The organism is Burkholderia lata (genome assembly GCF_902499335.1).
Classification (GTDB): domain Bacteria; phylum Pseudomonadota; class Gammaproteobacteria; order Burkholderiales; family Burkholderiaceae; genus Burkholderia; species Burkholderia lata_B.
In genome coordinates, this window is sequence record NZ_CABVQK010000020.1 from 1 (window position 1) to 56,463 (window position 56,463).

Annotated in this window: 53 protein-coding genes and 2 pseudogenes (1 of these 55 only partly in view); 41 read left to right on the forward strand and 14 right to left on the reverse strand. The window is 64.4% G+C overall.

The genetic code is table 11. The features are described from left to right. The 7 genes from BCO18175_RS35940 to BCO18175_RS35970 form a co-directional block, all read left to right on the forward strand. The coding region (locus BCO18175_RS35940; RefSeq protein WP_174988098.1) for a beta strand repeat-containing protein at window positions 1-1,940 on the forward strand (1,940 nt) is incomplete at its 5' end. A 285-nt stretch (window positions 1,941-2,225) separates the two neighbouring features. Next, a complete protein-coding gene (locus BCO18175_RS35945) occupies window positions 2,226-2,585 on the forward strand; it encodes a COG4315 family predicted lipoprotein (RefSeq protein WP_174988101.1) in 360 nt (119 codons plus the stop codon). A 27-nt stretch (window positions 2,586-2,612) separates the two neighbouring features. Beyond that, window positions 2,613-3,128 (forward strand): sigma-70 family RNA polymerase sigma factor, encoded by a 516-nt coding sequence (locus BCO18175_RS35950; protein WP_039361534.1) that lies wholly within the window; start codon window positions 2,613-2,615, stop codon window positions 3,126-3,128. Then, window positions 3,125-3,907, forward strand: coding sequence for an anti-sigma factor family protein (locus BCO18175_RS35955; protein ID WP_174988104.1), 783 nt, complete (start codon window positions 3,125-3,127; stop codon window positions 3,905-3,907). Before BCO18175_RS35950 ends, BCO18175_RS35955 begins: the two co-directional genes overlap by 4 nt. Before the next feature lie 28 nt (window positions 3,908-3,935). Then, the gene (locus BCO18175_RS35960) at window positions 3,936-4,367 is read left to right on the forward strand and encodes a quinol oxidase (protein ID WP_438820527.1); all 432 of its coding nucleotides are present in this window, start codon (window positions 3,936-3,938) and stop codon (window positions 4,365-4,367) included. Then, the gene (locus tag BCO18175_RS35965; protein ID WP_174988107.1) at window positions 4,364-4,996 is read left to right on the forward strand and encodes a LolA family protein; all 633 of its coding nucleotides are present in this window, start codon (window positions 4,364-4,366) and stop codon (window positions 4,994-4,996) included. Before BCO18175_RS35960 ends, BCO18175_RS35965 begins: the two co-directional genes overlap by 4 nt. A gap of 44 nt (window positions 4,997-5,040) precedes the next feature. Further along, entirely contained in the window at window positions 5,041-5,556 is a 516-nt protein-coding gene (locus BCO18175_RS35970) for an SRPBCC family protein (RefSeq protein ID WP_174988109.1), read from the forward strand. 55 nt (window positions 5,557-5,611) lie between these two features. On the opposite strand, the gene BCO18175_RS35975 is transcribed toward BCO18175_RS35970, so the two are convergent. The 6 genes from BCO18175_RS35975 to BCO18175_RS36000 form a co-directional block, all read right to left on the reverse strand. Next, window positions 5,612-6,661: an ABC transporter ATP-binding protein gene (locus tag BCO18175_RS35975; protein WP_174988112.1), complete on the reverse strand. Its 1,050-nt coding sequence runs from the start codon at window positions 6,659-6,661 to the stop codon at window positions 5,612-5,614. Window positions 6,662-6,689: 28 nt separating this feature from the next. After that, window positions 6,690-8,288, reverse strand: coding sequence for an ABC transporter permease (locus tag BCO18175_RS35980; protein ID WP_174988115.1), 1,599 nt, complete (start codon window positions 8,286-8,288; stop codon window positions 6,690-6,692). Window positions 8,289-8,290: 2 nt separating this feature from the next. Further along, window positions 8,291-9,325 carry an iron ABC transporter substrate-binding protein gene (locus BCO18175_RS35985; protein ID WP_174988118.1) on the reverse strand — a complete coding sequence of 345 codons (1,035 nt, stop codon included), beginning with the start codon at window positions 9,323-9,325 and terminating at the stop codon, window positions 8,291-8,293. A gap of 65 nt (window positions 9,326-9,390) precedes the next feature. Continuing rightward, window positions 9,391-10,689 carry an iron uptake transporter deferrochelatase/peroxidase subunit gene (gene efeB / locus BCO18175_RS35990; protein WP_174988121.1) on the reverse strand — a complete coding sequence of 433 codons (1,299 nt, stop codon included), beginning with the start codon at window positions 10,687-10,689 and terminating at the stop codon, window positions 9,391-9,393. Window positions 10,690-10,700: 11 nt separating this feature from the next. Beyond that, window positions 10,701-11,834, reverse strand: a complete 1,134-nt coding sequence (locus BCO18175_RS35995; protein WP_174988123.1) for a hypothetical protein — start codon at window positions 11,832-11,834, stop codon at window positions 10,701-10,703. Between the two features lie 64 nt (window positions 11,835-11,898). Beyond that, the gene (locus BCO18175_RS36000) at window positions 11,899-13,365 is read right to left on the reverse strand and encodes a carbohydrate porin (RefSeq protein WP_174988125.1); all 1,467 of its coding nucleotides are present in this window, start codon (window positions 13,363-13,365) and stop codon (window positions 11,899-11,901) included. Window positions 13,366-13,865: 500 nt separating this feature from the next. On the opposite strand from BCO18175_RS36000, the gene BCO18175_RS36005 reads away from it, so the two are divergent. The 4 genes from BCO18175_RS36005 to BCO18175_RS36020 all read left to right on the forward strand — a co-directional run bounded on the left by BCO18175_RS36005 (window position 13,866) and on the right by BCO18175_RS36020 (window position 18,016). After that, window positions 13,866-14,789 (forward strand): LysR family transcriptional regulator, encoded by a 924-nt coding sequence (locus BCO18175_RS36005; protein WP_174988127.1) that lies wholly within the window; start codon window positions 13,866-13,868, stop codon window positions 14,787-14,789. A 145-nt stretch (window positions 14,790-14,934) separates the two neighbouring features. After that, a complete protein-coding gene (locus BCO18175_RS36010) occupies window positions 14,935-15,657 on the forward strand; it encodes an alpha/beta fold hydrolase (RefSeq protein ID WP_217483940.1) in 723 nt (240 codons plus the stop codon). A gap of 395 nt (window positions 15,658-16,052) precedes the next feature. Continuing rightward, window positions 16,053-16,844: a response regulator transcription factor gene (locus BCO18175_RS36015; protein ID WP_174988130.1), complete on the forward strand. Its 792-nt coding sequence runs from the start codon at window positions 16,053-16,055 to the stop codon at window positions 16,842-16,844. Window positions 16,845-17,878: 1,034 nt separating this feature from the next. Beyond that, on the forward strand, window positions 17,879-18,016 hold the full coding sequence (locus tag BCO18175_RS36020) for a hypothetical protein (RefSeq protein ID WP_174988133.1): 138 nt from the start codon (window positions 17,879-17,881) through the stop codon (window positions 18,014-18,016). A 115-nt stretch (window positions 18,017-18,131) separates the two neighbouring features. Here BCO18175_RS36020 and BCO18175_RS36025 read toward each other — a convergent pair whose 3' ends face one another. Next, window positions 18,132-18,269 carry a hypothetical protein gene (locus BCO18175_RS36025; protein WP_174988136.1) on the reverse strand — a complete coding sequence of 46 codons (138 nt, stop codon included), beginning with the start codon at window positions 18,267-18,269 and terminating at the stop codon, window positions 18,132-18,134. Between BCO18175_RS36025 and BCO18175_RS36030 the strand changes: the two genes are divergently transcribed. Beyond that, window positions 18,261-18,431, forward strand: coding sequence for a hypothetical protein (locus BCO18175_RS36030; RefSeq protein WP_174988139.1), 171 nt, complete (start codon window positions 18,261-18,263; stop codon window positions 18,429-18,431). The genes BCO18175_RS36025 and BCO18175_RS36030 overlap by 9 nt on opposite strands. Window positions 18,432-18,522: 91 nt before the next feature. On the opposite strand, the gene BCO18175_RS36035 is transcribed toward BCO18175_RS36030, so the two are convergent. Continuing rightward, window positions 18,523-19,233 carry a response regulator transcription factor gene (locus BCO18175_RS36035; protein WP_174988142.1) on the reverse strand — a complete coding sequence of 237 codons (711 nt, stop codon included), beginning with the start codon at window positions 19,231-19,233 and terminating at the stop codon, window positions 18,523-18,525. Between the two features lie 463 nt (window positions 19,234-19,696). On the opposite strand from BCO18175_RS36035, the gene BCO18175_RS36040 reads away from it, so the two are divergent. The 5 genes and pseudogenes from BCO18175_RS36040 (at window position 19,697) to BCO18175_RS36055 (ending at window position 28,340) form a co-directional block, all read left to right on the forward strand. After that, on the forward strand, window positions 19,697-20,005 hold the full coding sequence (locus BCO18175_RS36040; protein ID WP_254599187.1) for an H-NS histone family protein: 309 nt from the start codon (window positions 19,697-19,699) through the stop codon (window positions 20,003-20,005). A gap of 283 nt (window positions 20,006-20,288) precedes the next feature. Further along, a complete protein-coding gene (locus tag BCO18175_RS36045; protein WP_174988145.1) occupies window positions 20,289-20,543 on the forward strand; it encodes a hypothetical protein in 255 nt (84 codons plus the stop codon). A 511-nt stretch (window positions 20,544-21,054) separates the two neighbouring features. Then, window positions 21,055-21,630 (forward strand): annotated as a pseudogene (locus tag BCO18175_RS41135) (ESPR-type extended signal peptide-containing protein); the annotation flags it as partial. Window positions 21,631-22,662: 1,032 nt separating this feature from the next. Next, window positions 22,663-27,441: pseudogene (locus tag BCO18175_RS36050) on the forward strand (YadA family autotransporter adhesin); the annotation flags it as partial. Between the two features lie 95 nt (window positions 27,442-27,536). Further along, on the forward strand, window positions 27,537-28,340 hold the full coding sequence (locus tag BCO18175_RS36055; RefSeq protein ID WP_174988148.1) for an EAL domain-containing protein: 804 nt from the start codon (window positions 27,537-27,539) through the stop codon (window positions 28,338-28,340). A gap of 291 nt (window positions 28,341-28,631) precedes the next feature. Here BCO18175_RS36055 and BCO18175_RS36060 read toward each other — a convergent pair whose 3' ends face one another. Next, window positions 28,632-29,315: a GntR family transcriptional regulator gene (locus BCO18175_RS36060; protein WP_174988151.1), complete on the reverse strand. Its 684-nt coding sequence runs from the start codon at window positions 29,313-29,315 to the stop codon at window positions 28,632-28,634. 401 nt (window positions 29,316-29,716) lie between these two features. Here BCO18175_RS36060 and BCO18175_RS36065 point away from each other — a divergent pair, with 401 nt between their 5' ends. The 3 genes from BCO18175_RS36065 to groL all read left to right on the forward strand — a co-directional run bounded on the left by BCO18175_RS36065 (window position 29,717) and on the right by groL (window position 32,956). Next, complete coding sequence (locus BCO18175_RS36065) at window positions 29,717-30,487, forward strand: response regulator transcription factor (protein ID WP_174988154.1); 771 nt, start codon at window positions 29,717-29,719, stop codon at window positions 30,485-30,487. A 488-nt stretch (window positions 30,488-30,975) separates the two neighbouring features. Beyond that, window positions 30,976-31,269, forward strand: coding sequence for a co-chaperone GroES (locus BCO18175_RS36070; protein WP_174913053.1), 294 nt, complete (start codon window positions 30,976-30,978; stop codon window positions 31,267-31,269). A gap of 46 nt (window positions 31,270-31,315) precedes the next feature. After that, window positions 31,316-32,956 (forward strand): chaperonin GroEL, encoded by a 1,641-nt coding sequence (groL, locus tag BCO18175_RS36075; RefSeq protein ID WP_174913049.1) that lies wholly within the window; start codon window positions 31,316-31,318, stop codon window positions 32,954-32,956. Window positions 32,957-33,063: 107 nt separating this feature from the next. Here groL and BCO18175_RS36080 read toward each other — a convergent pair whose 3' ends face one another. The 4 genes from BCO18175_RS36080 to BCO18175_RS36095 all read right to left on the reverse strand — a co-directional run bounded on the left by BCO18175_RS36080 (window position 33,064) and on the right by BCO18175_RS36095 (window position 35,920). After that, window positions 33,064-33,513: a hypothetical protein gene (locus BCO18175_RS36080; protein ID WP_174988157.1), complete on the reverse strand. Its 450-nt coding sequence runs from the start codon at window positions 33,511-33,513 to the stop codon at window positions 33,064-33,066. A gap of 4 nt (window positions 33,514-33,517) precedes the next feature. After that, on the reverse strand, window positions 33,518-34,132 hold the full coding sequence (locus BCO18175_RS36085) for a peptidoglycan recognition protein family protein (RefSeq protein WP_174988159.1): 615 nt from the start codon (window positions 34,130-34,132) through the stop codon (window positions 33,518-33,520). 15 nt (window positions 34,133-34,147) lie between these two features. Next, window positions 34,148-34,618: an Hcp family type VI secretion system effector gene (locus BCO18175_RS36090; protein ID WP_174988162.1), complete on the reverse strand. Its 471-nt coding sequence runs from the start codon at window positions 34,616-34,618 to the stop codon at window positions 34,148-34,150. 435 nt (window positions 34,619-35,053) lie between these two features. Continuing rightward, on the reverse strand, window positions 35,054-35,920 hold the full coding sequence (locus BCO18175_RS36095; RefSeq protein WP_174913045.1) for a hydroxymethylpyrimidine/phosphomethylpyrimidine kinase: 867 nt from the start codon (window positions 35,918-35,920) through the stop codon (window positions 35,054-35,056). A 254-nt stretch (window positions 35,921-36,174) separates the two neighbouring features. Between BCO18175_RS36095 and BCO18175_RS36100 the strand changes: the two genes are divergently transcribed. The 8 genes from BCO18175_RS36100 to BCO18175_RS36135 all read left to right on the forward strand — a co-directional run bounded on the left by BCO18175_RS36100 (window position 36,175) and on the right by BCO18175_RS36135 (window position 42,768). After that, the gene (locus BCO18175_RS36100) at window positions 36,175-36,345 is read left to right on the forward strand and encodes a rubredoxin (protein WP_004186709.1); all 171 of its coding nucleotides are present in this window, start codon (window positions 36,175-36,177) and stop codon (window positions 36,343-36,345) included. Between the two features lie 104 nt (window positions 36,346-36,449). Continuing rightward, complete coding sequence (locus tag BCO18175_RS36105; RefSeq protein WP_174988164.1) at window positions 36,450-37,751, forward strand: hypothetical protein; 1,302 nt, start codon at window positions 36,450-36,452, stop codon at window positions 37,749-37,751. 181 nt (window positions 37,752-37,932) lie between these two features. Beyond that, the gene (locus BCO18175_RS36110; RefSeq protein ID WP_011351143.1) at window positions 37,933-38,511 is read left to right on the forward strand and encodes a YqgE/AlgH family protein; all 579 of its coding nucleotides are present in this window, start codon (window positions 37,933-37,935) and stop codon (window positions 38,509-38,511) included. Next, a complete protein-coding gene (gene ruvX, locus BCO18175_RS36115; protein ID WP_027788201.1) occupies window positions 38,508-38,957 on the forward strand; it encodes a Holliday junction resolvase RuvX in 450 nt (149 codons plus the stop codon). Before BCO18175_RS36110 ends, ruvX begins: the two co-directional genes overlap by 4 nt. Further along, complete coding sequence (pyrR, locus tag BCO18175_RS36120; protein ID WP_174988167.1) at window positions 38,944-39,456, forward strand: bifunctional pyr operon transcriptional regulator/uracil phosphoribosyltransferase PyrR; 513 nt, start codon at window positions 38,944-38,946, stop codon at window positions 39,454-39,456. The genes ruvX and pyrR overlap by 14 nt, the downstream gene beginning before the upstream one ends. 73 nt (window positions 39,457-39,529) lie before the next feature. Then, a complete protein-coding gene (locus BCO18175_RS36125) occupies window positions 39,530-40,561 on the forward strand; it encodes an aspartate carbamoyltransferase catalytic subunit (protein WP_006476735.1) in 1,032 nt (343 codons plus the stop codon). Window positions 40,562-40,613: 52 nt separating this feature from the next. Then, a complete protein-coding gene (locus BCO18175_RS36130) occupies window positions 40,614-41,891 on the forward strand; it encodes a dihydroorotase (RefSeq protein WP_174988170.1) in 1,278 nt (425 codons plus the stop codon). Window positions 41,892-41,910: 19 nt separating this feature from the next. Next, the gene (locus BCO18175_RS36135; protein WP_174913030.1) at window positions 41,911-42,768 is read left to right on the forward strand and encodes a lysophospholipid acyltransferase family protein; all 858 of its coding nucleotides are present in this window, start codon (window positions 41,911-41,913) and stop codon (window positions 42,766-42,768) included. A 32-nt stretch (window positions 42,769-42,800) separates the two neighbouring features. Here the strand turns inward: BCO18175_RS36135 and BCO18175_RS36140 are convergent, their stop codons facing one another. After that, entirely contained in the window at window positions 42,801-43,640 is an 840-nt protein-coding gene (locus tag BCO18175_RS36140; RefSeq protein WP_174988173.1) for a symmetrical bis(5'-nucleosyl)-tetraphosphatase, read from the reverse strand. Window positions 43,641-43,970: 330 nt separating this feature from the next. Between BCO18175_RS36140 and rfbB the strand changes: the two genes are divergently transcribed. From rfbB to BCO18175_RS36205, 13 genes are all read left to right on the forward strand, one after another. Beyond that, window positions 43,971-45,032, forward strand: a complete 1,062-nt coding sequence (gene rfbB, locus BCO18175_RS36145; RefSeq protein WP_174988176.1) for a dTDP-glucose 4,6-dehydratase — start codon at window positions 43,971-43,973, stop codon at window positions 45,030-45,032. Window positions 45,033-45,043: 11 nt separating this feature from the next. After that, window positions 45,044-45,937, forward strand: coding sequence for a glucose-1-phosphate thymidylyltransferase RfbA (rfbA, locus tag BCO18175_RS36150; protein ID WP_174988179.1), 894 nt, complete (start codon window positions 45,044-45,046; stop codon window positions 45,935-45,937). Continuing rightward, window positions 45,922-46,473 carry a dTDP-4-dehydrorhamnose 3,5-epimerase gene (gene rfbC / locus BCO18175_RS36155; protein ID WP_174988182.1) on the forward strand — a complete coding sequence of 184 codons (552 nt, stop codon included), beginning with the start codon at window positions 45,922-45,924 and terminating at the stop codon, window positions 46,471-46,473. Before rfbA ends, rfbC begins: the two co-directional genes overlap by 16 nt. 93 nt (window positions 46,474-46,566) lie before the next feature. After that, window positions 46,567-47,478: a dTDP-4-dehydrorhamnose reductase gene (rfbD, locus tag BCO18175_RS36160; RefSeq protein WP_174988478.1), complete on the forward strand. Its 912-nt coding sequence runs from the start codon at window positions 46,567-46,569 to the stop codon at window positions 47,476-47,478. Window positions 47,479-47,865: 387 nt separating this feature from the next. Further along, window positions 47,866-48,714, forward strand: a complete 849-nt coding sequence (locus BCO18175_RS36165; RefSeq protein ID WP_174988185.1) for a glycosyltransferase — start codon at window positions 47,866-47,868, stop codon at window positions 48,712-48,714. Further along, window positions 48,711-49,676: an NAD-dependent epimerase/dehydratase family protein gene (locus BCO18175_RS36170; protein ID WP_174988481.1), complete on the forward strand. Its 966-nt coding sequence runs from the start codon at window positions 48,711-48,713 to the stop codon at window positions 49,674-49,676. The genes BCO18175_RS36165 and BCO18175_RS36170 overlap by 4 nt, the downstream gene beginning before the upstream one ends. A 2-nt stretch (window positions 49,677-49,678) precedes the next feature. After that, complete coding sequence (locus tag BCO18175_RS36175; RefSeq protein ID WP_174988188.1) at window positions 49,679-50,674, forward strand: MraY family glycosyltransferase; 996 nt, start codon at window positions 49,679-49,681, stop codon at window positions 50,672-50,674. Window positions 50,675-50,795: 121 nt separating this feature from the next. Next, window positions 50,796-51,587 (forward strand): ABC transporter permease, encoded by a 792-nt coding sequence (locus tag BCO18175_RS36180; RefSeq protein WP_174988191.1) that lies wholly within the window; start codon window positions 50,796-50,798, stop codon window positions 51,585-51,587. A 14-nt stretch (window positions 51,588-51,601) separates the two neighbouring features. Next, window positions 51,602-52,351 (forward strand): ABC transporter ATP-binding protein, encoded by a 750-nt coding sequence (locus BCO18175_RS36185; RefSeq protein WP_174988194.1) that lies wholly within the window; start codon window positions 51,602-51,604, stop codon window positions 52,349-52,351. 339 nt (window positions 52,352-52,690) lie between these two features. Beyond that, window positions 52,691-53,560: a dTDP-4-dehydrorhamnose reductase family protein gene (locus tag BCO18175_RS36190; protein ID WP_254608226.1), complete on the forward strand. Its 870-nt coding sequence runs from the start codon at window positions 52,691-52,693 to the stop codon at window positions 53,558-53,560. Window positions 53,561-53,588: 28 nt separating this feature from the next. Next, entirely contained in the window at window positions 53,589-54,599 is a 1,011-nt protein-coding gene (locus BCO18175_RS36195; RefSeq protein ID WP_174988197.1) for a polysaccharide biosynthesis protein, read from the forward strand. Continuing rightward, a complete protein-coding gene (gene wecB, locus BCO18175_RS36200) occupies window positions 54,592-55,719 on the forward strand; it encodes a non-hydrolyzing UDP-N-acetylglucosamine 2-epimerase (protein ID WP_174988200.1) in 1,128 nt (375 codons plus the stop codon). The genes BCO18175_RS36195 and wecB overlap by 8 nt, the downstream gene beginning before the upstream one ends. A 16-nt stretch (window positions 55,720-55,735) precedes the next feature. Next, window positions 55,736-56,463: the 5' portion of a 2OG-Fe(II) oxygenase gene (locus tag BCO18175_RS36205; protein WP_174988203.1), read on the forward strand. Its footprint extends 58 nt past the window's final position; the window shows 728 of its 786 coding nt (coding positions 1-728); its start codon is at window positions 55,736-55,738; its stop codon lies off the right edge, out of view.

Here is a 56,463-nt window from a genome sequence, read left to right on the forward strand (position 1 = left end):
TGGGCGGCATCGGCGGCGGCTCGAACCCGCTGGCGCCGGTTCAAGGCGTGGTGAACCAAGTGACGGGCGCGCTCGGTGGCGGCAACCCGGCAGGCGCACTGACCGGCGCACTCGGCACGGTCACGGGCGCACTGGGCGGCATCGGCGGCGGGTCGAACCCGCTGGCGCCGGTTCAAGGGGTCGTCAATCAAGTGACGGGCGCGCTCGGTGGCGGCAACCCGGCGGGTGCGTTGACGGGTGCACTTGGCACGGTTACCGGTGCACTAGGTAATGTCGGCGGCGGGTCGTACCCGCTGGGCGCAGTTCAGGGCGTCGTCAACCAAGTAACGACGGCGCTCAATAACGGTAACCCGGCTAGCGCGTTGACGGGTGCACTCGGTACGGTGGCGAGTGAACTGGGTGCCGGCAATCCGGCAGGCACGGTGACCGGTGCGATCGGCAACGTGACGGGGGCGCTGGGCGCATTGGGTGCGCTCGGCGGCGGCGCGGATCCGCTGGCTCCGGTCCAGGGCGTGGTGAATCAAGTGACGGGCGCGCTAGGCGGTGGCAACCCTGCTGGTGCGTTGACGGGTGCACTCGGCACGGTCACGGGCGCACTGGGCGGCATCGGCGGCGGGTCGAACCCGCTGGCGCCGGTTCAAGGCGTGGTCAATCAAGTCACGGGTGCGCTCGGCAGCGGCAACCCGGCAGGCGCTCTGACCGGCGCACTCGGCACGGTGACGGGTGCACTGGGCGGCATCGGCGGCGGCTCGAACCCGCTGGCGCCGGTTCAAGGCGTGGTGAACCAAGTGACGGGCGCGCTCGGTAGCGGCAACCCGGCAGGTGCACTGACCGGCGCACTCGGCACGGTGACGGGCGCACTGGGCGGCATCGGCGGCGGCTCGAACCCGCTGGCGCCGATCCAGAGCGTCGTCGACCAGGTCACGGGTACGCTCGGCAGCGGTAACCCGGCCGGCGCGCTGAGCAACGCGGTCAACACGATCACGGGCACGCTTGGCAACGTCGGTGGCGCGGGGAGCCCGCTGGCGCCGGTGCAAGGTGTCGTCACGCAACTCGCCGGCACGCTCGGCAACGATCCGGCCGGTGGGCTGACGAACGCGCTGAACTCGGTGACGGGTGCGCTCGGCGGCGCGAACCCGCTGGCGCCGGTGCAAGGCGTCGTGAACCAGGTCGTCGGCACGCTGTCCGGCGCCGGTGGCGGCAGCCCGATCGCGCCGATCACGAACCTCGTCAACGGCCTGCAGAACGCGCTGCCGACCGGCGCACTCGGCTCGGTGACGGGCGCACTCGGCAACCTCGGCGGCTCGAACCCGCTGGCGCCGGTGCAGGGCGTCGTGAACCAGGTCGTCGGCACGCTCAGCAACAACAATGCGGTCGGCACCGCCACGAACGCACTGGGTAACGCGGTCGGCTCCGTCGTGGGCGCACTCGGCAACCTCGGCGGCTCGAACCCGCTGGCGCCGGTGCAAGGCGTCGTGAACCAGGTCGTCGGCACGTTGTCGGGCGCGGCGGGCAACAGCCCGATCGCCCCGATCACGAACCTCGTGAGCGGCCTGACGGGCGGCAGCAACCCGGCGGGCGCACTGACCGGTGCGCTCGGTTCGGTGACGGGCGCACTCGCGAACGGTCCGGTCGCACTCGGGCAGGCGGCCGGCGCGCTGACGGGCGCGGCCGGTTCGACGGCAGCGGCGGGCGGCAGCCTGCTCGGCTCGGGCGCGAACGCGGCCGGCGGCACGGCGGGCGCAGTCGGCTCGCTGCTGACGACGGGCGCCAACGCGACGGCGACGGTCGTCAACGCGGTCGGTACGACGGTGGGCACGGCGCTCGGCTCCGCGCCGGGCCTGTCGGTCACGCCGCATTCGGGCAACAGTGCACCGGGCAACCCGCTCGCGCCGGTGTCGTCGCTGCTCCAGTCGCTGACGGGCGCACTGCCGAAGTAACCGGCCGGACACGCACGGCGGCGCCGGATCGGCCGCCGTGCGCAACGGATCGCGCAACGCGGCATGACAGCGATGTCATGCCGCGTTGCTTTTTGGTGTCCCCCTTTATTTCGTCGCATGAATGGCTGCTGCCGACGCTCGCAGGCCGGCGTGGAATAACCGGTCGCCTCCATCCGTTTACATACCGAATCCCGGCAGCGTCGGCCGGCGGGATAATGGTCGTGACGAAGCCGATCGTCCCGGCCGGTGCCGCCGTGCCGCGATGCCGTGTCAAGGAGAAAGGGCATGAAACGGATACTCGTCGCCGCCGCGCTGACGGCGGCAATCGTGCAGCCCGCCGCCGCGGAACCACCGCAGGCCGGCGACGGGAAACTGGTCGACGAAGATCACATGACGCTGTACGTGTTCGATCGCGATGCGCCCGGCAAGAGCGCGTGCGACAGCGCGTGCGCGGCCAACTGGCCGCCCGCGCTCGCCGACGCGTATGACAAGGCAACAGGCGCGCTGAGTCTCGTCGCGCGCGACGACGGCAAGAAGCAATGGGCGTACCGCGGGCGCCCGCTGTATCGCTGGAAGCAGGATCGCAAGCCCGGCGACGCGGGCGGCGACGGGATCGGCGGCATGTGGCACGTCGCGCGTCCGTGACGGCGCGGCAACGCGCGAGGCATCCTGATGAGCTACGAATCGGATCTGCTGGTGTGGTTGCCGCATCTCACGCGCTATGCGCGTGCGCTGACGGGCGACCGGGCCTGGGCGGACGATCTCGTGCAGGACACGCTCGAGCGTGCGCTGAACCGCCCGCCGCGCGATGGCGGCAACCTGCGCGCATGGCTGCTGACGCTGCTGCGGCACCGCTTCATCGACCAGTTGCGCGCGCGGCACGAGATCGCTGTCGACGACGCGACGGCGCCGTGGCAGACGATGGCCGCGCCGGCCGGTGAAATCGGCGGGCTGGTGCTGCGCGACGTGCAGCGCGCGCTGTACCGGTTGCCGGTCGAACAGCGCGAGGTGCTGCTGCTGGTCGCGCTCGAGGAATTGAGCTATCGAGATGCCGCGGAGGTGCTCGGCGTCCCGGTGGGGACGGTGATGTCGCGGCTCGCGCGGGCGCGCGGGCAGATGCGCGCGCTGCTGTCGGACGAGCCGCCGGCGCACGGCACGGCCGCGTTACGGGTGATCGGGAAGACATGATGGACGAACCGCACAAGCCTTCGAACGAGCGGGACGACGAAGCGTCGGCGCAACTGCTGTCCGCGTTGCTGGACGGCGAGCTGTCCGGGCACGAGCGCAACGAGATGCTCGAGCGCCTGCAGGCCGATCCGGAGGAAGCCGAACGATTCGCGCATTACCGTGCGCAGCGCGACGCGCTGCAGGCGCTGTTCCCGCTGCCGGGCGCCGCGCCCGCGCTGTTCGTGCAGCGCCGTGCGCCGCGCCGGCGCGGGATTGCCTATGCATTCGCGGGGCTCGCGGCCGGGCTGCTGATCGGCGTCGCGCTGCATGTGGGCTGGGTGACGTTCGGCAGCGAACCGGCGTTCGCTGCGCGCGCGGATGTCGCGTACGCGACGTACGCGGCCGACCGCGAACATCCGGTCGAGGTCGGTGCGGGCGACCCCGCACGTCTCGTCGCGTGGCTGTCCACGCGTGTCGGGCGGCCCGTGCGCGCGCCGTCGCTCGACGAATACGGCTACGTGCTGATCGGCGGCCGGCTGCTCCCCGGCGAAGCGGGGCCGGCCGCGCAGCTCATGTACCAGCGCGCGGACGGCGAGCGCGTGACGTTGTACATGACGGCCTACGACGCACGGCGCCTCGCGCCGCAGGCGAGGTCGGCCGGTGACCGCTACACGTATTTCTGGTCGGATCGCGGGATGGGCTACGCCTTGTCCGGCCAGGGCGACGAACGGCGCCTCCGCGAACTCGCGATCGACGCGTGCGGCGAACTCGGCGGCCCGACCGACGCGTGGAAGGGGTGATGCGCGCGGCGCCGGTACGGAGCAGGCGATGAAGATGACGATAACGAAGGCGCTCGTGCCGATGCTGGTGCCGGCGGTGCTCGCCGCGGGCGCCGCGCTTGCGCGGGCGGAAGGCGACGCGCCGGTGCGCGTGCCCGTCGACGCCGATGGCGTGCAGCGGGTGGCGATCGTCGGCGGCAGCTATTTCTTCCGGCCGAACCACGTGATCGTGCGGGCGCACGTGCCGGTCGAGCTGACCGTGTCGGCCGAGTCCGGCCTGGTGCCGCACAGCCTCGAAATCGATGCGCCGCAGGCCGGCATCGCGGTGCACACCGAACTCGGCACGACGCCGAAGACGTTTCGCTTCACGCCGGCGCAGCCGGGCCGGTTCGCCTACTATTGCACGCATCGGCTGCTGTTTTTCAGGAGCCATCGCGAGCGCGGGATGGAAGGCGTGCTCGATGTCGAGGCGGCGCCGTGATCGCCGCGTTGCTGGCCGCGAGCCTGATAGGAGCGAGCATGACCGCCGATCCCGTGACCGTCGCGCAGGCGCATTTCGACCACGTCCGCTCGTACCGCGCGACGATCCGCTCGTCCGCGCGCAGCGGCGAACGGACGGAAATCCGCTATGCGTACCTGAAACCGGGCTTCGTCCGGATGGATTTCGTGTCGCCGCATCACGGCGCGGTGCTCGCGTATGACCCCGGCGACGGCAAAGTGCGGCTGCGCCCGTTCGGCATGCATGCGCCGCCCGCGCTGACGCTGTCGCCGTCCAATCCGCTCGTGCGCGACCGCAGCGGCCACCGGGTCGACCGGTCGGACGTCGGTGAACTGCTGCGCAACGTCCATGCGCTGCAGGAAGGCGGTGCGACGGTGACCGAAGGCGAGGAAGCCGTCGGCGGCCGGGCCGCGCTGCGCGTGTCGGTCACGGGCGCGCCCGCGCACGTGGTCGACGGCGTGCATCGCTACCGGCTGTGGCTGGATGCCGAGGACGGCTTTCCGCTGAAGGTCGTCAGCTTCGCGGACGATGACGACGTGCCGCTCGAAACCGTGACGCTCGACGACGTCGAGATCGACGTCGCGTTTCCCGAACGCTTCTTCGCGCCCTGAGCGGTGCGCTGACTCGTGCCCCTGACGGGCATGCCGGAGGCTGCATGGCGGAATACCGGTTCTCGACGACCTGGCGCGTGGACGCGCCGCTCGCGGTGGTGTGGGACGCGATCTATCAGGTCGACCGCTGGCCCGACTGGTGGAAGGGCGCCGTGAGCACCGTCGAGATCGAGCCGGGCGACGCGCGCGGCGTCGGCGCGCTGCACCGGTACACGTGGAAGGGCGCGCTGCCGTACCGGCTGTCTTTCGACATGCGCGTGCGGCGCGTCGAGCCGCCGCATGCACTCGAAGGCCGCGCGAGCGGTGCGATCGAAGGCGACGGATGCTGGTCGTTCATCGCCGACGGCGCACGTACGATCGTGCGCTACGACTGGCACATCCGCACGCACGTGCGCTGGATGAACCGGCTGGAGCCGCTCGGCCGCCCGCTGTTCCGATGGAACCACGACGTGGTGATGCGCGAAGGCGCGAAGGGGCTCGCGCGGCTGCTGGGGGCGGCGGTCGAGACGGATGGCCGGACGTTCCGGCCGTTGTCGGATGCGGGCTGCGCCGATGCCTGAACGCGTGTGAACGCGAGTAACCGCGAGAAAAGCGCGAAGCGGCGTGCCGCTCCGCTCAGCGCGCGTACGCCATCACCGCGCCGTCGACCACCAGTGCGACACGTTCGCCGACCGCCGGACACCGATGCCCCGGCACGCGTGCGCGCACGCGTACGTCGAGATCGGCATCGAGGCGCACCAGCACGTCGGCGTCCTGGCCGGCGAACTGTGCGGCTTCGACGCGCGCCGTATGGCCGCGCGCCGCGTCGGCGTGCGTAACCGGCACGATGCCGATCTGCTCGGGACGCAACATCGCATCGGCCGGCCCGTCGGGCAGCGGCGCGACGAGCGGCAGTTCGCCGAGCGCGCAGGCGATGTGCGTGCCGCGCACGTGACCGGCGAGCAGCACGGCCTGCCCGACGAACGACGCGACGTCGCGCGTGACGGGCTGCCGGTACAGCGTCTGCGGCGCGGCCGTCTGCACGAGCCGGCCATGCCACATCACCGCCACTTCATCGCCGAGCGTCATCGCCTCGGGCTGGTCGTGCGTGACGAGCACCGATGTCGCACCTGCCGCGGCGAGCGCATCCGCGACCGCGCTGCGCGTTTCGTGGCGCAGCGACGTGTCGAGCGCCGAGAACGGTTCGTCGAGGATCACGAGCGACGGCTCGGGCGCGAGCGCGCGTGCGAGCGCGACGCGCTGCTGCTGGCCGCCGGACAGTTGCTGCGGCGCACGGCTCGCATACGACGCGGGCAGCCCGACCATCTCGAGCAGTTCGTCGACGCGATGATGGCGGCGACGCGCCGCGCGCGGCAGCCCGAACGCGATGTTGTCGGCCACCGACAGATGCGGAAACAGCGCGCCTTCCTGCGGCACGTAGCCGATTCGCCGCTGTTCGGGCGGCAGGTGCACGTCGGGCGCGGCCACGCGGCGCCCGTCGATTTCGACGGTGCCGCGCTCGGCGCGCTCGAAGCCGCACAGCACGCGCAGCAGGGTCGTCTTGCCGCTGCCGGACGGGCCGAGCAGCGCGAGGCGCGAGCCGCGCCGCACCGTGAGGTCGATGTCGTGCAGGACGGTATGCGATCCGAACGATTTGGACAGGCCGTGGATGCGTAGTTCGCTCATGGGCGGTTCCGGGGAAAAAGGGCGGCGCTCAGTCGCGCACCGACGCACGCCCGAGCAGCAGGAACAGCAGTCCCGATGCGCCGAGCGACAGTGCGACGAGCAGCGCCGCATAGGGCGCTGCGGCGGCGAACGCGAGCGTCGCCGTATCGCTCCACACCTGCGTCGCGAGCGTGCGGGTGCCGATCGGCGACAGCAGCAGCGTCGCGTTGAGTTCCGTCACGACCGAGATGAACACCATCGTCGCGGCCGCGCCGAGGCCGGGTGCCGCGAGCGGCAGCACCACGCGCGTGAGCGTCGCGCGCCAGCCGAGACCGAGCGAGCGGGCGGTTTCCTCGAGCCGGACCTGCACGTGCGACAGCGCGGCGCGCACGCTGACGACCGCGAGCGGCAGGAACAGGATCGCGTAGGCAGCGACGAGCGCCGGCGCGCTCTGGTAGAGCGGTTGCAGCAGCCGCACCGTGATCGACACGATCGCCAGGGCGACCACGATGCCCGGCACGCCCTGCACGGTCATCGCCGTGCGCTCGAGGAGCGTCGCGACGCGGCCCGGATAGCGGACCAGCAGGAACGCGAGCGGCAGCGCGAGCAGCGTCGTGACGGCTGCCGCCATCAGGCCGTAGCCGGACGATGCGAGCGTGGCTTGCCACAGCAGCTCGGGCGACACGTCGGCCGGCGTGACGGCGGCCGCGCCCTGTTGCGTGAGCCAGTAGCCGATCATCGCGAGCGGCACGCCGAGCGTCGCGGCCGCGAGCGCGGCGAATGCGACGGTGACGGGGCCGCGCAGATGGCCGAGCGGATAACGCATCGCGACGCGGCGCGCGGCGCGGTGCGTATGACCGTAGCGCGCATGGCCGCGAGCGCGCGCCTCGATCGCGAGGCACAGCAGGCACAGCGCGATCAGCACGCAGCCGAGCAGCGATGCGCCGCCGCCGTCGAACGCGGTGCGGTATTCCGCATAGATCTCGGTCGTGAACGTGCGAAAGCGCAGCAACTGGAATGCGCCGAACTCGGACAGCACGCCGAGCGCGACGAGCAGCATCCCGCCGCACAGCGCGGGGCGCAACTGCGGCAGCACGACGCGGAAAAAGGTATGCCACGGCGAGCAGCCGAGCGTGCGTGCGCTTTCTTCCAGCGCGGGATCGAGCTCACGCAGCGCGGCGGCCACCGGCAGGTAGACGAGCGGGAAGTACGCGGAAGTCAGCACGATCAGCGCGCCGAGGAAATCCTGCAGGTCGAGGCTCAGCGACACCCACGCATAGCTCGTGATGAACGGCGGCACCGCGAGCGGCGCGGCCGCGAGCGCGGTCCACAGCGGCCGGGCGGGCAGGTCGGTGCGCTCGATGAACCACGCGACCGCCGTGCCGAGCAGCGTGCACATGAGCGTCGCGGCGAGCGTGATCGACAGTGTGTTGACCAGCAGTTCGCCGACGAGCGGGCGCCACAGCAGCTCGATCGTGTCGTCGACGCCGAAGGTGGCCGCGCGGTACAGCGTGAAGCCGAGCGGCAGCAGGATCGCGAGCGGCCCGCACGCGGCCGCGGCGACGAGCGCGCGCGACGGGCGGCGCCGTGTCGCGGTGTGCTCGTCGTCGCGTGCGGTGCTTGCCGTGCGGGACACGGCGTCGCTCATGGTCAGAGCAGACCGGCCTGGCGCAGCAGCTTGCCGGCCTGGCTGTCGTCGCCGAGCTGTTCGAACGTCAGCGCCGGCGGGCTCAGTTCGGTGAACGGCTTCAGGATCGGATCAGGCGCGACGCCCGGATGCAGCGGATACTCGAAGCTGATATGGCCGCCCGCCATCAGCTTCTGCGCGCGCTCGCTGACGAGATACGCGACGAACTTCTGCGCTTCCGGCTGGTGCTTCGATGCCTTCAGCACTGCGGCGCCGGACACGTTGACGGCACCGCCGACGTCGCCTTTGCCGAAGTGGTAGATCGCGCTGCGGGTCGACTTGTCGCCGAGCTGGGCGTGCAGGCGGTCCCAGTAGTAGTTGTTGACGATGCCGGTCAGCACGCCGCCGCGGTTGACGGCTGCCGTCACGCCTTCATCGTCGTCGAAGATCTGCGCGTTGGCCTTCAGGCCCTTCAGCCATTGCAGCGTCGCGGCTTCGCCGTGCAGCGCGAGCACCGCGCTCACGAGCGGCAGGAAGTCGGCATCGCTCGGCGCGACACCGACCTTGCCCTTCCATTCCGGTTTCGCGAGATCGAGCAGCGATGCGGGCAGCTGTTGCGGCTGGAGCTTCGCGGTGTTGTAGATGAGCACGTTCTCGCGCGCGAGCACGCCGACCCAGTTGCCGTCGGCCGGGTTGAAGCGCGCGGGCACCGATTGCAGCGCGGCGCCGTCGGTCTTCGCGAGCAGGCCCTTGCGGTCGAGCAGTACGAGCTCCGGCGAGTTCTCGGTGAAGTACACGTCGGCCGGCGTGCGGTCGCCTTCCGTGGCGAGCTGCGCGGCGAGCGCGGGGCCTTCGCCCGAGCGCACCTTCACGGTGATGCCGCTCTGCGCTTCGAAGTCCTTGACGAGCTGGTTGACGACCTGCTCGTGCTGCGCGTTGTACAGCGTAAGCGTCGCGGCATGCGCGCGCGCGGCGTGCAGCGCGCCGGTCAGCATCAGTGCGGCGGCCGCCGCGGAAATCAGGTGCCGCAGCGGGCGGCTAACGGGTGAAGTGTTCATGTGGTTTTCAGCAGGTTGCACCCGGCGGGGCCGGGAAGGAGTGCCTTGGCTTGCGTTGCGTGTCGTCATGCGTCGAACAGCGCGGCGCCGATGTACGAACCCGGTTGCGCGCCCGGCGGGCACGCGAAGATCGCGCTGCCGACGTGCGTGGTGAACTGGTTCATGATGTCCAGCTTCGCGAGCTTCTCGTTGATCGGAATGAAGCCCTTGCGCGGGTCGCGCTGGTGCGCGACGAACATCAGCCCCGCGTCGTACTCGGTCTGCTGGCGCCACGGCGGCCAGCGCTCGATGTAGAAGCTCGTGCTGTCGTTGTACGAGTACGCGCGGCGCAGGATCTGCGCACCGTTGTTCAACTGCGGCGATGCCAGGCGCGCGTGCGCGTTGTCGGGGATCACCGGGTTGCCGTCCTTGTCGGCCGCGTCGAGATCGAGTGCCTCGAACTCGTTCTTCTGGCCGAGCGGCGCGCCGCTGTACTTGTGACGGCCGACCACCTGCTCCTGGAAGCCGAGCTCCGTGTTGTCCCAGTGCTCGAGCGTGATGCGGATCCGGCGCACGACCGTGTAGGTGCCACCGTTCATCCATGCCGGGCCTTCGCTGCCGGCCCACACGAATTCGTCCATCGCGGCCGGATCGGACATCGGCGGATTCATCGTGCCGTCCTTGAAGCCCATCAGATTGCGCGGCGTCTCGCCGGGCTTGCCCGACGTGAAGCCGGCCTGGCCCCAGCGCATCTGCGTCGCCTTTGCGCCGAGGCGCACGAGCTGGCGCACCGCGTGGAACGCGACCTGCGCGTCGTCCGCGCACGCCTGGATGAACAGGTCGCCGCCGGTCTTCTCGGGCAGCAACTGGTCGCCGTTGAAACGCGGCAGATCGACGAGCGCGGCGGGGCGATGTTTCGCGAGGCCGAAGCGGTCCTTGCCCGCCAGCGCAAACATGCCGGGGCCGAAGCCGAACGTGATCGTCAGGCGCGCAGGGCCGAGGCCGAGCGCGTCGCCCCCGTCCGCCGGCGCGACTTCGTCGCTGCCCGTCGCGGCGAGCGGTTGCGCGGTGTCGCCGCGCGTCATCCGCGCGGCGGCGTCGGTCCAGGTCTTCAGCAGTGCGATGACGTCCGCGCGCTGGGCCGTCGTCAGGTCGAGCGCCGCGAAATACGCGTGGCGCTGCTGCGGCGTCGCGATGCCGCTCTGGTGCTTGCCGTAGAACGGCTCGACGCCGTCATGCGCGGCGGCCGGTGCGGCAGCGGGCGCATCCGCGGCCTTCGCGGCCGGGATCGACGCCGCCGCGAGGCCGGCGGCCACCGCGGCGCCGCCCGCCTTCAGGAAGCCGCGCCGCGCGGGGCGTGGTGGCTGGTTGGAATCGTCTGCCATGATTGGCTCCATTACTTCGCGAGCAACAGCGTGTTGACGTCGTCCGCGACGTAGTAGAAGCCGTCGCCTTCAGGTGTCATTGCGATGCCGAACAGGTTGCCGTTGCCGGGGGGCGACTGCGCCTTGTCGGTATTGATCCAGCGCGCGTAGATCTGCTTGCCGGCGACCGGATCGATCTCGACGACCTGGCCGTTCTGCCCGTTGGTCGTGAGCAGGTGGCCGTTCGGAGCGGTTGCGAGCGCGAGCGGGCGCCGCAGGAAGCCGTCGGCGGTGATCTGGCGGCCGACGCCCGCGCTGGTGTCGCGCGTGAGCGGGTCGTCGATCTCGACGATGCGGTTGCCGATCGCGTCCGACACGTACAGCTTCTTCTGGTCGCCCGACAGCGCGAGGCCCGTCGGGCCGACCAGGAACACGCCCTTGTCGGCCTGCGCGCCGAGGCCGCTCGCGACGACCGTTTCCTGCTTGATCACGGGCGGCTTGCCGGCCGGCACGTCGAGGTCGAGACGCAGCACGGTCGCCTGCTTGTAGACGGGCGGATTGCCGTCCGCGCCGCCGACGCCGAAGCCGGCCATGCTGACGAACAGCGTCGCGCTGTCGCCGCGGTCGACCACGGCCATGTTGCCCCACGGGTCGTTGATGTTCGGGGTCGACCACGTCGAGGCGATCTTGCCCTGCGGATCGAGCACGATCAGGCAGCCGGCGCCCTTGGTGTTGGTCGTGCCGTCGTTGCTCGGCGTGCTGCCGACGATCACCCAGCCGGATTTCAGCATCGTCATCGCCGTCGACAGGCCGACGCCGCCCGGGCACGCCTTCAGGTCGCGCGGGATCGATGCGAACAGGCTCAACTGCTTCGTCGACGGGCGGTAGTTGACGATCGTGCTGCCGGTACCTTGCAGGTTCGCCGAGTTGTTGAAGTTGTCGACGAGCACGTCGCCCGCCTGGATCGTGCCGGCCGACACCGGCGCGACCGCGATCGCGTACGGGTTCTGGTCGCCGTTGTCCGGCACCGTGTTGACGAGCGTGGAGTGGCGATGCAGCGTTTCGAGGAAACCTTGCGGCTCGGCGAGTGCGCCGGCGGCGCCCGTCAGTGCGGCGGCGGCCAGTGCGCCCGTCGCGAGGCGGCGCAGCGGAGCGGATTGAATCATGTGAGTCTCCTGGGGGGCACGCCGTCCGGGCGGCGCGCGAAAATAGGCAGCGTGGGCGCGTCGCTCAGAACGTGATCGTCGTACGCGCGCCGACTACGAACGTGTTGCGCAGCGGCTGGGTCGCGTCGCTCGGGTTCTGGCCGGCACCGGCATTGAACGTGTACTGCGCGTCGGCCTGGACGATCCACCACGGGTTGACCTGGTACTGGTAGGTCGCTTCGAGCGTCGTCTCGCGGGTGCGCACGCCGTACGGGCCGGTCGCGAACGTCCGCGCGGTCTGGTCGAGGTCGGTCACGTGGTTGCCGACCTGGATGTACGTGACGCCGAGGCCGACGCTGTCGTTGTCGCGGCCTTCGAACGGCGCCTTCAGCACGATCCCCGCGTTGGCGGAGAAGCTCACCAGGTTGCGGTCGCCCGGCGCGCCCATCACGCGTGCGAACACGCCGAGGCTTCGCGGGCCGGTCGGGTCGGGGCGCCAGATCATCTGGTCGGCCACCGCGTAGAAGCTGTAGTTGCCGTGACGCTGCTGCGCGTCGCCGCTCGACGCGGGATCCGAGAGCGACAGTCCGTCGGTGCCCACGTTCTGGTCCGCGAAGCGGCCGTTGTGATACCAGACACCGATCTTGTAGGTGCCCGGCAGCCCGTTCGAGCGGCCGGTGTCCATTTCGCCGTCGGACGGCTGGTTCAGCGCGTACTGCAGTTCGCCGATATAGAGCGCACCGTTGTGCAGGTTGAAGTTGGTGCCGCTGAGGTTGTTCGGGTTGTTGCCGAGCGGATCGCCGTCGAACACGCCTGCGAGCGCGGTGAGCTTCGGCGTGATCTGCGCGCGCACGCGCACGCCGAGGCCCGCGAGCGGATAGGCGGGGCCGCCGTTCGGCAGGTCGTACGACGGCAGCGCGGGCCAGCCGAACATCGTGTTGACGAACGTGTTCGCATACGTGCTGACCATGAATTCCTGGTCCAGGCTCTGCTGGCCGATCTTCACGTCGACGCGCTTGTCGAGGAACGACTGCTGGTACCACAGCTCCCACAGCCGCGTCGTGCCCTGCGCCTCGATGCCGCTCGCGGTGTTGAGCGTGCCGAGGTTCCGCGCACTCAGGTTGGTGCCGTGGATCTGCAGCGCGCTGACGTTGAACGTGCCACCGGGCAGGCCGATCGCCTTCTGCGTGTCGACCGTCAAGGTGGCCGTCGTCAATCCGTCGTATGCGCCGCCACGGTTCAGGCCGCCGCGCAGGTTCGCGAGGTATTCGCTGGTTTCGGTGATCTGCAGCGTCGCGCCGTACTTGCCGAGCCACGGACGGATGCCGCCCATGTCGCCGAGCAGGCTCTGGCGCGTCCAGATGCCGGTCCACATGTTGGTCGGCTTCGCCTGGATCGCCAGGTCGGCCTCGGGCGCTTCGGGCTGTGCGTCGACCGGCACTTCGGCGAAAGCCGCGCCGCTCGCGAACGATGCGCACGCGAGGATGGCCGCGCACGCGGCGGGGCGCATCCGGGCCCGGAGGTTGTCTCCCTGGAACGACGCAAACTTCATATCAAATCCCTGGTTTTATTTAGTCTGGAGTCCTGCTTTTAAGGCGCTGTCCGCAGGGGCGGCGCCGATCGGCCAGGGCACGAAGATGACTGCAATCCGGCGCATCGTAGGAGTGTCAAATGGGAAAGTCAATGTAAACGAGAATGATTCGCATCTGAATTACTGAATGTAATCCGATGCCTTACGGATAGGGCGCGATGGGTGTTTAGCGATGAGGTAAACCGTAAATATCTGTGTAATGAAAATGAATGATTTGATGGGGTTCGATGGAACCGTGGGGCAGGGACTCGAGCGCATGCGAACCCGGGCTCGAATGTCGAGCCCGCCACGCGTTCCGGCGACCGATCGGTAGAAATTCTCTCGGGGCGGAAACAGGACACCATCAACGGCGGATCCTGGTTTAGGATGATCGGCTACCCGCTCTCGTTCAGCGCCACCGCTTCGATCGCGACGCTGCAACGGGCGCCCGGGGCCTGTTTACATTCGATGATCTGTGCAGCATGAAGCCCCTGGATCTGACACGTTTCGATCTCAACCTTCTGGTTGTGCTGGAGGCACTCTGGGCCGAACGGCACGTTGGCAGAGCCGCTGCAAAATTGCATTTGTCCCAGTCCGCAACCAGCCACGCTTTGTCGAGGCTGCGTACGGCTTTCGATGATCAGCTTTTCATTCGCAACCCCCGCGGGATCGAGCCGACGCCGCTGGCCGTCGAGTTGATGCCGCAAGTGGCGGCGGTGCTGGAGTCGGTGAGGCTCGTCGTCAGTCCGCGTGGCGCGTTCGATCCCGGTCGTTTTCAAGGGGTGCTCTCGGTGGCAGCCACCGATCACGCCGTATTGACGATCATCAGCCCTGTTCTTGCCAGGATCCAGGCCGCTGCGCCGAGCGCGGTGCTGAAGCTCAGGCCGGCCGATTCCGAATCCGCCCTGCGCATGCTGGACAGCGGCGAACTCGACATCGTGTTGGGGGCGGGATCTTTTTTTCAGGTTCCGCAGCGCTTCGAGTGCCAGATCGTCCATAAGGAGCGCTTTGTCGGTATTGCCCGCAAGGGGCACCCGGCGCTGGTCAAGCGAGGTAACAAGCTGCACATGGACCTGGACGACTTCGTTCGGCTGCCCCACATCCTGGTCTCGCCGCGCGGCGATGCGCGGGGTGCCGTCGACGATGCGCTGGAGTCCCTCGGTCGTACCCGCAAGGTGAGCGCCACGTGCCCGAGCTTTCTGGCGGTTCCGTTCATGGTTGGTGCGTCGGAATCGATTGCCGTCGTCGCCGAGCGGGTCGCACTGCGGTTGCACGATACCGCTCAAATCAGCCTTTTCGAGCTCCCGCTGGCGTTGCCGACTTGGGAGGTGCTTGTTATTCGGGCCCGAGGGCGCGCCAATGAACCCGTCGTTCAGTGGATTACCAGCATGATGATTGCGGGCTGAGCATCGGCAGGGGCTCGCTGTCGTTGGCGCGGCCATGAGGCCATGAATCTCGTGCATCGACATCGTGTGCAAATGCCATTGGATCGAACGCCGCGGTCCTCCTAGAGTTGGGTCATCGATTATTCAACCCGCCAGGAGTACCCCAGTGAAAGAGCCCACCTTGGTCATGATTCCCTGCTTTTCAGGAGCCCCGTGGCATCTTGACGAGATGACCGCCTTGCAAAACCGCGCCATGCGCACCCTTCGTTTGCCGAACGACGTGAGCGAGCTGGAAACGTTGGCCGACTTCATCACCGACCAGACGAAGGACCTCGAGAGCTATGTGCTGGTTGGCGACTCATATGGCGCCGTCTCCGCGATCGCGGTTGCAACGCGGCGGCCGAAGGGCCTCAAGGGTCTCGTGCTTTCCGGTGGTTTTGCCAGGAGCCCGATCACGTCGCCCTTGCTCAAGACGCTGGCAGCGCTCGCACCGTTTTTCCCGGGGCCCTTTTACCGACAGACGACCCTTCGCATACACGCAGCGCAGTTGGCTTCGTCGTTCGACAGGGATGGGGAGATTTCATGGTCGACCGGAAAGACCCGCGCGCTCTTCGTCAAGGAGACGCCACACAGAGCCTACGTCAACCGCATGCGGTCGATCGAAAAGACGGACTATACGGCCCAGCTCAAAAATATCAACGTCCCCACGCTCATTCTGACGCCCGCGGATGACAAGCTGATCGGCAAGGAAGCCGCGGGGATCCTCCTGGATGGCATCAAGCACGCACAGGAAGTCGTCATGCCGCGCACGGGCCACATGTTCAGGTTTTCACATCCTGGCGCCTACTCGCTCGAGATCAGAAAATTCATGGAGCGGGTGTCGCTATAAGGGCCCTCGCTACGACGGCCATTTTCTGCGTGATTTAGTTCGCATGTCGAAATATAAATCGAACTCGGAATAAAAGCGCCGAGTAGCAAATTCGAATTTACCCGTGCCGGGTACACGTCGCGACTGCCAGTCCGATGCCCGGGTTCGTCGATGAGGAAGCGGGATTGGCTTGATGGCCCGTCCCGACAATGGCGAACACGGGTTGATCTTGATCGCGGCACGCGCGTGTTCGGACAGGATAAGGCGGAAAGCCATGCGTATCGGGCGCGCTGGACATCAATAGCGACTGACGCTGAGGGCCTCAGCAGGCAAACGGGCATACCTGTGCCCCATGGCGACGTTTGACCGGATGTCCGCCGATTCGAAACGCAGGCGACGTACCGAGTGGTGACGCAATGAACATCTTGTTGATTGAAGACGATCCGATTCAAGCATCGGTTTTCGAAAGAGCATTACGAGACCTGGATCAGGAGATATGCCGTGTGCGTGATGGTCGGCATGCCGTACGGTTTCTCCGGACCCGGAGTGTGGAACTGGTCGTGCTCGACTGGCATTTACCCGCGATGAGCGGTATCGAAGTGTTGCACTGGATCCGCGCGAATCTCGGCAACGAACCTAGCGTGCTGTTTCTGACTGCCCGGATTCTCGAGACGGACGTCGTTGCCGCGCTCGAGGCGGGGGCCGATGCGTACATTGCCAAGCCGTTTCGGGAAGTCGAACTTGCTGCGCGCGTCATGGCGCTGTTGCGTCGACGCGGTCACGGAAGGCGCCATACGACCTCGACGCGGATTGGTGCTTACGTGCTTGACCCGGCGGTACAAAGCATTTCGCTTCACGGCGAGACGATCGAATTGACCGCAAAGGAGTTCACACTGGCGCGGTGCTTGTTCGAGAATCCTGGCAGCTTGATGTCCCGGGACATTCTGGAGTCGTTGGCGTGGGGGAGGACTCACGGGGGGACATCGAGGAGCCTCGATACCCATATCTATCGACTTCGGAAAAAGTTGATACTGCGTCCGGAAAATGGTCTTCGTCTGAGTGCCGTGTACACGCACGGCTATCGGCTCGACGAAATTGACGGAACGTCCTTGGCGGCCGATTCGGCAGGTTCAATGGAGAACGGGCGAGGCGAAATTGCGGAGGACGCGCATCCTGTTTCGAGGCCGGGTATGTTGCATGCCGCATGATCCGGAGCGCGCAGCGTTGTCGAACAGTAAGCGCCGTCTGCCGTTCGCTCAAACGACACTTGGCGGCCAATCGTAAAACGCGCGGTAGCGCTTCTCCTGGCCACGCCACGCCGGCAGAACGATCGTCCGGCTAACCAGTACGTCGAAGGTGTCGTACGGACGGACCGAAAGCGCCGACGCTCTTTGTTCCAGTGCGGCGACATCAAGATGCGCAGCCGCCGATCGGCGCATGAGCTGCGGGCGTTGATTGCCCGCATGTACACAAGGATTCACAGGGGCGGCACGGCCAGCCCGCCCCGCGTGCTTAGTGGCGGTTCATCGTGTGGTGGTGATGGCGATGGTGATGATGCACATCTGCCGCGCTCGCTACGCCAGCAAATGCAAAGGCGATAGCGGCAACGACGGTCATTTTCAGCAGCTTCATGGCAAAGGTCTCCGGCAGGTTGATCGATCAGACACGACGCTGTGTCTGATCGATCAACGATCCGCCGTTCGCTCTCGTTGACGCAAAATTCCCGCTTGATATTTGTTGTCAATGTACGCTCTCGCGGCCCGCTCGACGGACGCTCTCGCTGTTGTTCGATCGCACGGTGCCGACGAATGATCGGCCCGGAAAATGATCAATATTACTAATTGTGACAATCGTTCAAATCTCGCTGTGTGCGGGCGGGTACCATCGTCATTGCTCTGTTGCTGGAGCACTTCCCCTCGGATTTGACGCCAAGCTCGCGCTTGGCTTTTTTTCGGGCCAGTGAGTGATGCCACCGCAGATGCGATTGAGGTTCGTCGAAAGACCGGATTTGTCGTCGCGATTCGCGAGCGTTCAACGCGCGCACGTCACGTCTTGCCAACGGTAGTTTCGTCGCAATCGGCGGCACCCGGGTTGATGCACCGGTGACCAACGCGCGAGGTGTCGATGGCAATTGGGTGAACGAATTGCCTCGAGGCTGCCCGGTGCGATTCGAGAGTCCGTGAGCTGATTCGCCAGTGCGAATCGATCGAAACATTTGGTCTGACGATGCAGTGACGACGCAATGAATAAAGCGATGCTCAGCCTGTGCGGTCTGGTGATCGGCGGACTTGTCGTGACACTGGTGATCGTCCTCGAAACGGTACCGACACCGCAGGCAAAAATCATGCAGGCGGCGGCAAGACAGGTGAAGGTGAAGTGACGATGCGTGTTTTGTTGACACTGTGGGGGAGCGCAATCGCATTGGCCGTCTGCGTGGCCTGGCTTGCCGATCGCCCCAGGCATGGTGAGCCTGCGCCGCTTGCGGCCCGGCTGATTCAGGGCTCGACGAAGGCGATCATCAGGCCGCCGCGCGAGCAGGCCCGGTAACGACGGCTTGAACCGTCTCCCGCGCCGGTCGCGATCGTACCGATGCCGGAAACGACGCTCTGATGTGAGGTTGAAAAATGCAACATTCCCTGTATCGAATTCTGAGCGTCACGGCGCTCGCCTGGAAACTGGCGGTACCAGCAGAGACGGAAACCATAGTCAATGGCGCATCGATCGCTGATGTCGGCTGCCGTATCGTGCAAACAGCGCATGGCTTGCGCGGCGGTCAGTGTGACGCTATTGCCTGACCGCACGCCCCTTGATTACCGGGCAGCCGAATCATCCGTCGTGGCGCCAGGATCACCGAGGGCCGTCGCCGGCCCGGGTTGCCGGCAGCCGCTATTCGGCATCGTGCGAGTGGTTGGCGTCGAGCAACTCCAGTCGATAGCCGTGATTGTAGACAGCGCGAAGTCGAACACCATTTTCGGGGCCGAGGCGCAGTTTCGACCGCACACGATAAATATGTGTATCGAGCGTCCGGGAAATATGGTCGCTATGGCGCCCCCATATCGACTTGATCATTGCGTCTCTTGGTATGGCGCGGCCGCAGTTCTGGAATAGGGCAACGGCGACGTTGAATTCTCGCGATGTCAGTCTGATCGGCTCATCGCTCAAGAATACGGTTTCGGTCACAAGGTCCAGGCGATAACGGCCAATGTTGATCGATGTTGGCGTTGAGTTCACCGGGTAGGCCCGCCGCAGAAGAGCACGTACTCGCGCGATCAACTCATGGCGACGGACCGGTTTGACCATATAGTCGTCGGCCCCTGCATCGAGTGCGACGACAAGCTGCTCCTCACGCACGCGGTTCGTCAGGAACAACACCGGGAGATCTTTGCCGACTCGCGCACGAATCCAGGCGAGGACTTCCAGTCCGGAAATATCCGGCAAGTTCCAGTCGAGTACGACCAGATCGACGGTATCGGTTTCGAGGAGGCGTATGGCTTCCGCGCCCCGGGTGGCACTTCGTACATCGAACCTTTCGGCGATCAGGGAATCGCGGATGAACGCTGCCTGTGCTGGCTCGTCGTCAACGGCAAGAATTTTCATTGGCACCATTTTTATCGTGTCGCTTGAATCCGTACATACCCTCGTGCATGGGTAGTCTGACTTGTCGGACTTAGGCGAAAGTAAATTGAAATAATCCGCCTGGGCGTCGTGTGGCCGAATGGCAGGATTGATTTGCGAAATAGATTGGCATTTCCAGGCGGTTCTTTTGTCAACTTTTTTGAACGAGCTGGATTTTGGGGCGCAATTGATTCGTGACAAATGTTGTCAATTTTAAATATTCGTCCATATAGCATGCTTCATATGGATTGTCGGGTCGGGCGCGTTCCGGGTGTTTTAGTGATTGGAATTGTTTGCGCGACGGAGCAGGCGGGAGTCATTCGCTATCGCTGACATTGAAACTTGCCGCGATAGATGGCGAGGGTCGGAGCGAGGGGCGAGATGTTCTCGGGTTGTCGGCTCGATCGGTGCCTCATTTCGTGAATGGTGAGATGTAATTATCTAAATGCGCAACCTGGACTCATATCGGCGGTACTTGGAGAGTAGGGCGAAGCTGGAATCTCGGATTGCCGAAGAGCGGCGAGCCGCCGCCGAGGCGATTTTGCTTGAGATTCGATATTGCGTTCGCGAGTTTGGGTTTTCTCCTGAAGATATTTTTACAGTCGATACCTTGCGTCGAGCGACCAAACGGCGGCCGCGTTATTTCGATCCTGTCAGCGGAGCGACGTGGTCCGGGGTAGGGCGTGCGCCTGATTGGATTCGCGACAAGGATCGCAAGCAGTTTGAGATATCCGGTTTTGTTCGTGAAGATTGAGTAATTTGATTTACGCAATGAATTGAAGGTCGAGTGGTTCGTGCCTCGAGACATTTGCATTATTTGAGAAATCGGGCGACAGACTTTGTAACGCTGTCGGTCGATCGCCAGTATCAGGAGATCCGTGCGCGGGTAACGGCTCTGCTGATGCTGGCGGACGGCAAGCTGCACCCGATAGCTGTTGTCACGAAGTTCGGCATGAGCGGTCGGCCGGTCTGCTGTTGGGGCCACATGTGGTGCTAACGGCGTGTGATTGGACTGATGGCCACGAGCCGTCGTTACGGTGGAAGGGCCGCAGGCTTTGAGCGACGAGATGATCGCCGTGATCCTGCGTGTGGCCTCGATCGAGACGCCGATGCGTGTGCAAATCGCCCGGTGCCTCGAAGCTGGGTTCGATTCGTTGTGGTTCAGGCATTTCGATACGCCGAGCGTAGCGCTCAACTGGGAGGGCTTTATGGTCAAACACAACAGGCTGTTGCACAAAGAACGCGACCAACAGGTATTTGTCGTGGAGCAGATCGGTCTCGACAAGCTATAGCGGGCCGTGCATGACGATCCCATTCGCAGCTCAACCTTCAGAGGCCGGCTTTTGCGGATCGTCGTAGGTTCAGCGTAGCGGGTTCTCGGGAGGCTTGCGTCAAGAAATCGAACCGGATGAACTACCGACGCATTGTTCCTGGCGCTCCAGACCACGGCGCGAGCGCATTGATCCATACCACTCGTGTACGCACCACATCAAAGGCTTCAACGTCGTCCGCTTCATTGACGATCTGAACGCGGCAGATGATGACCGTCCAACCGTGATCGCGATCGAACGCGGCGTTGACGAAACGACCGGAAACCATTTGACGTTAATTAATAAGTTTTCCTGATTTGTAAGTGTGTCAAAACCACCACGTCATAAAGATTGAGATCGTGTGGCGGAACTCGAAATACAGATGGTGACGCGTCACCCCATGAACCAAGAGAGCCGTTGACGCCGAGCATGCCGATCCGATGATCGGCCAGGACGTCAAATTCTAATAATGTAATATCGGATACCTAACAATATGAACAAGATCTATCGAAGCATCTGGAATGAAGCGCTCGGCGTGTGGGTGGCGACGTCCGAGTTGACGCACGCGCGTGGTAAGGCTTCCAAGAGCGCCTGCTTGCAGGAAAGTGGGAATTCGACTGGTCAGAGCGCATCTTGCGTGCAGACGATGCGGTTCAGGCAGGGCGTCTTGGGATTCCTGGCGGTGGCGGGAATCTTGACGGCGGGAGTGTTGCCTAATGAGGCGTGGGCGGGTGCTATTGGAAATTGTAACGGCGGCACGACGACCACGACGGGTCTCACTGGGACGAACGCTGGTTGGACAACCAATTACTGGAGCGGGAATGAGGGGAACTGCGGAACCGGGACCGGGGTAATCATATCGGAGAATGGAGGTGCTAACGGCGGTTTGACTGGCACTAGTGCCTACTTGTGGGTCGGGGCGACCGCAAATAATGCCACGGGTACGATTACGCTGTACGGCCCAAGCGGGATATCGCTGAAAGGCGTGACATCGCTGAACAACAACAAGATCACGAGTTTGGCGGCGGGTACGAATCCGACCGATGCAGTGAACTTTTCTCAATTGACGTCGTTGTCGACGTCGACGTCGACGGGTTTGTCGTCGGCTGTTAGCTCGATCACGTCGTTGTCGACGTCGACCTCGACCGGTCTCTCGTCGGTCAGCAGCTCGATCACGTCGCTGTCCACGTCGACGTCGACGGGCTTGTCGTCGGCCAGCAGCTCGATCACGTCGTTGTCCACCTCGACCTCGACCGGTCTCTCGTCGGCCAACAGCTCCGTCTTCTCGTTGTCGACGGGGCTGTCGTCGGCGAACAGCTCGGTCACCTCACTGTCTACGTCGACCTCGACGGGGTTGTCGTCGGCGAACAGCTCGATTACGTCGCTGTCTACGTCGACGTCGACTGGCCTGTCCTCGGCCAACAGCTCGGTTTCCTCGTTGTCGACAGGCTTGTCCTCGGCAAACAGCTCAGTCACCTCACTGTCGACGTCGACCTCAACGGGTTTGTCGTCGGCGAATAGCTCGATCACTTCGCTGTCGACATCGACGTCGACTGGCCTGTCCTCGGCCAACAGCTCGGTTTCCTCGTTGTCGACGGGATTGTCGTCGGCAAACAGCTCGATTACCTCGCTGTCGACATCGACCTCGACCGGTCTGTCGTCGGCGAATAGTTCGATCACGTCGTTGTCCACCTCGACGTCAACGGGATTGTCCTCGGCGAACAGCTCGATCACCTCCCTGTCGACGTCGACCTCGACGGGCCTGTCATCGGCGAACAGCTCGATTACGTCGCTGTCCACCTCGACCTCGACCGGTATCAGCTCGCTGTCGACCTCAACGTCGACGGGGCTGTCGTCGGCGAACAGCTCGATTACCTCGCTGTCGACGTCGACTTCGACGGGCCTCTCGTCGGCGAACAGCTCGATCACGTCGTTGTCCACCTCGACGTCGACGGGCTTGTCGTCGGCGAATAGCTCGATTACCTCGCTGTCGACGTCGACCTCGACGGGCCTGTCGTCGGCGAACAGTTCGATCACTTCGCTGTCCACCTCGACCTCGACTGGTATCGGCTCGCTGTCGACCGGCCTGTCAACGGCGAATAGTTCGATCACGTCGTTGTCCACCTCGACGTCGACGGGCTTGTCCTCGGCGAATAGCTCGATTACGTCGCTGTCCACTTCGACCTCGACTGGTATCAACTCACTGTCGACCGGCCTGAGCTCGACGGACAGCACGGTGTCGTCGCTGTCGACGTCGACCTCGACGGGCCTGTCGACGGCGAACAGCTCGATTACTTCGCTGTCGACGTCGACTTCGACGGGCCTCTCGTCGGCGAATAGCTCGATTACCTCGCTGTCGACGTCGACCTCGACGGGTTTGTCGTCGGCAAATAGCTCGATCACGTCGTTGTCCACGTCGACGTCGACGGGCCTGTCTTCAGCGAACAGCTCGATCACCTCGCTGTCGACGTCGACCTCGACGGGCTTGTCCTCGGCGAATAGCTCGATTACGTCGCTGTCCACCTCGACCTCGACCGGTATCAGCTCGCTGTCGACCGGCCTGAGCTCGACGGACAGCACGGTGTCGTCGCTGTCGACCTCAACGTCGACGGGCCTGTCGACGGCGAACAGCTCGATTACTTCGCTGTCGACGTCGACTTCGACGGGCCTCTCGTCGGCGAATAGCTCGATCACGTCGTTGTCCACCTCGACGTCGACGGGCTTGTCGTCGGCGAATAGCTCGATTACCTCGCTGTCTACGTCGACCTCGACGGGCCTGTCGTCGGCGAATAGCTCGATCACGTCGTTATCCACCTCGACGTCGACTGGTATCGGCTCGCTGTCGACCGGCCTGTCAACGGCGAATAGTTCGATCACCTCGCTGTCGACGTCGACCTCGACGGGTTTGTCGTCGGCGAATAGCTCGATCACGTCGTTGTCCACCTCGACCTCGACGGGTCTGTCCTCGGCGAACAGCTCGATCACTTCGCTGTCAACGTCGACCTCGACGGGGCTGTCGTCGGCGAACAGTTCGATCACTTCGCTGTCGACGTCGACCTCGACCGGCTTGTCGTCGGCGAATAGCTCGATTACGTCGCTGTCCACTTCGACCTCAACTGGTATCAACTCACTGTCGACCGGCCTGAGCTCGACGGACAGCACAGTGTCGTCGCTGTCGACGTCGACGTCGACGGGCCTGTCGACGGCCAACAGCTCGATTACGTCGCTGTCCACGTCGACGTCGACGGGCCTGTCTTCAGCGAACAGCTCGATTACCTCGCTGTCCACGTCGACGTCGACGGGCCTGTCGTCGGCGAACAGCTCGATCACTTCGCTGTCTACGTCGACCTCGACGGGGCTGTCCTCGGCGAATAGCTCGATCACGTCGTTGTCCACCTCGACGTCGACCGGCCTGTCGTCGGCAAACAGCTCAATCAGTTCGCTGTCCACCGGTCTGAGCTCGACGGACAGCACGGTGTCGTCGCTGTCGACGTCGACGTCGACGGGCCTGTCGACGGCGAATAGCTCGATCACGTCGTTGTCCACCTCGACCTCGACGGGCCTCTCGTCGGCGAACAGCTCGATCACCTCGCTGTCCACGTCGACGTCGACGGGCTTGTCGTCCGCGAATAGCTCGATCACTTCGCTGTCGACGTCGACCTCGACCGGTATCAGCTCGCTGTCGACCGGTCTGAGCTCGACGGACAGCACGGTGTCGTCGCTGTCGACCTCAACGTCGACGGGCCTGTCGTCGGCCAACAGCTCGATTACGTCGCTGTCCACGTCGACGTCGACGGGCTTGTCGTCGGCGAACAGCTCGATCACGTCGTTGTCCACCTCGACGTCGACAGGGCTGTCGTCAGCGAACAGCTCGATCACGTCGTTGTCTACGTCGACCTCGACGGGGCTGTCCTCGGCGAATAGCTCGATCACGTCGTTGTCCACCTCGACGTCGACCGGCCTGTCGTCGGCAAACAGCTCAATCAGTTCGCTGTCCACCGGTCTGAGCTCGACGGACAGCACGGTGTCGTCGCTGTCCACGTCGACCTCGACGGGCCTGTCAACGGCGAACAGCTCGATCACCTCGCTGTCCACGTCGACGTCGACGGGCTTGTCGTCGGCCAACAGCTCGATCACGTCGTTGTCCACGTCGACCTCGACAGGGCTGTCGTCAGCGAATAGCTCGATCACGTCGTTGTCCACCTCGACGTCGACAGGGCTGTCGTCAGCGAATAGCTCGATTACGTCGCTGTCCACGTCGACCTCGACGGGCCTCTCGTCGGCGAATAGCTCGATCACCTCGCTGTCCACTTCAACGTCGACGGGCATCAGCTCTCTGTCGACTGGCCTGAGCTCGACGGATAGTACGGTGTCGTCGCTGTCGACCTCGACGTCGACGGGATTGTCGTCGGCGAATAGTTCGATCACGTCGCTGTCTACGTCGACCTCGACGGGCTTGTCTTCGGCCAATAGCTCGATCACGTCGTTGTCCACGTCGACCTCGACGGGCCTGTCGTCGGCTACCAGCTCGATCACGTCGCTGTCGACGTCAACGTCAACCGGTCTGTCCTCGGCCAACAGCTCGATCACGTCGCTGTCCACATCGACGTCGACGGGTCTGTCTTCGGCCAACAGCTCGATCAGCTCGCTGTCGACCTCGACGTCGACCGGCCTTTCCTCGGCTACCAGCTCAATCACGTCGCTGTCCACATCGACGTCGACGGGTCTGTCGTCGGCCAACAGCTCGATCAGCTCGCTGTCGACCTCGACCTCGACGGGCCTTTCCTCGGCCACCAGCTCGATCACGTCGCTGTCCACATCGACGTCGACAGGCATCAGCTCGCTGTCGACGGGCTTGAGCTCGACGGACAGCACGGTGTCGTCACTGTCGACGTCGACCTCGACGGGGTTATCGTCGGCCACCAGTTCGATCACTTCGCTGTCCACCTCGACGTCGACGAGCGTCACGTCGCTGTCGACCGGCCTGAGCTCGACCAACAGCACGATCTCGTCGCTGTCCACGTCGACCTCGACCGGTATCGGATCGCTGTCCACGGGCCTGAGCTCGACCAACAGCTCGATCCTGTCGCTGTCCACGTCGACCTCGACCGGTATCGGATCGCTGTCCACGGGCCTGAGCTCGACCAACAGCTCGATCACGTCGCTGTCCACGTCGACGTCGACCGGCATCGGGTCGCTGTCCACCGGCCTGAGCAGCACGAACAGCACGATCCTGTCGCTGTCCACGTCGACCTCGACCGGCATCGGCTCGCTGTCCACGGGCCTCAGCTCGACCGGCAGTTCGATCACGTCGTTGTCCACATCGACTTCGACCGCAATCGAAGCCGCGAAAACGCACTACTACAGCGTCAACGATGGCGGTGCGCAAGGGGCGAACTACGCGAACAGCGCCGCGACGGGTATGTATTCGCTGGCCGCCGGCGTAGCCGCAAATGCCGCGGGCGCAAGCAGCGTAGCCGTCGGTTACGGTTCGAACGCTCAATCGGACGGTGCGGTCGCGATCGGCCAGAGCGCATCGGCAACGGGCGGCAAGGCCGTGTCGATCGGCTCAGGCAACACGGCAAGCGGCGACGGCGCGGTCGCGATCGGCGACCCGAGCATCGCGACGGGTACCGGTGCGGTCGCGATGGGTGCGGACGACACGGCGACCGGCACTGGCGCGGTTGCCCTCGGCAACGCAAGCACGGCAACCGGCAACAGTGCGCTCGCACTTGGGAATTCGAGCCAGGCCACTGCGGACAACACGATTGCACTGGGCAACCAGGCCACGGCCAGCGCCATAGGCGCACAGGCCTACGGCTCGGGCGCCACGGCCAGCGCGGCCAACGCGCTCGCGCTTGGATCGAACGCCACCGCGAACGTCGCCAACTCGATCGCGCTCGGCGCCAACTCGGTTACGGGCAACGCGGTCGGTGTGTCGAGCGTCACGGTCGGCGGCGTCACGTACGCGGTCGCCGGCGCCAATCCGGTGGGCGTACTGAGCGTCGGTTCGCCGGGTGCGGAACGCCAGATCACGAACGTCGCTGCCGGCCGAGTCTCGGCTACCAGCACGGACGCGATCAACGGCAGCCAGCTCAACGCGACAAACAGCGCGGTCAGCACGCTGTCGACGGGCCTGAATGCGACCAACAGCAACGTGACCGCGCTGGCCACATCGACCTCAACTGCGATCAGCTCGTTGTCGACGTCGACGGCGGCCAGCATCAGTGCGCTGTCCACAGGCCTGAACACGACGAACGCGAGCGTAGCATCGCTGTCGACCGGTGTGACGAACATCAACAACCAGCTGAATCAGTTATCCACATTGATGAACAACACACCGCAAACCGGGAACGCCGCCGGCATTGCCGCCGACATGAACGGCACCGGCATCGACAAGCCGACCGTCACTGCCGGTTCGAACTCGGTGGCGATCGGTGCGAATTCGAGCGACGGCGGCCGCCAGAACGTGGTGTCCGTCGGCAGCGATACGCAGCAGCGCCAGGTCATCAACGTGGCGCCGGGTACGCAGGGCACCGATGCGGTCAACGTGAACCAGCTGAATGCGGTGCAGTCGACGCTGTCGACGGCACTGTCGGGCCAGCAGGCGCAGATCAACTCGCTGGGTTCGCAACTGCAGCAGACCGACCAGATGGCGAAGCAGGGTATCGCGGCCGTCGGCGCGATGGCGTCGATCCCGCAGCTCGATCGCGATGCCAACTTCGGGATGGGTGTGGGTACGTCGACCTTCCTCGGCCAGAAGGCGATGGCGGTCAACATGCAGGCTCGCATCACGGACAACCTGAAGGCGTCGATCAACGGCGGCTTCAGCGGCGGTCAGAAGGTGATCGGCGCCGGCATGCTGTACCAGTGGAAGTAATCGCATGTTCATGCACGGCCGCCGGAAAGCCCGGAGCGGGAGCAAGGTCGTATCAGCAGGCACTGAAATCTTGAGTGCATGCATTGGAGATCGCTGTGGATGGTACGGCCGTGCGTTGCAACACTAATGATCTTGTCGAAGACGCGGAGCGTGGATTGGTTCGGAAGGAGTTCTTCTTTGCCTATCAACCCAAGCTTCGCCTTCAGACCGGATTGCTGTCCGGATTCGAGTCTTTAATACGCTGGCGTCATCCGGAACACGGTGTGTTGATGCCGGCAGCGTTCATCGACCTTGTCGAGAATTCGCATCTGACATGCCGGTTTACTGACTATGTGATCGCGGAGTCCTCACGTGTGCTTGCCGGGTGGGCTGAGCTCGGTTATCGCGATTTATCTCTATCTGTAAATTTGCCCGCTCATGAAGTTACGCGACCGGAGATGGCAGGAAGACTATCGCGCGTTCTGGATTCCTACGGAGTCTGTGCCGGGAATTTCCAAATTGAACTGACGGAGTCCATCGATCCCGGCCCGATCGACGCACTTGCCGCTGCGGTGGCATCGATCCGGGATCTCGGAGTGAGTGTTGCAATCGACGATTTTGGTTCAGGATGCTGGTCGCTGACCAAATTGCATTGTCTGGCAGTCGACACGCTCAAGCTGGATCGATCCTTCATGCGTGACGTTCATGAAAATGCTGAATCGAGAGCGATGGTCGAAACGCTCGTCGAGCTCGGGGTCCGCTTGAAGAAGAACGTCGTCGTGGAAGGTGTCGAAACCAGCGCGCAATTCGAGTGGCTGAAAGCATTCGCGCAGATTGATTGCCAGGGATACTACATCTCTGAACCCGTTCGAGAGGATCAGATGAATCGATTGATCGAAGGGTGTGGAATTCCGCGGTGAGGGGAGGCGTCGCGGGTTCGGGTGGGTAGGGATGGCGGGGGCTTGGTAGGGGAGTAACGGATTTGGCACTCGGCGGCATGGGTCGACATGGGCGGGGTGTCCATGCGATCCCGCCTGAAGTGATGAGGTTGCGCCGATGCCGGCATGTGCGCGATCGATCTTGCGCGGCATTTGCCTGGCGTAAGTGCTTGCTCAATTCATCGAAGGCGCGCGATCAAATTGCCATGTGGCGCATCAAAACACGCGGCGCAACCTTCAGTCGATATCGCAAATCGAAGCCGAAAAGTACGATCAGGCCGATGCTCGCGAGCGATGCGGCTCAAAGTCACGCGTAAAGCAGTCGCGTGTAAATGCGTCGATATAGTCCATCATCATGTCGGATGCGCGTCCGGCTTCCTGTTCGTCACCGTCAGCGACTGCACGCGCGACTCTCGTGTGCTGCAGGCTTGCTGTCGGCAAATCATCCAGCTGCTTGTGATACATGAAATAGAAGCGCCGTGACAGCGCATGTAACGGCGCAATAGCCTCGGCGGCGAAGCGGTTCCGAGAAAACTGCGCGATGAGCTGATTGACGGAATAGACGCCTCTCAAATAGCCGACGACGTCTCGTGATTCGCCTGCCGCGTCGAGTTTTTCGGCGATTTCACGGATCTGCTCGCGCTCCTCGGGCAATGCTCGCCGTGCAGCGCGTTGTGCAATGAGACGTTCAAGTTCACGCCGCGTTTCGAGCACGAGCAACTGATCGTGAATGTTCGGGACGGTGATCATGATGCCGTGTCGCGGAACGATCTGAAGGAGATGCGAAGCGGCCAATCGTTGTGCGGCCTCGCGAACCGGCGTTCTCCCCGTATTCAGCTTTTCTGCGAGCGATGCCTCGGACCAGACGCTGCCGGGCGCAAGCTCGAGCGTGACGATGAGTTCTTCGAGGTTCTGGTGAGCCTGTTCGGCAAGGGTGCTGCCCGTCAGTCCGTTCATGTGCGTAAGTGATCGCTGCAGGAATATCACTAACATATTAGTCCGGTCGTCCCCTGTTTTCAACACAAGGTAAAAGGGGCAGGGTCAAGGAACGGGTTTACCCCTCTTTGATCTTCGGCAAGCGATTCGATATTCTACTGATATGTTAGTAACATCTGAGTGACATGCCTAATGGGTGGGCCGTGTTGCGCAACGCCACGGTGAACCTCCCGGCTCGTTGACAGCGAGTCAGGGTTGGAAGGTTGCGTGGCGATTGGGTTGTGAGGTTGGTGTTGAGGTGAGATTGGTTTCAATCGATCGGCAGCGATTAAAAATAAGACGTCATGTTTGTACCGGTGTATGCAGGCGATCGATTTGGAGTGCGATGTAAATCATTCGGGTCGACGAAGGCTGGGGGTGTTATGAGTATCTTGTTGGTGGAAGGGGATCCGGGGCAGGCGTCAGCGTTTGAAATGGCGCTGCGAGGGGCGAATCGGGAAATTTCCCGGGTGTGCGATAGCGCGCGAGCCGTCCAGTTTCTTAAAAGGGAGATGGTCGAACTCATCGTGCTCGATTGGCGGATTCCGGATGCCAACGGCCTGAATTTATTGCACTGGATCCGGGCTAACGTCGGAGACGAACCGGCCGTCTTGTTCCTGGCTGCGAGAACGCTTGAAGCAGATGTCGCGGCCGCGCTGGACGCAGGCGCCGACGAGTACATCGGTAAGCCGTTTCGCGAGATCGAGTTGGCCGCTCGCGTCAATGCGCTGTTGCGTCGAAAGGGCCGCAACAAAAGACTCGATAGCAGGGTCGAAGTCGGGCCGTATGTTCTGAATCCGCTTGCGCGCACCATCGCGCTGCACGGAAAAATCATTGATTTGACGGCAAAGGAATTTGCGCTGGCAAATTTCCTGTTCAATAACATCGGGAGCGTGCTTTCGCGGGATTCGTTGTCGACGCTGGCGTGGGGGCGGGCGCTGGATGGAACTTCGCGGAGTCTCGACACTCACATCTACCGGCTTCGACAAAAACTGGCGCTTCGTCCGGAAAACGGGCTTCAACTGTGCGCCGTGTATACGCATGGCTACCGGCTCGACACGGTCGACGAATGTTCGGCGGTGGAGAGTTTTGCGGTCCCTGGCCAGGTGTCGCAGCGTGCCATTTCCGAGAGTCCGGCGCCCGCGCTGCTGTAGAAAGTTCCGGGAAATTCGTCCGTTCAACGGGGCGAGGGTGCCGCCGCGAGCCCACATCGTGAGCGTAATGAAGTGTCCGAGCCCCATTTAATTTGCTTGGGTGCACCTTGATGCACGGGATTTCCCTGAGGTACCGTGGTCGCCGGGGAAGATCCGTGACGACGGCTCGAGCAAGCGGCTCAGGGCATCTTCCAGGCTCCCTCCGACTCTCGGGCGAGAGTCTCGCTAAGTTATTGTTTTTGCGGGATATGCTTCCGATTGCCCTGCGTCATTCAGGACGTCTCGGGCACTGGCCCAAGTGAGCAGGGCTCAAGGTTGAGCGAGCCTCGACGGCCCGAAAAAAACCGCCAATCGCCCTTCTTGAATTTGTCAAAACCCGTCCATATAATTAGCACTCGCTGCACGAGAGTGCTAACAATTCTCTGCCGGGCGATAAGCCGGGCAGATTCCCTAAGCGTTCTTCAATCTCAGTCAAGAGAGGAGTGAATATGAACCTTCGTCCTTTGCACGATCGCGTGATCGTCAAGCGCCTGGATCAGGAAACCAAGACCGCCTCGGGCATCGTGATCCCCGACGCCGCTGCTGAAAAGCCGGACCAGGGTGAAGTCCTGGCCATCGGCCCGGGCAAGCGCGACGACAAGGGCGCCCCGATCGCGCTCGACGTGAAGGTCGGCGATCGCGTCCTGTTCGGCAAGTACGCAGGCCAGACCGTGAAGGTCGACGGCAACGAACTGCTGGTCATGCGCGAAGAAGACATCATGGCCGTGGTCAACGCGAACTAAGCGTCCACCGACGGTACATATTCCCAAGAATTCAAGGAGTTAGAAGATGGCAGCTAAAGACGTCGTATTCGGCGATTCCGCCCGTTCGAAGATGGTCGAAGGCGTGAACATTCTCGCCAACGCAGTCAAGGTCACGCTGGGTCCGAAGGGCCGCAACGTGGTGCTCGAGCGCAGCTTCGGCGGCCCGACGGTCACCAAGGACGGTGTGTCGGTCGCGAAGGAAATCGAGCTGAAGGACAAGCTCCAGAACATGGGCGCGCAAATGGTCAAGGAAGTTGCTTCCAAGACCAGCGACAACGCAGGCGACGGTACGACGACGGCAACCGTCCTCGCGCAATCGATCGTCCGCGAAGGCATGAAGTACGTCGCATCGGGCATGAACCCGATGGACCTGAAGCGCGGCATCGACAAGGCAGTCGCAGCGGCTGTCGAAGAGCTGAAGAAGATCAGCAAGCCGTGCACGACGAACAAGGAAATCGCACAGGTCGGCTCGATCTCGGCGAACAGCGACACGTCGATCGGCGATCGCATCGCTGAAGCGATGGACAAGGTCGGCAAGGAAGGCGTCATCACCGTCGAAGACGGCAAGTCGCTGGCCGACGAACTCGACGTCGTCGAAGGCATGCAGTTCGACCGCGGCTACCTGTCGCCGTACTTCATCAACAACCCGGAAAAGCAAGTCGCCGTCCTCGACAACCCGTTCGTGCTGCTGCACGACAAGAAGGTGTCGAACATCCGTGATCTGCTGCCGGTACTCGAGCAAGTCGCGAAGGCTGGCCGTCCGCTGCTGATCATCGCTGAAGACATCGAAGGCGAAGCGCTCGCAACGCTGGTCGTCAACAACATCCGCGGCATCCTGAAGACCGTTGCGGTCAAGGCACCGGGCTTCGGCGATCGTCGCAAGGCGATGCTGGAAGACATCGCGATCCTGACCGGCGGCCAGGTGATCGCGGAAGAAACCGGCCTGACGCTCGAGAAGGCAACGCTGGCAGAACTGGGCCAGGCGAAGCGCATCGAAGTGGGCAAGGAAAACACGACGATCATCGACGGCGCAGGCGAAGCCGTGAACATCGAAGCACGCGTGAAGCAAGTGCGCGCGCAAATCGAAGAAGCGACGTCGGACTACGACCGTGAAAAGCTGCAAGAGCGCGTGGCCAAGCTGGCCGGCGGTGTTGCAGTGATCAAGGTCGGCGCAGCGACCGAAGTCGAAATGAAGGAAAAGAAGGCACGTGTCGAAGACGCACTGCACGCAACGCGCGCAGCTGTGGAAGAAGGCATCGTGGCAGGTGGCGGCGTTGCGCTGATCCGCGCTCGCACCGCGATCGCAGGCCTGACCGGCCTGAACGCCGACCAGAACGCCGGCATCAAGATCGTGCTGCGCGCGATGGAAGAGCCGCTGCGCCAGATCGTCACGAACGGCGGCGAAGAAGCCAGCGTCGTGGTGGCGGCAGTTGCTGCAGGCACGGGCAACTACGGCTACAACGCAGCGACGGGCGAGTACGTCGACATGGTCGAAGCCGGCGTGGTCGACCCGACCAAGGTCACGCGCACCGCACTGCAGAACGCAGCTTCGGTTGCAGGCCTGCTGCTGACGACGGACGCAGCTGTCGCAGAACTGCCGAAGGAAGATGCACCGATGGCGGGCGGCATGCCGGGCGGCATGGGCGGCATGGGCATGGACATGTAATCGACTTCGGTCGATTGTCCGGAGCGCGCAGCGATGCGCGTTCCAGCCAAAAGAAAAGACCCGCAGCGATGCGGGTCTTTTTTTATGGATTCGCAGCGCGATCGTAATCAGAAGCCCGGCAGGTAGCACGAAGTGTCGTCGTCTTCATCGTGAAGGCCGTAGCTGCACGCGAACGGATCGTGCCAGCCGTTGTTGCGACCGTTGTAGAGATAGACAGTGTTGTCGTTCGATGCCCATGTTAGCGACGCAGTGCCGCTGGAGTACGCGCGCCACCTCCCCGAACTACCGTCCGGGAACGAAATCGTGCCGTCCGAAAAGCAGGGCGAGTAGTAATCGTGGGCGACAAACTTGCCGTCAATTGGCGCGGCTCTCGAAAAGAACCGCTTCAGTTGCGCGACGGTCGGTGTGAAATTCTTGCACGCGCCCCTGGTCAGCGGGTCGTTCGGGGTCGACGTCTGGCCGGATTGCTCGACAGTCACGGCGCTCACCTCTCTGGCATGGCAGAGGGCGATCGGGACGCACAACACAACCGCCGCGACACATTTGGCTCGAACCATTGCGTTACTCCCACAGTGCCGTGCTTGCCTCGGTGGCGTTCTTGCGCCCGACTTCCGGATGCCGATATACCTCTCTCATCTCGACATTCAGCGTCTCGGACAATTCGCGAACTAGCCATTTGAGTGATGAATTCTGTTCGGTCGTGACGCTTTCATAAACCGGTTCCGCGTTTTTCTCGTCGGGGTAGTACATGCCAACGAGTTCGATTCCGATTGCGTCAGAGTTGGATGGATAGCGGTCTGGAAACGCTTTCCGGGATTCGTAACGATGGGACGCGGCGGGGCCGGTCTGATACGCACGCCTTGCCGCCCGGAGGTCAGCGGTCGAGCACTTGAGTGTGCTGATGCAGCGTGACTGTAACTTGCCGACGTGATTGGTGATTCTGTTCAGGGATGCGGTCTGATAGATCGTCCCATCTTTGTCGATCAGGAAATGGGCGCCGTTTGGTACGTGCTTGGCGTTGCTGTAGCTATTGAAGGTGCTTGAGACGGTGGCGCCTCCGGTTTGATGGACGACGATACCGTTCACGTGTTCCATCGGCCCACGTTCGATAGATGAATATATTCTGACGATCACGCGATCGGCATCGACATGGCCCTGCTTTGAAATGAAAAGCATGACTGACTCCGATCCTCAGGTCGTTTTGCCGGTTTTGATGTCGTATCCTGCTGCGACCGTTTCGCCGTTCCCACCCTGGGCATTCTGAACGACATATTCCTGCCGGATGCTGGCGAATGAAAGTTGGAACTCCTCTCGCGGCCTGACCATGTTCAAATTGGCGACCGAATTGATTCGCGTGATCAATACCTTATCCATCGTGATCTTGAGATATTCCAAGGGTATGCCGCCGCCGGCCTTGCGCATTACCAAAACGGCGTTCTCGATGTGATTTCCTTTCAGGCAATGCAGCATGAGGATCGGCGATGCACGATCAACATAATGTTCAATGGTCAGGTCATTGGCCGTGCACTTGCCGCCGGTGCGCGTGGTTGACGACTGATCTGCGGACCAATCCCACGCCAATACGTCGATCTCGTCCAGATGCAAGGCGTCTTGAGATTCACCCCTGATGCCGGTCAGTTTCAGGAAAATGTCCTGCGCCATCGCATACTCCTTTGCTCGGTTCACATTGAATGGAATGAACCGTAGCAGTGGATATTGCAGCCAATCTATAGGACCGATTCGATTTCCGGCGAGTTTTTGTGTTGGAATGTACGATGTTTGTTCATCGCTCAACCGAGAATGGATATGAATCGAGTCGGGTTGGCGAGAGCGTGGATTCGGCCGTGATGACTGCGGCCGTGTCGGGCTGAATCGGCGGGATCGCGCGCCGGATGGTTCGGATATCGGACTGCGCGGGGCGGGAAGCCTAAGGTTTAGAGGGAGTCGTGCGGAGCCGGCGGTCGTTGTCGATACAGCGCGTGCATCATTATTGAATTCCCGATGCCGAATTCATGTGCGATTGACGGATGCTTGCAGTTGAGGGGTGACGGGCGCGCGGGTGTTTGATTGTTCAAACGCCCGCGTGGCCCCGGCACCTCAATGCCGGTGCGACGTCCTCGGCACCGGGTCGGCCTTCACGGCTGGCGGCGTGTCCGAGTCTTCGTTGCTGCGCGCCCAGAAGAACCGGTCGGGCAGGTGCGCACCCATGCCGGGCCGGAACGCGTCGCGGACAGCCTGGTACAGGTACTCCTGCGCCTCACGGACCGCCTCGGGCGGCTCCTGGCCGTTCGCGAGCAGCGCCGCGATGGCCGCGCCCAGCGTGTCGGTGATGCCCATCAGCCGGTGCGGCGAGCGATCCCACATGTCCTCGCGAAGCTGGCCTTCCTCGCCGTACAGCGTGTTGACGAGCCGGTGCGATCCCATCTCGGACGACAGGATGTACTCGCAGCCCTGCGACAGCAGGTGCGAGACGGCCGCGTCGAGATTCGGTGCCTCGGCGTCGCCGTCCGGCTGCGCGAGTGCGATCAGCGTGGCGTAGTCGGCGACCAGCAGCGTGGTTTGCGGCGCCAACAGGTCGGCGATCGATTCGCGCAGGTCGTCGGCCGCGAGCACGTGCTCGTCGTCGAGCGTGAAGTCCGGTGCGAGCACGAGCGGCACGCCGTCGTAGTCGGCGACGACCTCGGCGATCGCGCTCACGACTTCCGCGCGCGTTGCCGCGCCAATCTTGAACGCCGCGACCGGCATGTCTTCGAGCAGCATGCGCGCCTGGGCGGCGACCACGTCGGGATCGAGGCCGGTCACTTCGTCGCAGGCGGCCGAGTCGCGCACGGTGTAGCCCGTCAGGACGGACACGCCGTGACAGCCCATGCTCGCCAGGGTCATCAGATCGGCTTGGAGGCCGGAGCCGCCGGTGGGATCGGACAGGCCGAAGGTGAGGACGATCGGAGGGGCGTTGCTGGACATGTAAAAATGGGGCAAGAGAAAAACGGGAAAGCGACGGACATGCGGACGGCGAGGCGAAATGGGCATTTTTGGCCCTGTGTTGCCCGGCAGGCCGCACTTTTCAGTCATTATGCGGCGGAATCCGGCCCGCACGACGGATTTTTTAGCGCAGCGCAACGTAGTCGCGTTACTCCAGCGCGATTGCTAGGCAGTCCGGCCCCGACACGGTACCATCATGGCTCCCGAATTTACCGACTTTCCCGACGCGGCTTAAGATGGAATACAAGAGTTGGATGTGCCTGATTTGTGGCTGGATTTACGACGAAGAAGCCGGGCTGCCGGAAGAGGGCATTGCCCCGGGCACGCGCTGGGAAGACGTCCCGATCAACTGGACGTGTCCTGAATGCGGCGCCCGCAAGGAAGACTTCGAGATGGTCCAGATCTGACCGGACCCTTGGCCCACGGACACACCGCTCAGGCCTCGCATCGGCCCGGCGCTCGCGCGTCGGGGCTTGCGCGAGTGACTTGACGATGACAGGCGCGCGTGTCCATGAGGCCCGAACCGGCAAACGTTCCCCACCCTGACGCACTGCCCAACCCGCGCGGCGGGGCCGTGCGCGCGGCCGACGCATGGCTTGCGGCGGCCGCCGAAGCCTTCGAGCATCGCGACGACGCGGCCGCGCCGCTATCCGCTGCGGCGGCCGTGCTGGCGGAAGCCGGCTGGCTGCCGGCCGCGCGTTTCGCGGGGCAGTTGGCGGCTGCCGTGCCGCTCGTCGCCGCCGAGCCGACTTCGGCCGGCTGGCGTGCCGCGCTGCGCGATTTCCGCGCGGCGGTCGCACGCCACAACCTGCGCGAGCTCGCCTGCTCGCCCGTTCTCTTCGAACATTTCCGAGCGTTGCGTGCGCAAAGCGCCGCCGACCTGCGCGCGAACGCGCCGCTCGACGCGCTCGCGCTCGTCGGCCGCGCGGTGCCGCCAGCCACGCTGCGCGCACTGCCGGATGCGGTCGCGACCCGGATTCGTGCCCGCTACGAACAGGCGCTGCTTGGCGTACTGCGCGCGGAACACGGTGCACCCGACGCGGCACTCGACGAACTCGACGCGATGCTGGCCGCGCTCGCCGGCGACGATCCATACGATTTCTGGCGGCTCGCGGCCGCGTGCGTGCGCGCGCTGCGCGCCAGCGGCGCGCCCGAGCTGAAGCGCTTTCTCGCACGCACGAACCTGCTGCTCGGCGAGCACGCACAAGGCCGGCGCAGTGCGCCGCCCGAACTCGTGCGCGAGACGGTGGCGCTGCTGTGGCGCGATTTCGCGCTGTTCGGCGCCGCGGCCGAGGATGTCGCGCTCGTCGACGTGCTGCACGACTACGGGCTGACGGTCGACTGGCACGTCGCCGGCACGCCCGCGTCCGAAGCGCTGTGGGAGGCCGATGCCGCCCGGGCCGAGCACGACGCGGTTGCCGCCGCGCCGACCCGCGCGCTCGGGGTCGTGACGGTCAATGCGCATGCCTATGAGGATTTCCTGCAGACGGCAGATGCATCGATGGCCGACCTCGCTGTCGATCCGGCCGCAGCCGACGCGAGTGCGGCATGGCATGCGTCCGGCGCCGCCTACCGGGTCGGTACGGCTGCGTGCGCGCTCGGGCTCGGTCACGCGGCGCTCCTGGCCGACACGCTCGGCCTGGCGTGGCGGCGTGCGGCGCACGGCGTGCGGCTTGCCGACGGCGGCCTCGATGCGCACGGCCACGCGTCCGACATGCTGCGCGCGGCGCTGCTGAAGATCGCGGCCGGCGTTGCGCCGCCGGACCTCACCGCGGCGTCCGGCGCGCTCGGCGCGGTGCTCGGCCGGGCCTGACGAACAAGGGGACGAACACGCGGCGGCGGCCCTTGTCGCACGGGCCCGCAACACGCTGCCGACACCGCCCGCGCGCGTGTTAGAGTGCCGTGTGATCCGTGCGCGCCGTTGCCAGCGCGGCGGGCGTTGCTTGTTGATCGCGGCCCGGTCAGGCCGCGGCGTCTTTGCTAAAATTCAAACCATGTCAAAGCCTTCCGATCGCATCAATCTCACCAACCAGTTCCTGATCGCCATGCCGAACATGGCCGATCCGACGTTCTCGGGAACGGTGGTCTACCTTTGCGATCACAGCGAGCGCGGTGCGCTCGGCCTCGTCATCAATCGTCCTACCGACATCGACCTCGAATCGCTGTTCAACCGCATCGACCTGAAGCTCGACATCGAGCCGCTGCTGCACATCCCGGTGTACTTCGGCGGCCCGGTCCAGACCGAGCGCGGTTTCGTGCTGCACGAGCCGGTGGAGGGCGCGAGCTACAACTCGTCGATGTCCGTCGAGGGCGGGCTGGAGATGACCACGTCGAAGGACGTGCTCGAGGCGGTCGCGACGGGCACCGGCCCGAAGCGCTTCCTGCTGACGCTCGGCCATGCAGGCTGGGGGGCAGGGCAGCTCGAGGAAGAAATTTCCCGCAACGGCTGGCTCACCGTGGCCGCCGATCCGCGCATCGTGTTCGACACGCCGGCCGAAGAACGCTTCGAAGCCGCACTCGGCCTGCTCGGCGTCAGCTCGTCGATGCTGTCCGGCGAAGCAGGGCACGCATGAGTGGCGCGAGCGCGCGCGATGCGACGCTCCTCGCGTTCGACTACGGCGAAAAGCGTATCGGCGTCGCGATCGGCAATGCGCTGACGCGCTCGGCCCGTGCGCTCGTCGTGATCCAGAACCTGAACCGCGAACACCGCTTCAAGGCGGTCGGCGACCTGCTGGCCGAATGGCGGCCGGACGCGCTCGTCGTCGGCCTGCCGATGCATCCGGACGGCACGCCGCACGACATGACGCAGCAGGCGAAGCGCTTCGGCAACCAGCTGAACGGCCGCTTCGGGCTGCCCGTCACGTGGGTCGACGAGCGCTATTCGTCGGTCGAGGCCGAGGCCGGGCTGCGCGAGCGCAACGTGCGCGGCCGAGCCCGGGCCGAGATGCTCGATGCCGAGGCGGCGCGCGTCATCCTTCAACAGTATCTCGATCAATTGTCCGACCATGAGCACCATTGACGCCGAGGCGCTTTACCGCGTCCTGCTCGACCAGATCCGCGCCGCGTATGGCACGGCTTTCGCCGAACCGGGCGGCCCGCGGCTCGCCGGTATTTACAGCGGTGGCGCATGGCTTGCCGAGCGCCTCGCGCGCGATCTCGGCGCGCTGGCGTTCGGCGTCGTGAACGTCGCGCTGCACCGTGACGATTACGCGAAGAAGGGGCTGCACAGCCAGGCCAGCCCGACGTCGTTGCCGTTCGAGGTCGACGGCGCGCGCATCGTGCTCGTCGACGACGTGCTGTATACCGGGCGCACCGTGCGCGCGGCACTCAACGAGCTGTTCGACTACGGCCGTCCGGCTGCGGTCGAGCTCGCCGTGCTCGCCGATCGCGGCGGCCGCGAACTGCCGGTCGCCGCGCGCTTCGCGGGCGGCGCGCTCGACGTGCCGGCCGGCGCGACGCTCGTGCTCGCGCGCGACGATGCGCAGTTCACGCTGCGCGTCGAGGCGCACGGCGCCTGAACGACACGCGAACCGTATCCCGGGCCGCTGGTTTGCACCGCGGCCCGTTTGCATAGTTGGAATCACGCACACCATGACCACCGACACCACTGGCCGCACCGGCAATCCCGCCGCGGCCGCGAGCCCCGACCGGTTCCGCTACGGCTTCCTGAAGGGCAACCCGCAGCTCACGAAAAACGGCGAGCTGAAGCACCTGCTGTCGATCGAGGGCCTGCCGCGCTCGATCGTCAACCACATCCTCGATACGGCCGAGCAGTTCGTCAGCGTGACGGACCGTGAAGTGAAGAAGGTGCCGCTGCTGCGCGGCAAGTCCGTGTTCAACCTGTTCTTCGAGAACTCGACGCGCACGCGCACGACCTTCGAGATTGCCGCGACGCGCCTGTCGGCCGACGTGCTGAACCTGAACATCAATGCGTCGTCGACGAGCAAGGGCGAATCGCTGCTCGACACGATCAACAACCTGTCGGCGATGCATGCCGACCTGTTCGTCGTGCGTCACGCATCGAGCGGCGCACCGTACCTGATCGCCGAGCACTGCGCACCGCACGTGCACGTGATCAACGCCGGCGACGGCCGCCATGCGCACCCGACGCAGGGCCTGCTCGACATGTACACGATCCGTCACTACAAGCGCGACTTCACGAAGCTGCGCGTGGCGATCGTCGGCGACATCCTGCATTCGCGCGTCGCGCGCTCCGACATCCACGCACTGACCACGCTCGGCGTGCCGGAAGTGCGCGCGATCGGCCCGCGCACGCTGCTGCCCGGCGGTCTCGAGCAGATGGGCGTGAAGGTGTTCCACAACCTCGACGAAGGGCTGAAGGGCGTCGACGTGATCATCATGCTGCGTCTGCAGAACGAGCGGATGAGCGGCGCGCTGCTGCCTTCCGCGCAGGAATACTTCAAGACCTGGGGCCTGACGCCCGAGCGCCTCGCGCTCGCCGCGCCCGACGCGATCGTGATGCACCCGGGCCCGATGAACCGCGGCGTCGAGATCGATTCGCAGGTCGCCGATGGCCCGCAGTCGGTGATCCTCAACCAGGTCACGTTCGGTATCGCCGTGCGGATGGCGGTGATGGGCATCGTCGCCGGCAACAGCGACTGAGCCCGCATTCGCGCATCCTTATTCACGCAATCAACGCATTCACAGACAGCGCATGAAGATTCAAATCAAAGGCGGCACGCTGGTCGACCCGGTCGCCGGCACCGAGCGGCAGGCCGACGTTTTCGTCGCGGACGGCAAGATCGCCGCGCTCGGCACGGCGCCGGCCGGTTTCACCGCGGACAGGACGATCGACGCATCGGGCCTGATCGTCGCGCCCGGCCTCGTCGACCTGTGCGCGCGGCTGCGCGAGCCCGGCTACGAGCACAAGGCGACGCTCGCGTCCGAGATGGCCGCGGCCGTCGCGGGCGGCGTCACGACCCTCGTGTGCCCGCCGGATACCGATCCCGTGCTCGACGAGCCGGGCCTCGTCGAGATGCTCAAGTTCCGCGCGCACAACCTGCACCAGGCAAACGTGCATCCGCTCGGCGCGCTGACGGTCGGCCTCAAGGGTGAAGTGATCACCGAGATGGTCGCGCTGACCGAGTCCGGCTGCGTCGGCTTCACGCAGGCCAACGTGCCGGTGCGCGACACGCAGGTGTTGCTGCGTGCGCTGCAGTACGCGAGCACCTACGGCTACACCACGTGGCTGCGCCCGCAAGACGCATTCATCGGCCGCGGCGGCGTCGCCGCGAGCGGCGCGCTGGCGTCGCGGCTCGGGCTGTCCGGCGTGCCGGTCGCGGCCGAGACGATCGCGCTGCACACGATCTTCGAACTGATGCGCGTGACGGGCGCACGCGTGCACCTCGCGCGGCTGTCGTCGTCGGCCGGCCTCGCGCTCGTGCGCGCGGCGAAGGCCGAAGGGCTGCCCGTGACCTGCGACGTTGGCGTGAACCATCTGCATCTGATCGACGTCGACATCGGCTACTTCGATTCGCAGTTCCGGCTCGATCCGCCGCTGCGCAGCGAGCGCGATCGCGAAGCGATTCGCGTGGCGCTCGCCGACGGCACGATCGACGCGATCTGCTCCGACCACACGCCGGTCGACGACGACGAGAAGCTGCTGCCGTTCGGCGAAGCGACGCCGGGCGCGACGGGGCTCGAACTGCTGCTGTCGCTGACGTTGAAGTGGGCGGACGAGACGCGCACCCCGCTCGCACAGGCGCTGCGCCGCATCACGTCCGCACCGGCCGACGTGCTGCAGCTGCCGGCCGGCCGCCTGGCCGAGGGCAGCGCAGCCGACCTGTGCGTGTTCGACCCGCGTGCGCACTGGCGCGTCGAGCCGCGCGCGCTGAAGAGCCAGGGCCACAACTCGCCGTTCCTCGGCTACGAACTGCCCGCCAGCGTGCGCACGACGCTCGTCGCCGGACAGATCGCGTTCGAGCGCAACTGAACCACGCCGGACCCTCGCCATGACCGCCATTCGGAAACTGCGTCTCGTTTTTCACCTGTTGCGCGGCATGGCGATCGTCGCGCTGCGTTTTTCGCACGTCACGCCCGCGCGGCGCGCCGAGATGACGCGCCGCTGGTCGCTCAAGCTGCTGCGGATCTGCGGGATGCGCCTCGTCGTCCATAACGACGGCGCGCGGCTCGACGCGAGTGCGCTCGTGGTCGGCAATCACGTGTCCTGGCTCGACATCTATACGGTCAACGCGTGGCGGCCGACGCCGTTCGTGTCGAAGGCCGAGGTGCGGCAATGGCCAGTCGTCGGCTGGCTTGCCGAAAAGCTCGACACCGTGTTCCTGCAGCGCGAGAAGCGTACCGAGGCGATGCGGGTCATGCACGAGATGGCCGAGCGCCTGCGCAACGGCGGGCTGATGTGCGTGTTTCCGGAAGGGACGACGACCGACGGGCAGGAACTGCTGCCGTTCCATGCGAACCTGTTCCAGGCCGCGGTGTCGGCCGGCTGCGCGGTGCAGCCGATCTGCCTGATGTACGAGGATGCGCAGCGGCGGCAGTCGGTCGCGCCGGCCTACACGGGTGAGCTGGCGCTTGGCAAGTCGCTCGACATGGTGTTGCGCGGCGGTCCGCTCGTCGCGCACCTTTACGTGTGCGAACCGATCGCGCCGGGTGGCGACCGGCGGGCGACGTCCGCGGCGGCGCGCGACGCGATCGCGGCTGCGCTCGTGAAGCTGCAGGCAAACGTCGGCAAGCCGACGGCCGAGTCGCTCGAGGAACTGGCGAGACATGCCTATCCGGCAACCGAGCTCGGCGCCGGCGCGGCAGGCCATGAGGCGGCCGACGCACCCGTGCCGGGGCGCGAGGGTTGACGCGCTTCCCGGCTCCGCGAATCAGCCTTTGATCACTCTCCGCCCGGCGCGCGGCACGCTTCGCACGGCACCTGCGTGACCGTGCGCTGTGCCGGATCGGCCGTCAGCCGCACGGCCGACAGCTGGTTACCCCACACACACCCCGAATCGAGCGCGACGACGTTCTCGCGCACCATCAGGCCGAGCGCGGCCCAGTGTCCGAACACGACCGTCACGTCCTCCGTACGGCGACCCGGTACGTCGAACCACGGCAGGTAGCCGGGCGGCGCGCTGTCGGGGCCGCCGTTCGCCTTGAATTCCATCGCACCGTCTGGCGTGCAGAAGCGCACGCGCGTGAATGCGTTGAACGCGACGCGCATCCGGTCGCGTTTCTTCAGATCCGGGCTCCATTGATTCGGCTCGTTGCCGTACAGCTTCTGCAGCGTGTCGCGCCAGTCGGGTGCGCGCAGCGCCCGCTGGAGTTCGTCGGCGAGTTCGAGCACGAGCGTGGCATCCCACTGCGGCAGCACGCCGGCATGTACGAGCAACATCCCGTTCTCCGCATGCACGAACGGCCGGTGGCGGACCCAGTCGAGCAGCGCGTCGGCATCGGGTGCGTCGAGGATCTCGCCGATGGTGTCGCCCGGGCGTTCGGTGCGCAGGCCGGCGGAGACCGCAAGCAGGTGGAGGTCATGATTGCCGAGCACGACGGTCGCGCGCGGGCCGAGGTCGACGAGTGCGCGCAGCGCGGCGAGAGAGTCCGGGCCGCGGTTGACGACGTCGCCGGCGATCCACAGCGGCGTGTCGGCGGGCGCTGAAAGCTTTTCGATCAGCGACTGGAAAGCGGAATGACAGCCCTGGATGTCGCCGATGGCGATGGGGGGGGGAAGCATGAGGGTCGGATCGTGACGAATCGGGATGAAAAGGGAGAAAGGCCGCCGGACACCGGTGCGGCGCAACCATTGTTCCGCATCGGACCGGTGATGGGCCGCCGCGCAAGGGGCCCGGGCGCTGTATCAAGTTGTTAGCAGCATGGAGTTGTCGCCGGCTGGATTCCTATAATTGACATTTTCCCTCCGAAATTAACATCGCGTGACCTTGCCGGTCATGGTGACCGGTTAAAATGCCGGGCCTGATCGGCCGAGACTTGGCCACTGTGACATGACAAGAAGTGCGATGAGCGCCTGCCAGGCGCGCCGCACATTATTACGAGAGGACGTTTCATGATCCTGGTTACCGGCGGCGCGGGTTTTATCGGTGCCAACTTTGTACTCGACTGGATGGATGCGTCCGACGAGGCCGTGCTCAACGTCGACAAGCTGACCTATGCGGGCAACCTGCGTACGCTGGCGCCGCTCGACGGGAATCCGGATCATGTGTTCGCTCGTGTCGATATCTGCGATCGCGCGGCACTCGATGCGCTGTTTGCCGAGCACAAGCCGCGTGCAGTGATCCACTTCGCAGCCGAGAGCCACGTCGACCGTTCGATCCACGGGCCGGCCGATTTCGTGCAGACCAACGTCGTCGGTACGTTTACGCTGCTCGAAGCGGCCCGCTCGCACTGGAACGGCCTGAACGATGCCGACAAGGCGGCGTTCCGCTTCCTGCACGTGTCGACCGACGAGGTGTTCGGGTCGCTTTCCGCGACCGATCCGCAATTCTCGGAGACGACGCCGTACGCACCGAACAGCCCCTATTCGGCGACGAAGGCCGGCTCCGACCACCTGGTGCGCGCGTATCACCACACGTACGGCCTGCCGACGCTCACGACGAACTGCTCGAACAACTACGGCCCGTACCAGTTCCCGGAGAAGCTGATCCCGCTGATGATCGCGAACGCGCTCGCCGGCAAGCCGCTGCCGGTCTACGGCGACGGCCAGAACGTGCGCGACTGGCTGTACGTCGGTGACCACTGCAGCGCGATCCGCGAAGTGCTCGCGCGCGGCGTGCCGGGCGAGACGTATAACATCGGCGGCTGGAACGAGAAGAAGAACCTCGACGTCGTGCACACGCTCTGCGATCTGCTCGACGCCGCGCGGCCGAAGGCGGCGGGCTCGTACCGCGATCTGATCACGTACGTGACGGACCGCCCGGGCCACGATCGCCGCTATGCGATCGATGCGCGCAAGCTCGAGCGCGAGCTTGGCTGGAAGCCCGCCGAAACCTTCGAGACGGGGCTCGCGAAGACCGTGCACTGGTATCTCGACAACCAGGCGTGGGTGGACGATGTCGCGTCCGGCGATTACCGCAAGTGGGTCGAAACGAATTACGCGCAACGCACGTGAGGGGTTGATCGATGGCACGCAAAGGCATCATTCTCGCCGGCGGTTCGGGCACGCGGCTGTATCCGATTACGCATGTCGTATCGAAGCAGCTCCTTCCGGTGTACGACAAGCCGATGATCTACTACCCGCTGTCGACACTGATGGTGGCGGGCATCCGCGATGTCCTGATCATCTCGACGCCGCACGATACGCCACGCTTCGAAGCGATGCTGGGCGACGGCAGTCAATGGGGGATGAATATCCAGTTCGCGGTGCAGCCGTCGCCGGACGGGCTCGCGCAGGCGTTCATCATCGGGAAGTCGTTCATCGGCAACGATCCGTCGGCACTGATCCTCGGCGACAACATCTTCTACGGGCACGATCTCGCGAAGCAGCTTGAGCGGGCCGACGAGAACACCGACGGCGCCACGGTGTTCGCGTATCACGTGCAGGATCCCGAGCGTTACGGTGTCGTCGAATTCGACCGGGATTTCCGCGCGGTGTCGATCGAGGAAAAGCCGGCCAAGCCGCGTTCGAACTACGCGGTGACGGGCCTGTACTTCTACGACAATCGCGTGTGTGACATCGCGTCCGAGATCAAGCCGTCGCCGCGCGGCGAGCTCGAGATCACCGACGTGAACTCGCGCTATCTTGCCGACGGCGCACTCGACGTCGAGATCATGGGGCGCGGCTATGCGTGGCTCGACACCGGTACGCACGACTCGCTGATCGACGCGGCGATGTTCATCGCGACGCTGCAGAAGCGCCAGGGCCTCGTCGTCGCCTGCCCGGAAGAGATCGCCTACCGCAAGAAGTGGATCGACGCCGAGCAGCTGGGCAAGCTCGCCGCACCGCTGTCGAAAAACAGCTACGGGCGATATCTTCAACACATTCTTTCCGATCAAGTCGCATGGTCATCCAGGTAACAGCAACGGCACTGCCGGAAGTCAAGATCGTCGAGCCGAAGGTGTACGGCGACGCACGCGGCTACTTCTACGAGAGCTTCAATGCCCAGGAGTTCGCCGAACAGGTCGGGCCGGGCATCGAGTTCGTGCAGGACAATCACTCGCGCTCGGTGCGCGGGGTGTTGCGCGGGCTGCACTACCAGATCGAGCATGCGCAGGGGAAGCTCGTGCGCGTGGTCGAAGGCGAGGTGTTCGACGTCGCGGTCGACGTGCGTCGCAGTTCGCCGAACTTCGGCAAGTGGGTCGGCGTGACGCTGTCCGCCGACAATCATCGGCAGCTCTGGGTGCCGCCCGGTTTCGCGCACGGCTTCGTCGTGCTGTCCGAGTCCGCGCAGTTCCTGTACAAGACGACCGACTACTGGTTTCCCGAACACGAGCGCAGCATCATCTGGAACGATCCGGACATCGGCATCGAATGGCCGTTCGACGGCGAGCCGGTGCTCGCCGCGAAAGATGCGGCGGGCCGGCGGCTCGCCGATGCGGAAGTCTACGCGTGAGCGTGCAGGGGCCCGTTGCCGCGGCGGCGGCCCGATTCGCAGGCCGGATCGGGCAACGTGCACCCGCCGGGGCGCCACTCAATTCTGAATGCCATGAATGATTCGTTTCGTGTAACGCAGCCGATTCTCGTGACCGGCGCCAATGGACAGGTCGGCTTCGAGTTGACGCGATCGCTGCAAGGGCTGGCGCCGGTTGTCGCGCTCGATCGCAGCCGCCTCGATCTTGCCGATCCGGACCAGATTCGTCGCGTCGTGCGCGACATCGGCCCGGCCGTCATCGTCAACGCGGCGGCGTATACCGCGGTCGATCGCGCGGAAAGCGACGAAGCGGCGGCACGGCAAATCAATGGCGACGCGCCCGGCATCCTGGCCGAGGAGGCCGTGCGTGCCGGTGCGCTGCTGGTGCATTACTCGACGGATTACGTGTTCGACGGGCATGGCGATCAACCGTTTCGCGAGGACGACGCGACCGGCCCGCTGAATGTGTATGGCCGCACGAAGCTTGCCGGCGAGCAGGCGATCGCGGCCGTCGGCGGCGATCACCTGATATTCCGCACGAGCTGGGTGTATGGCGCCACGGGAAAGAACTTTCTCGGGACGATGCTCAGGCTGGGGCGCGAACGCGACGAACTCAATGTCGTCGCGGACCAGATCGGCGCGCCGACGTGGAGCGGCACGATTGCCGCACTGACCGGCCATGTCCTGGCCCGCTACTGCGCCGATCGTGGCGGCCAGCGCGACTGGTGGCGCGAGCACGCCGGTGTCTATCATTTGACGAATGGCGGCGAGACGTCATGGCATGGCTTTGCCAAGGCCATTTTCGCCCGTGCGGGCCTGGACCGCGTCGCCGTGCATCCGATCACGAGCGATCAATATCCGACGCCGGCGGCGCGTCCCCGCAATTCGCGGTTGTCGGGCGACAAGTTGTCCCGCGTGTTCGGGTTGCGTGCGCCGTCATGGGAGGATTCTCTGACGCGCTGCCTGCAGGAACCCGGCTTCGCCTGACCGGTGCCCGTCCGCGATCGGCCGAAACGGGGTGGCATCATACAGATGACACAATATGTTCCGCCGCAACAATCTGTAACAGGCCTGCTCATTTATAATGCTGCGCTGGCGAGTCGGTCCCGGGCCGGACTGTCAGGGCAAAGGCGGTATGGCCAAGGTTGCGCGCGGGTGGGTTGGTTTTCCCCCGGCGAGCGCGTCCACAAGGGGCTGACCATTGCGTCCATCCCGGTTGGCGGCGGCGCGGGCAACTTTTACAAATTGATAATATTTCCCTGCCCACCTTCAGTACCATCTCTCAGTTGCTGTGACCTGGCGAGGTCTTCCCGAGCGGATTCGCATGACAGGTGGTGGCAGTAAGGTGTAAACAGCGAAACCACAATCTGCTCAATGACTCGATCTTCGTCGCCCAGCTATCTGCTCTCGATTTCCGTTGTCGCGTATCGACCGGATCCGGTGCTGCTCGAGCGTACGCTGTCGACCCTGCTCGATTCGCTGCTGGCGTTGCGTGACACCCCGCAGGCGGCAGCGTGCGAGCGGCTGGCAAGGTTCTATCTCGTCGACAACGGCGACAGCGAGGTTCCGCAGGCGTGGCGGGATCGCCTCGAGCAGGCCGGCGTCGACTTCGAAGTGCTGCGTGGTCACGGAAACGTGGGTTACGGCCGGGGTCACAATCTCGCCATCGAGCGCAGCGACAGTGTTTTCCATCTCGTCCTGAACCCGGACGTGCTGTGTCAGCGCGATACGCTGACGGCCGCGATCGAATTGATGGCCGCGCATCCGGAAGTCGGCCTGGTCGTTCCCGAGGTTCGCGGCGAGGACGGGTCGGTCCAGTACCTGTGCCGTCGTTACCCGAAAGTCCTGGATCTGCTGTTGCGCGGCTTTGCGCCGCAATCGATCCGTCGCCTGTTCAAGGGGCGCCTGGAGCGCTACGAAATGCGCGAAGAGTGTGGCACGGCCGAGGACGTCTGGGGGCCCGCCATCGTGAGCGGCTGCTTCATGTTTTATCGAAGCAGCGTGTTGCGGAAGCTGGCCGGCTTCGACCCGCGCTACTTTCTCTACTTCGAGGATTACGACCTCAGCCTCCGGACGGCCGAGGTGGCGCGGATCGTCTATTCGCCGCGCGTCCGGATCGTCCATTTCGGCGGCGGGGCGGCCAGGAAGGGATGGCTGCACATCCGGCTGTTCGTCGCGTCGGCGATCCAGTTCTACAACCGTTTTGGCTGGCGGTGGATCTGATGCGCATTCTGGTTTCCGGTGCGAACGGATTTGTCGGGCGCGTGGTGTGCGCTGCGGCGGTGGCACGCGGTCACGACGTGACGGCACTCGTCCGCCGTGCGGGCCTCGGCCTGCCCGGCGTACGCGAATGGGTGTCGCCCGAGCCCGATTTCGTGTCGGTCGGCGACGCATGGGCCGCCGGCGAGATCGATGCCGTCGTGCACACGGCGGCGCGCGTGCATCAGTTCGGGCGTCACGAGGCGCAACTGCTCGACGCATATCGGAGTACCAACCTCGACGGCACGCTGCGGCTGGCCGAGGCGGCCTATCGGCACGGTTGTCGCCGGTTCGTGAGCATGAGCAGCGTGAAGGCGCTGGCCGAGCGCGATGCCGGCCGGCCCCTGCGCGAGAGCGACACGCCCCGGCCGCTCGATGCATACGGCGTGTCGAAGCGCGAGACCGAGGAGGCGCTGGCGGCGCTCGCCGCCCGCTATCAGCGGCAGGGCGTGTCCGTGCGTTGCCCGCTTGTCTACGGGCCCGGTGTCGCCGGCAACTTCGAACGCCTGATGTCGGCGGTCGCGCGTCGTACGCCGCTGCCGCTCGGACGGGCATCCGCCCCCCGCAGCCTGGTCTACGTCGGCAACCTCGCCGATGCATTGCTGGCGCTGGCGGAGCACACGGGCGCATGCCAGTCCGTCTATCACGTCGCGGATCGCGAAACCTTGACCGTGCGTGAGCTGATCGAGGCGCTGGGGCGTCATCTCGGGCAGCCGGCGCGCCTCATCGACGTTCCCGTCGGCTTGCTGCAACTGGCGGCGCGCGTGACCGGGCGGACCGAGACGGTACGCCGGCTCGTCGATCCGCTGCGGCTCGATACCGCCGCAATCCGGCAGGATCTCGGCTGGCAGCCGCCCTTCAGCTGCGAAGAGGGCCTGGCGCAAACCGCCCGCGGGCGTCGTGAACTTCGCGGGGAGGCGCGCTGAACATGCAGGATCTTCCTTCAATCGCGGCAGCCGCGGCGCTTGCCGCAGTGCTGTGCGTGGTGGTGCTGGCCGGGCTGCTGAAGACGCGGCTGGCGTGGCGGCTCGCGATCGATACGCCCAACTGGCGGTCACTTCATACGATACCCGTGCCGCGTGTCGGCGGCTGGGGCGTCGTGCCTGCGGCCGCAGTGGTCGCGCTGGCGGTCGGTGCCGGGTCGCGGATCGGTTATGCGCTGGCCGGTATGGTGGTGTTGGCGGTACTCTCGTTCATCGACGACCGGCGCGGGCTGCCGGCCAGCATCCGGTTTGCCGTCCACTTCATCGTGGCCGGGCTGTTCGTCTGGTCGCTCGGGGCCGGCAACGGCCTGTGGGTGATGGTCGTGTTGATCGTGGCGATCGTCTGGATGACCAACCTGTACAACTTCATGGACGGCCTCGACGGGCTTGCCGGCGGTATGGCGCTGTTCGGGTTCGCCGCCTATGCGTGGGCGGCCGCCGGCCACGCACCGGAGCTGGCCGTCATTGCCGCGGCGCTGGCCGGCGCCGCGCTGGGTTTTCTCGTATTCAATTTTCACCCGGCGAAGATCTTTCTCGGCGATGTCGGCTCGATTCCGCTGGGCTTCATGGCCGGTGCGCTCGGACTGTACGGCTGGCGGCACGAGGCCTGGCCGCTCTGGTATCCGGCGATCGTCTTTTCGCCGTTCATCGCGGATGCGTCGCTGACGCTCGCGAAGCGCATGATCCGGAAGGAGAAGATCTGGGAGGCGCACCGCGAGCATTACTATCAGCGACTGGTTCGGATGGGCATGGGGCATCGGCCGATTGCCGCGGTCTGGTACGGCCTGATGGCGGCTGCGGCGTTGCTGGGCATCGGGATGCTGCGATTGTCAGCGTTCGCCCAGTACGCGATCGTGGTGTTGTGGTTTCTCGGGTTGCTTGTCGCGTGCTTCAGGCTGGATGCAGCCTGGAAGCGCTTCGAGCGCCAGGAATCCACCTGACGCGGAAGCGGCTGGCCGTCTCGACGACACCCTGAGTCGAGCGGCCGAGGGAAGCGTGCGGCCGCGTCGACGGATGGCGACGCGGGTGCGAAGGTAAATTGGAGCTGGACAACTGATACGTATGAGTCAAATCGATTACCGAAGGAACGAGCTGTTCGACACGGTCAAGGCGCCGCAACTGTGGGGCTTGCTCGCGTGGTACGACATCAAGCAGCGCTACCGGCGCTCGGTGCTGGGGCCGTTCTGGATGACGCTGAGCACCGGGATCATGATCGCGACGCTGGGTGTCGTCTGGTCGATGATCTTCAAGATGCAGATTCACGAGTACCTGCCGTTCTACGCGATCGGTCAGGTCGTCTGGTCGTTCTATTCGACGCAGGTCAACGAGTCGTGCACGGCGTTTTCCCAGTTCGAAGGGCTGATGAAGCAGACGCGTCTGCCGCTGCCGTCGTTCGTGCTCCGGCTGGTGGTCCGCAACCTGATCATCTTCGCGCACAACTTCGTGGTGGTCGCGCTGGTCATCACGTTCATCGGTCCCGGCTGGTCGTGGTACGCGTTGCTGGCGGTGCCGGGGCTGATGCTCGCATCGGTCGCGATCTTCTTCATTTCGCTGTGCGTGGCCATTCCGTGCACCCGTTTCCGTGACCTGTTGCCCGTCGTGCAGAACCTGACGATGATCGGCTTCTACCTGACGCCGATCCTGTGGCAGCCGAAGACGCTCGGCTCGAAATTCGAGTGGATGGTCGCCCTCAACCCGGCCGCGCATTTGCTGGACGTCGTGCGCAGTCCGTTGCTGGGGCAGATGCCGTCGCTCGCATCATGGGCCTGGGTAATCGGCATTGTTGTAGTAACCGGCGGGGTGGCATCGCTGATGTTGTCGCGGTATCGCCACCGTGTTGCGTATTGGCTTTGATCGAGAGTGGCTGTATGGAATCTGTGCATATTCGTGCTGACCGTATCACCGTCGAGTTTCCGATTTTCAACGCGTCGCACCGCTCGCTGAAGAAGGCGGTGTTGCGCGCCACGACCGGCGGGCGCGTCGCACACGATGCGGGCAAGCACGTCGTCGTGCGCGCGGTGAGCGAAGCGACGTTCGAGTTCAAGCCGGGCGATCGCGTTGCGCTGGTCGGCCACAACGGCGCCGGCAAGACCACGCTGTTGCGCGTGCTGTCGGGCGTGTACGCGCCGGTCTCGGGGCGGCTCGACGTGAAAGGGCGCATCGGCTCGCTGCTGGACATCTCGCTCGGGATGGATCCGGAGGCGACCGGCTACGAAAACATCTTTCTGCGCGGCGTCGTGATGGGGCTGCGGCCGAGCGAGATCGAAGCGAAGATAGACGAGATCGCCGAGTTCAGCGAACTGGGCGACTACCTGAACATGCCGACCCGCACCTATTCGAGCGGGATGGCGCTGCGGCTCGCGTTCGCGGTTTCGACGGCCGTCCACCCGGACATTCTGCTGATGGACGAGTGGCTGTCGGTCGGCGACGAGTCGTTCAACAAGAAGGCGTCGGACCGGTTGAATTCGCTGGTCGAGCGATCGTCGATTCTCGTGATGGCATCGCATTCGCCGCAACTCGTGGAGCGCGTGTGCAACCGGAAGATCGTCATCGACAAAGGGACGTTGACCGAGGTGCCGATGGACAAGCCGTTGTCGGATCTCGTGGTTAGTGCGTAGTTCATAACATTCGTCAAGCGCGCCCCGGCCAAGGCCGGGGTGTGCGCCGACGGGTGGGATATAATCCGCTACGGCTATACAGGGCATACCCTGAGCGGGTGAGCGAGTCTTAATAAAAATGATTCGCATCTGCCGCCAGGATCGTGACGTGCAACGAGCGCGTCATTCGCCTGCCGTGCAGTGGATGGGTTGGCGTCCTAACGAGAGCAATCTCCGGGGCGGTATGGTCCAAGTTCTTGAAAGGCTTTGGTTCGAGAACGTTTGCCAGGCACGGTCACGACGACAGCCGTTTGTCGCCATGATCTGGCGGGCAGATGGGTATCTTCTCGATGAAGCCGGATGGAAGGTAATTTTATGCGCATATTGGTCCTCGGCGTTTCCGGCATGCTGGGAAACGCAGTCTTTCGAGTATTCGCGGGCGATTCGGCCTTCGAAGTTTTCGGCGCCGCACGTAGCGCCTCGGCGTTGCGGCATTTCGACGAGAGCCTCGCGAAGCGCATTCTGGTCGGCTTCGACGTGGAAAGCCCCGATGCGTTGATGCGGTTGTTCGCCGCGACCAAGCCGGACGTGGTCGTCAACTGTATTGGTCTGGTCAAACAATTGTCCGCGGCCAACCAGATCCTCGACGCCGTCCCGCTCAATACGATTCTTCCGCACCGTCTCGCCGTGCTCTGCGAAGCGGCGGGTGCGCGCCTGATCCAGGTCAGTACCGATTGCGTCTTCTCTGGCGCGAAGGGCGGTTACCTGGAAAGCGATTTTCCCGATGCCTACGACATTTACGGCCGTTCGAAGCTGCTCGGCGAGGTCGACTACCCGAACGCGATCACGCTTCGCACGTCGATCATCGGCCACGAGCTCGAAGGCAGCCGCAGCCTGGTCGGCTGGTTCCTGGCGCAGCAAGGGGCAGTGAAGGGTTTCACCAAGGCAGTTTTCTCGGGCCTTCCGACCGTCGAGCTCGCGACGGTCATGAAAGACTACGTGGTTCCGCGTCCGCAGATGCGCGGCCTTTACCACGTATCTGCCGCCCCGATCGACAAGTACGAATTGTTGCGGCTCGTGGCCGATGCCTATGGCAAGGATATCCGCATTGATCCGTCGGACGAACTTGTCATCGATCGCTCCCTCGATTCGACGCGCTTCCGGGCCGAGACGGGTTACCAGCCACCTGCGTGGCCGGAACTCGTTCGCCGCATGCGCGATTTCAAATGACTGAACGATAAAGGTTAGACGTACGGCAATGTTTGCAAACAAAACCCTGATGATTACGGGCGGCACCGGCTCCTTCGGCAACGCCGTTCTCAAGCGCTTCCTCGACACCGACATCTCCGAGATCCGGATTTTCAGCCGCGACGAGAAGAAGCAGGAAGACATGCGGATTGCGTTCAACAATCCGAAGCTGCGTTTCTATATCGGTGACGTTCGCGATTACGACAGCGTGCGGCAGGCGATGCACGGCGTGGACTACGTGTTCCATGCAGCGGCGCTCAAGCAGGTGCCGTCGTGCGAGTTCTACCCGATGGAAGCTGTGCAGACCAACGTCATCGGCGCGGAAAACGTGATGGCGGCAGCGATTCACGAAGGCGTCGAGCGTGTCATCGTGCTGAGCACCGACAAGGCCGTCTACCCGATCAATGCGATGGGGTTGTCGAAGGCGATGATGGAAAAGCTGATGGTCGCCAAGTCGCGGATGCGGCGCGAAGGCGAGACGATTCTCTGCGCGACGCGTTACGGCAACGTGATGGCGAGCCGCGGGTCGGTCATTCCGCTGTTCGTGTCGCAGATCCAGGAAGGCAAGCCGCTGACCATCACCGATCCGGAGATGACGCGTTTCCTGATGTCGCTCGACGATTCGGTCGATCTGGTGCTGTACGCGTTCGAGCACGGCAACCAGGGTGACATCTTCGTGCAGAAGGCGCCCGCGTCGACGATCCAGGATCTCGCCGAAGCGCTGAAGGACCTGTTCAAGGCAGGCAACGAGATCAAGGCGATCGGCACGCGGCACGGCGAGAAGCTGTACGAGTCGCTCGTGAGCCGCGAAGAACTCTCGCGCGCCGAAGATCTCGGCGGCTACTACCGGATCCCGGCGGATGCGCGCGACCTGAACTATGCGAAGTTCTTCGTCGAAGGCGAAGCGAAGATTGCGACCTTCGAGGACTACACGTCCCACAACACGGAGCGGCTCGACCGCGAAGGCGTCAAGTCGCTGCTGATGAAGCTCGATTTCATCCGGGAGCAACTCGATGCTTAAGGTCATGACGATCGTCGGCACGCGTCCCGAGCTGATCAAGATGGCCCGGGTGATTGCCGAGTTCGACAAGCACACCCATCATGTGCTGGTGCATACCGGCCAGAACTTCGACTTCGAGCTGAACCAGATCTTCTTCGACGAGCTCGGCATTCGCAAGCCCGACTACTTCCTCGAGGCAGTCGGCGAAAACGCGGCGCAGACGATCGCGCGCGTGATCGAGAAGTCGGACAAGGTGATGGAGCAGGAGAAGCCCGATGCGGTGCTGCTCTACGGCGACACGAATTCCTGCCTCGCGGTCATCTCGGCGAAGCGCCGCAAGATCCCGGTGTTCCACATGGAAGCCGGGAACCGCTGTTTCGACCAGCGCGTGCCCGAGGAACTGAACCGGAAGGTGCTCGACCACCTCAGCGACATCAACCTGGTGCTGACCGAACATGCGCGGCGCTACCTGATCGCCGAGGGCATTCCGCAAGACCGGATCATCAAGTCCGGGTCGCACATGGCCGAGGTGCTCGAGCATTTCAAGCACCAGATCGAAGCGGCGACCGCGCTGGAAAAGCTCGGGCTCGAGGAGCGCAAATACTTCGTGGTCAGCGCGCACCGCGAGGAGAACGTCGATTCCGAGGAAAACCTGCGCAGCCTCGTCGCGACGCTCGATGCGCTGGCCGCCAAGTACGGCTTCCCGGTCATCGTGTCGACGCATCCGCGCACGCAGAAGCGGATGGCGGCGCTCGACCTGAAGCCGGCGTCGCCGCTGGTCCAGTATCTGAAGCCGTTCGGATTCTTCGATTACGTCAAGCTCCAGCAGAAGGCAACCTGCGTGCTGTCAGACAGCGGCACGATCACCGAGGAGTCGGCGCTGCTGAACTTCCCGGCGGTCACGATCCGGAATTCGCACGAACGGCCCGAAGGCATGGACCAGGGCACGCTCGTAATGTGCGGGCTGCAGGCGGACTACGTGCTCGATGCCGTCGGCATCGTGACGGCGCAATGGGCGGAGGCGGGCGATACGTACCGGCCGCCCGCCGACTACGTCGCCGAGAACGTCTCGCAAAAGATTCTTCGCATCGTTCTGAGCTACACGCGATTCGTCAATCAGCGCGTTTGGTTCCAATTCTAGACACATGGGTCGAGAAATGACGCAATTTACTCAAGCGCAACTCAAGTCGGTTGCCGAATATTCGTGCGCTCGCCTGCTTGCTGCCCGGGAAGGCGTCGAGCTCTTCAACGAGCCCTTCAAGCACGTCGTCATCGACAACTTTTTCCCCGAGGACTTCGCGAAGGCGTGCCTCGACGCGTTTCCGGCCATCACCGATCCGATCTGGGAGCACTCCAACGATCCGGATATCGAAGTGAAATACCGGACCGACTGGAAATCGGAATTCGACATTCCGGATGGCATGCTGCCGTCCGTGCGCGTGCTGAACAGCGCACCGTTCCTGCAGGCGATGTCGAAGGTGATGGGCATCCAGAAGATCATTCCGGATCCGTACTTCACGGGCGGCGGCCTCAACGTCACGATGCGCGGTGGCCTGCTCGACGTGCACGTCGACGGCAACTACCACGACGCGACCGGATTGAACCGGCGCCTGAACGCGCTCGTGTATCTGAACCCGACCTGGCAGGAAGAGTGGGGCGGCGAGTTCGGCGTGTACGACGCCGAAGGCGAGGTGTGCGTGAAGAAGGTCGCGCCGCTGTACAACCGCCTGGTCATTTTCGACTCGCACGACAAGAGCTTTCACGGGCTGCCCGATCCGGTCAACTTCCCGGAGCACGAGCCGCGCCGGTCGATCATTCTCTATTACTACACGATGGAACCGCGCCCTGACGGCCAGGTCGTCGTGGATGAGCCGCACAGCGCGCT

Excerpts from the sequence above, each read along its gene's own strand:
- BCO18175_RS36125 (WP_006476735.1), top strand. The coding sequence starts at position 39,530 with ATGACCACCGACACCACTGGCCGCACCGGCAATCCCGCCGCGGCCGCG.
- rfbB (WP_174988176.1), top strand. The coding sequence starts at position 43,971 with ATGATCCTGGTTACCGGCGGCGCGGGTTTTATCGGTGCCAACTTTGTA.
- BCO18175_RS36100 (WP_004186709.1), top strand. The coding sequence starts at position 36,175 with ATGGAATACAAGAGTTGGATGTGCCTGATTTGTGGCTGGATTTACGAC.
- BCO18175_RS36085 (WP_174988159.1), bottom strand. The coding sequence starts at position 34,132 with ATGCTTTTCATTTCAAAGCAGGGCCATGTCGATGCCGATCGCGTGATC.
- BCO18175_RS36005 (WP_174988127.1), top strand. The coding sequence starts at position 13,866 with ATGAAGCCCCTGGATCTGACACGTTTCGATCTCAACCTTCTGGTTGTG.
- BCO18175_RS36105 (WP_174988164.1), top strand. The coding sequence starts at position 36,450 with ATGAGGCCCGAACCGGCAAACGTTCCCCACCCTGACGCACTGCCCAAC.
- BCO18175_RS36165 (WP_174988185.1), top strand. The coding sequence starts at position 47,866 with ATGACTCGATCTTCGTCGCCCAGCTATCTGCTCTCGATTTCCGTTGTC.
- BCO18175_RS36080 (WP_174988157.1), bottom strand. The coding sequence starts at position 33,513 with ATGGTTCGAGCCAAATGTGTCGCGGCGGTTGTGTTGTGCGTCCCGATC.
- BCO18175_RS35995 (WP_174988123.1), bottom strand. The coding sequence starts at position 11,834 with ATGATTCAATCCGCTCCGCTGCGCCGCCTCGCGACGGGCGCACTGGCC.
- rfbA (WP_174988179.1), top strand. The coding sequence starts at position 45,044 with ATGGCACGCAAAGGCATCATTCTCGCCGGCGGTTCGGGCACGCGGCTG.
- rfbC (WP_174988182.1), top strand. The coding sequence starts at position 45,922 with ATGGTCATCCAGGTAACAGCAACGGCACTGCCGGAAGTCAAGATCGTC.
- BCO18175_RS36140 (WP_174988173.1), bottom strand. The coding sequence starts at position 43,640 with ATGCTTCCCCCCCCCATCGCCATCGGCGACATCCAGGGCTGTCATTCC.
- BCO18175_RS36180 (WP_174988191.1), top strand. The coding sequence starts at position 50,796 with ATGAGTCAAATCGATTACCGAAGGAACGAGCTGTTCGACACGGTCAAG.
- BCO18175_RS36190 (WP_254608226.1), top strand. The coding sequence starts at position 52,691 with ATGGAAGGTAATTTTATGCGCATATTGGTCCTCGGCGTTTCCGGCATG.
- BCO18175_RS35950 (WP_039361534.1), top strand. The coding sequence starts at position 2,613 with ATGAGCTACGAATCGGATCTGCTGGTGTGGTTGCCGCATCTCACGCGC.
- BCO18175_RS35980 (WP_174988115.1), bottom strand. The coding sequence starts at position 8,288 with ATGAGCGACGCCGTGTCCCGCACGGCAAGCACCGCACGCGACGACGAG.
- groL (WP_174913049.1), top strand. The coding sequence starts at position 31,316 with ATGGCAGCTAAAGACGTCGTATTCGGCGATTCCGCCCGTTCGAAGATG.
- efeB (WP_174988121.1), bottom strand. The coding sequence starts at position 10,689 with ATGGCAGACGATTCCAACCAGCCACCACGCCCCGCGCGGCGCGGCTTC.
- BCO18175_RS36185 (WP_174988194.1), top strand. The coding sequence starts at position 51,602 with ATGGAATCTGTGCATATTCGTGCTGACCGTATCACCGTCGAGTTTCCG.
- BCO18175_RS36070 (WP_174913053.1), top strand. The coding sequence starts at position 30,976 with ATGAACCTTCGTCCTTTGCACGATCGCGTGATCGTCAAGCGCCTGGAT.
- BCO18175_RS36035 (WP_174988142.1), bottom strand. The coding sequence starts at position 19,233 with ATGAAAATTCTTGCCGTTGACGACGAGCCAGCACAGGCAGCGTTCATC.
- BCO18175_RS36060 (WP_174988151.1), bottom strand. The coding sequence starts at position 29,315 with ATGAACGGACTGACGGGCAGCACCCTTGCCGAACAGGCTCACCAGAAC.
- BCO18175_RS35975 (WP_174988112.1), bottom strand. The coding sequence starts at position 6,661 with ATGAGCGAACTACGCATCCACGGCCTGTCCAAATCGTTCGGATCGCAT.
- BCO18175_RS35960 (WP_438820527.1), top strand. The coding sequence starts at position 3,936 with ATGAAGATGACGATAACGAAGGCGCTCGTGCCGATGCTGGTGCCGGCG.
- BCO18175_RS35955 (WP_174988104.1), top strand. The coding sequence starts at position 3,125 with ATGATGGACGAACCGCACAAGCCTTCGAACGAGCGGGACGACGAAGCG.
- BCO18175_RS36000 (WP_174988125.1), bottom strand. The coding sequence starts at position 13,365 with ATGAAGTTTGCGTCGTTCCAGGGAGACAACCTCCGGGCCCGGATGCGC.
- BCO18175_RS36095 (WP_174913045.1), bottom strand. The coding sequence starts at position 35,920 with ATGTCCAGCAACGCCCCTCCGATCGTCCTCACCTTCGGCCTGTCCGAT.
- BCO18175_RS35985 (WP_174988118.1), bottom strand. The coding sequence starts at position 9,325 with ATGAACACTTCACCCGTTAGCCGCCCGCTGCGGCACCTGATTTCCGCG.
- BCO18175_RS36015 (WP_174988130.1), top strand. The coding sequence starts at position 16,053 with ATGAACATCTTGTTGATTGAAGACGATCCGATTCAAGCATCGGTTTTC.
- BCO18175_RS36135 (WP_174913030.1), top strand. The coding sequence starts at position 41,911 with ATGACCGCCATTCGGAAACTGCGTCTCGTTTTTCACCTGTTGCGCGGC.
- BCO18175_RS36110 (WP_011351143.1), top strand. The coding sequence starts at position 37,933 with ATGTCAAAGCCTTCCGATCGCATCAATCTCACCAACCAGTTCCTGATC.
- pyrR (WP_174988167.1), top strand. The coding sequence starts at position 38,944 with ATGAGCACCATTGACGCCGAGGCGCTTTACCGCGTCCTGCTCGACCAG.
- rfbD (WP_174988478.1), top strand. The coding sequence starts at position 46,567 with ATGAATGATTCGTTTCGTGTAACGCAGCCGATTCTCGTGACCGGCGCC.
- BCO18175_RS36040 (WP_254599187.1), top strand. The coding sequence starts at position 19,697 with ATGCGCAACCTGGACTCATATCGGCGGTACTTGGAGAGTAGGGCGAAG.
- BCO18175_RS36025 (WP_174988136.1), bottom strand. The coding sequence starts at position 18,269 with ATGTTGCATTTTTCAACCTCACATCAGAGCGTCGTTTCCGGCATCGGT.
- BCO18175_RS35945 (WP_174988101.1), top strand. The coding sequence starts at position 2,226 with ATGAAACGGATACTCGTCGCCGCCGCGCTGACGGCGGCAATCGTGCAG.
- BCO18175_RS36090 (WP_174988162.1), bottom strand. The coding sequence starts at position 34,618 with ATGGCGCAGGACATTTTCCTGAAACTGACCGGCATCAGGGGTGAATCT.
- BCO18175_RS35970 (WP_174988109.1), top strand. The coding sequence starts at position 5,041 with ATGGCGGAATACCGGTTCTCGACGACCTGGCGCGTGGACGCGCCGCTC.
- BCO18175_RS36065 (WP_174988154.1), top strand. The coding sequence starts at position 29,717 with ATGAGTATCTTGTTGGTGGAAGGGGATCCGGGGCAGGCGTCAGCGTTT.
- BCO18175_RS36175 (WP_174988188.1), top strand. The coding sequence starts at position 49,679 with ATGCAGGATCTTCCTTCAATCGCGGCAGCCGCGGCGCTTGCCGCAGTG.
- ruvX (WP_027788201.1), top strand. The coding sequence starts at position 38,508 with ATGAGTGGCGCGAGCGCGCGCGATGCGACGCTCCTCGCGTTCGACTAC.
- BCO18175_RS36030 (WP_174988139.1), top strand. The coding sequence starts at position 18,261 with ATGCAACATTCCCTGTATCGAATTCTGAGCGTCACGGCGCTCGCCTGG.
- BCO18175_RS36130 (WP_174988170.1), top strand. The coding sequence starts at position 40,614 with ATGAAGATTCAAATCAAAGGCGGCACGCTGGTCGACCCGGTCGCCGGC.
- BCO18175_RS36195 (WP_174988197.1), top strand. The coding sequence starts at position 53,589 with ATGTTTGCAAACAAAACCCTGATGATTACGGGCGGCACCGGCTCCTTC.
- wecB (WP_174988200.1), top strand. The coding sequence starts at position 54,592 with ATGCTTAAGGTCATGACGATCGTCGGCACGCGTCCCGAGCTGATCAAG.
- BCO18175_RS36020 (WP_174988133.1), top strand. The coding sequence starts at position 17,879 with ATGAATAAAGCGATGCTCAGCCTGTGCGGTCTGGTGATCGGCGGACTT.